The organism is Nocardia aurantia (assembly GCF_009604425.1).
Taxonomy (GTDB): Bacteria; Actinomycetota; Actinomycetes; order Mycobacteriales; family Mycobacteriaceae; genus Nocardia; species Nocardia aurantia.
In genome coordinates this window covers 173,014-230,141 of record NZ_WEGI01000010.1, presented here as the reverse complement: position 1 = coordinate 230,141, position 57,128 = coordinate 173,014, and the positions used below count along the sequence as shown (strand labels likewise).

The 57,128-nt window shown below is 70.4% G+C and carries 54 protein-coding genes and 1 pseudogene (2 of these 55 only partly in view); 17 read left to right on the top strand and 38 right to left on the bottom strand.

The window, feature by feature from the left end:
• Window positions 1-208 carry the 5' portion of a YbaK/EbsC family protein gene (locus NRB56_RS23250; protein WP_153345607.1) on the bottom strand. Its footprint begins 272 nt before the window's first position, so the window shows 208 of its 480 coding nt (coding positions 1-208); it begins with the start codon at window positions 206-208; the stop codon falls past the left edge of the window.
• A gap of 42 nt (window positions 209-250) precedes the next feature.
• Window positions 251-1,162, bottom strand: coding sequence for a LysR family transcriptional regulator (locus NRB56_RS23245; RefSeq protein ID WP_153345605.1), 912 nt, complete (start codon window positions 1,160-1,162; stop codon window positions 251-253).
• A gap of 344 nt (window positions 1,163-1,506) precedes the next feature.
• Here NRB56_RS23245 and NRB56_RS23240 point away from each other — a divergent pair, with 344 nt between their 5' ends.
• Complete coding sequence (locus NRB56_RS23240) at window positions 1,507-2,553, top strand: YeiH family protein (protein WP_264767061.1); 1,047 nt, start codon at window positions 1,507-1,509, stop codon at window positions 2,551-2,553.
• A gap of 89 nt (window positions 2,554-2,642) precedes the next feature.
• Window positions 2,643-3,260: an AAA family ATPase gene (locus tag NRB56_RS23235; RefSeq protein ID WP_194290952.1), complete on the top strand. Its 618-nt coding sequence runs from the start codon at window positions 2,643-2,645 to the stop codon at window positions 3,258-3,260.
• 155 nt (window positions 3,261-3,415) lie between these two features.
• Here NRB56_RS23235 and NRB56_RS23230 read toward each other — a convergent pair whose 3' ends face one another.
• The 20 genes from NRB56_RS23230 to pyrR all read right to left on the bottom strand — a co-directional run bounded on the left by NRB56_RS23230 (window position 3,416) and on the right by pyrR (window position 27,964).
• Complete coding sequence (locus NRB56_RS23230) at window positions 3,416-4,744, bottom strand: RsmB/NOP family class I SAM-dependent RNA methyltransferase (protein WP_406603519.1); 1,329 nt, start codon at window positions 4,742-4,744, stop codon at window positions 3,416-3,418.
• A gap of 1,034 nt (window positions 4,745-5,778) precedes the next feature.
• On the bottom strand, window positions 5,779-6,702 hold the full coding sequence (gene fmt, locus NRB56_RS23225; RefSeq protein WP_153345599.1) for a methionyl-tRNA formyltransferase: 924 nt from the start codon (window positions 6,700-6,702) through the stop codon (window positions 5,779-5,781).
• Complete coding sequence (gene def / locus NRB56_RS23220) at window positions 6,702-7,292, bottom strand: peptide deformylase (RefSeq protein WP_319943401.1); 591 nt, start codon at window positions 7,290-7,292, stop codon at window positions 6,702-6,704. Before def ends, fmt begins: the two co-directional genes overlap by 1 nt.
• A 32-nt stretch (window positions 7,293-7,324) precedes the next feature.
• Window positions 7,325-8,392: a lipase family alpha/beta hydrolase gene (locus NRB56_RS23215; protein ID WP_153345595.1), complete on the bottom strand. Its 1,068-nt coding sequence runs from the start codon at window positions 8,390-8,392 to the stop codon at window positions 7,325-7,327.
• Window positions 8,393-8,446: 54 nt separating this feature from the next.
• The gene (locus tag NRB56_RS23210) at window positions 8,447-9,097 is read right to left on the bottom strand and encodes a PadR family transcriptional regulator (protein WP_153345974.1); all 651 of its coding nucleotides are present in this window, start codon (window positions 9,095-9,097) and stop codon (window positions 8,447-8,449) included.
• A 1,004-nt stretch (window positions 9,098-10,101) separates the two neighbouring features.
• Window positions 10,102-11,052 carry an Rpn family recombination-promoting nuclease/putative transposase gene (locus tag NRB56_RS23205; protein ID WP_153345593.1) on the bottom strand — a complete coding sequence of 317 codons (951 nt, stop codon included), beginning with the start codon at window positions 11,050-11,052 and terminating at the stop codon, window positions 10,102-10,104.
• 102 nt (window positions 11,053-11,154) lie between these two features.
• Window positions 11,155-14,088, bottom strand: coding sequence for a primosomal protein N' family DNA-binding protein (locus tag NRB56_RS39220; RefSeq protein ID WP_319943462.1), 2,934 nt, complete (start codon window positions 14,086-14,088; stop codon window positions 11,155-11,157).
• Between the two features lie 97 nt (window positions 14,089-14,185).
• Window positions 14,186-15,400, bottom strand: coding sequence for a methionine adenosyltransferase (gene metK / locus NRB56_RS23190; protein ID WP_319943400.1), 1,215 nt, complete (start codon window positions 15,398-15,400; stop codon window positions 14,186-14,188).
• A 260-nt stretch (window positions 15,401-15,660) separates the two neighbouring features.
• Window positions 15,661-16,878, bottom strand: coding sequence for a bifunctional phosphopantothenoylcysteine decarboxylase/phosphopantothenate--cysteine ligase CoaBC (gene coaBC / locus NRB56_RS23185; protein WP_153345591.1), 1,218 nt, complete (start codon window positions 16,876-16,878; stop codon window positions 15,661-15,663).
• Between the two features lie 62 nt (window positions 16,879-16,940).
• Entirely contained in the window at window positions 16,941-17,216 is a 276-nt protein-coding gene (gene rpoZ / locus NRB56_RS23180) for a DNA-directed RNA polymerase subunit omega (RefSeq protein ID WP_319943399.1), read from the bottom strand.
• 17 nt (window positions 17,217-17,233) lie between these two features.
• Complete coding sequence (gene gmk, locus NRB56_RS23175) at window positions 17,234-17,827, bottom strand: guanylate kinase (protein WP_319943398.1); 594 nt, start codon at window positions 17,825-17,827, stop codon at window positions 17,234-17,236.
• Between the two features lie 7 nt (window positions 17,828-17,834).
• Entirely contained in the window at window positions 17,835-18,155 is a 321-nt protein-coding gene (mihF, locus tag NRB56_RS23170; RefSeq protein WP_019927023.1) for an integration host factor, actinobacterial type, read from the bottom strand.
• A 630-nt stretch (window positions 18,156-18,785) separates the two neighbouring features.
• Complete coding sequence (gene pyrF, locus NRB56_RS23165) at window positions 18,786-19,610, bottom strand: orotidine-5'-phosphate decarboxylase (protein WP_319943397.1); 825 nt, start codon at window positions 19,608-19,610, stop codon at window positions 18,786-18,788.
• Complete coding sequence (locus tag NRB56_RS23160; RefSeq protein ID WP_153345588.1) at window positions 19,607-19,852, bottom strand: hypothetical protein; 246 nt, start codon at window positions 19,850-19,852, stop codon at window positions 19,607-19,609. Before NRB56_RS23160 ends, pyrF begins: the two co-directional genes overlap by 4 nt.
• Window positions 19,853-19,983: 131 nt before the next feature.
• Window positions 19,984-23,385, bottom strand: a complete 3,402-nt coding sequence (carB, locus tag NRB56_RS23155) for a carbamoyl-phosphate synthase large subunit (RefSeq protein ID WP_153345586.1) — start codon at window positions 23,383-23,385, stop codon at window positions 19,984-19,986.
• Window positions 23,385-24,500 (bottom strand): glutamine-hydrolyzing carbamoyl-phosphate synthase small subunit, encoded by a 1,116-nt coding sequence (gene carA / locus NRB56_RS23150; protein ID WP_153345584.1) that lies wholly within the window; start codon window positions 24,498-24,500, stop codon window positions 23,385-23,387. Before carA ends, carB begins: the two co-directional genes overlap by 1 nt.
• The gene (locus NRB56_RS23145) at window positions 24,497-25,003 is read right to left on the bottom strand and encodes a PH-like domain-containing protein (protein ID WP_153345582.1); all 507 of its coding nucleotides are present in this window, start codon (window positions 25,001-25,003) and stop codon (window positions 24,497-24,499) included. Before NRB56_RS23145 ends, carA begins: the two co-directional genes overlap by 4 nt.
• The gene (locus NRB56_RS23140; RefSeq protein ID WP_153345580.1) at window positions 25,003-26,325 is read right to left on the bottom strand and encodes a dihydroorotase; all 1,323 of its coding nucleotides are present in this window, start codon (window positions 26,323-26,325) and stop codon (window positions 25,003-25,005) included. The genes NRB56_RS23145 and NRB56_RS23140 overlap by 1 nt, the downstream gene beginning before the upstream one ends.
• A 71-nt stretch (window positions 26,326-26,396) precedes the next feature.
• On the bottom strand, window positions 26,397-27,362 hold the full coding sequence (locus NRB56_RS23135; RefSeq protein WP_319943396.1) for an aspartate carbamoyltransferase catalytic subunit: 966 nt from the start codon (window positions 27,360-27,362) through the stop codon (window positions 26,397-26,399).
• On the bottom strand, window positions 27,359-27,964 hold the full coding sequence (gene pyrR / locus NRB56_RS23130) for a bifunctional pyr operon transcriptional regulator/uracil phosphoribosyltransferase PyrR (protein ID WP_153345578.1): 606 nt from the start codon (window positions 27,962-27,964) through the stop codon (window positions 27,359-27,361). Before pyrR ends, NRB56_RS23135 begins: the two co-directional genes overlap by 4 nt.
• Window positions 27,965-28,145: 181 nt before the next feature.
• Here pyrR and NRB56_RS23125 point away from each other — a divergent pair, with 181 nt between their 5' ends.
• From NRB56_RS23125 to NRB56_RS23115, 3 genes are all read left to right on the top strand, one after another.
• Window positions 28,146-29,036, top strand: coding sequence for an alpha/beta fold hydrolase (locus NRB56_RS23125; RefSeq protein WP_153345576.1), 891 nt, complete (start codon window positions 28,146-28,148; stop codon window positions 29,034-29,036).
• An 85-nt stretch (window positions 29,037-29,121) separates the two neighbouring features.
• The gene (locus tag NRB56_RS23120; RefSeq protein WP_153345574.1) at window positions 29,122-29,568 is read left to right on the top strand and encodes a MarR family winged helix-turn-helix transcriptional regulator; all 447 of its coding nucleotides are present in this window, start codon (window positions 29,122-29,124) and stop codon (window positions 29,566-29,568) included.
• Entirely contained in the window at window positions 29,565-30,980 is a 1,416-nt protein-coding gene (locus tag NRB56_RS23115) for an MFS transporter (protein ID WP_153345572.1), read from the top strand. Before NRB56_RS23120 ends, NRB56_RS23115 begins: the two co-directional genes overlap by 4 nt.
• 74 nt (window positions 30,981-31,054) lie before the next feature.
• Here the strand turns inward: NRB56_RS23115 and NRB56_RS23110 are convergent, their stop codons facing one another.
• Window positions 31,055-31,957 carry an aminoglycoside phosphotransferase family protein gene (locus NRB56_RS23110; RefSeq protein ID WP_319943395.1) on the bottom strand — a complete coding sequence of 301 codons (903 nt, stop codon included), beginning with the start codon at window positions 31,955-31,957 and terminating at the stop codon, window positions 31,055-31,057.
• An 83-nt stretch (window positions 31,958-32,040) separates the two neighbouring features.
• On the opposite strand from NRB56_RS23110, the gene NRB56_RS23105 reads away from it, so the two are divergent.
• Window positions 32,041-32,682, top strand: coding sequence for an alpha-ketoglutarate-dependent dioxygenase AlkB (locus NRB56_RS23105; RefSeq protein ID WP_153345567.1), 642 nt, complete (start codon window positions 32,041-32,043; stop codon window positions 32,680-32,682).
• On the opposite strand, the gene NRB56_RS23100 is transcribed toward NRB56_RS23105, so the two are convergent.
• Both NRB56_RS23100 and NRB56_RS23095 read right to left on the bottom strand, forming a co-directional pair.
• Entirely contained in the window at window positions 32,648-34,129 is a 1,482-nt protein-coding gene (locus tag NRB56_RS23100; RefSeq protein ID WP_153345565.1) for a MutS-related protein, read from the bottom strand. The genes NRB56_RS23105 and NRB56_RS23100 overlap by 35 nt on opposite strands.
• Window positions 34,126-35,649 (bottom strand): MutS-related protein, encoded by a 1,524-nt coding sequence (locus tag NRB56_RS23095; RefSeq protein WP_153345564.1) that lies wholly within the window; start codon window positions 35,647-35,649, stop codon window positions 34,126-34,128. Before NRB56_RS23095 ends, NRB56_RS23100 begins: the two co-directional genes overlap by 4 nt.
• Window positions 35,650-35,807: 158 nt before the next feature.
• On the opposite strand from NRB56_RS23095, the gene NRB56_RS23090 reads away from it, so the two are divergent.
• Together NRB56_RS23090 and NRB56_RS23085 are read left to right on the top strand one after the other, a co-directional pair.
• On the top strand, window positions 35,808-36,521 hold the full coding sequence (locus NRB56_RS23090) for an HD domain-containing protein (RefSeq protein WP_153345562.1): 714 nt from the start codon (window positions 35,808-35,810) through the stop codon (window positions 36,519-36,521).
• A 51-nt stretch (window positions 36,522-36,572) separates the two neighbouring features.
• Window positions 36,573-36,965: a hypothetical protein gene (locus tag NRB56_RS23085; protein ID WP_319943394.1), complete on the top strand. Its 393-nt coding sequence runs from the start codon at window positions 36,573-36,575 to the stop codon at window positions 36,963-36,965.
• A 4-nt stretch (window positions 36,966-36,969) separates the two neighbouring features.
• Here NRB56_RS23085 and NRB56_RS40215 read toward each other — a convergent pair whose 3' ends face one another.
• A complete protein-coding gene (locus NRB56_RS40215) occupies window positions 36,970-37,779 on the bottom strand; it encodes a helix-turn-helix domain-containing protein (RefSeq protein WP_153345558.1) in 810 nt (269 codons plus the stop codon).
• Between the two features lie 86 nt (window positions 37,780-37,865).
• Here NRB56_RS40215 and NRB56_RS23075 point away from each other — a divergent pair, with 86 nt between their 5' ends.
• A complete protein-coding gene (locus tag NRB56_RS23075) occupies window positions 37,866-38,723 on the top strand; it encodes an NAD(P)H-binding protein (RefSeq protein WP_153345556.1) in 858 nt (285 codons plus the stop codon).
• A gap of 202 nt (window positions 38,724-38,925) precedes the next feature.
• Here the strand turns inward: NRB56_RS23075 and NRB56_RS23070 are convergent, their stop codons facing one another.
• Both NRB56_RS23070 and NRB56_RS23065 read right to left on the bottom strand, forming a co-directional pair.
• Window positions 38,926-40,161, bottom strand: coding sequence for an FAD-dependent oxidoreductase (locus tag NRB56_RS23070; protein WP_153345554.1), 1,236 nt, complete (start codon window positions 40,159-40,161; stop codon window positions 38,926-38,928).
• A gap of 77 nt (window positions 40,162-40,238) precedes the next feature.
• Complete coding sequence (locus tag NRB56_RS23065; RefSeq protein WP_319943393.1) at window positions 40,239-40,787, bottom strand: DUF4334 domain-containing protein; 549 nt, start codon at window positions 40,785-40,787, stop codon at window positions 40,239-40,241.
• A gap of 254 nt (window positions 40,788-41,041) precedes the next feature.
• Here NRB56_RS23065 and NRB56_RS23060 point away from each other — a divergent pair, with 254 nt between their 5' ends.
• Together NRB56_RS23060 and NRB56_RS23055 are read left to right on the top strand one after the other, a co-directional pair.
• Window positions 41,042-42,181 (top strand): serpin family protein, encoded by a 1,140-nt coding sequence (locus NRB56_RS23060; protein ID WP_319943392.1) that lies wholly within the window; start codon window positions 41,042-41,044, stop codon window positions 42,179-42,181.
• Between the two features lie 161 nt (window positions 42,182-42,342).
• A complete protein-coding gene (locus NRB56_RS23055) occupies window positions 42,343-43,578 on the top strand; it encodes an ArsB/NhaD family transporter (protein ID WP_319943391.1) in 1,236 nt (411 codons plus the stop codon).
• Between the two features lie 6 nt (window positions 43,579-43,584).
• Here the strand turns inward: NRB56_RS23055 and NRB56_RS23050 are convergent, their stop codons facing one another.
• Together NRB56_RS23050 and NRB56_RS23045 are read right to left on the bottom strand one after the other, a co-directional pair.
• Window positions 43,585-44,241 (bottom strand): PaaI family thioesterase, encoded by a 657-nt coding sequence (locus NRB56_RS23050; RefSeq protein ID WP_153345553.1) that lies wholly within the window; start codon window positions 44,239-44,241, stop codon window positions 43,585-43,587.
• A gap of 89 nt (window positions 44,242-44,330) precedes the next feature.
• Window positions 44,331-44,903 (bottom strand): TetR/AcrR family transcriptional regulator, encoded by a 573-nt coding sequence (locus NRB56_RS23045; RefSeq protein ID WP_153345551.1) that lies wholly within the window; start codon window positions 44,901-44,903, stop codon window positions 44,331-44,333.
• Between the two features lie 85 nt (window positions 44,904-44,988).
• Between NRB56_RS23045 and NRB56_RS23040 the strand changes: the two genes are divergently transcribed.
• A complete protein-coding gene (locus tag NRB56_RS23040; RefSeq protein ID WP_153345549.1) occupies window positions 44,989-45,972 on the top strand; it encodes a quinone oxidoreductase family protein in 984 nt (327 codons plus the stop codon).
• Between the two features lie 38 nt (window positions 45,973-46,010).
• Here the strand turns inward: NRB56_RS23040 and NRB56_RS23035 are convergent, their stop codons facing one another.
• Genes NRB56_RS23035 through NRB56_RS23020 form a run of 4 tightly spaced genes read right to left on the bottom strand, consistent with a single transcriptional unit; the run spans window position 46,011 to window position 48,507 of the window.
• Window positions 46,011-46,268 (bottom strand): YciI family protein, encoded by a 258-nt coding sequence (locus tag NRB56_RS23035; protein ID WP_153345547.1) that lies wholly within the window; start codon window positions 46,266-46,268, stop codon window positions 46,011-46,013.
• A complete protein-coding gene (gene nusB, locus NRB56_RS23030) occupies window positions 46,269-46,784 on the bottom strand; it encodes a transcription antitermination factor NusB (protein WP_319943390.1) in 516 nt (171 codons plus the stop codon).
• A 4-nt stretch (window positions 46,785-46,788) separates the two neighbouring features.
• Window positions 46,789-47,352: an elongation factor P gene (gene efp / locus NRB56_RS23025; protein ID WP_319943389.1), complete on the bottom strand. Its 564-nt coding sequence runs from the start codon at window positions 47,350-47,352 to the stop codon at window positions 46,789-46,791.
• Between the two features lie 33 nt (window positions 47,353-47,385).
• On the bottom strand, window positions 47,386-48,507 hold the full coding sequence (locus NRB56_RS23020) for an aminopeptidase P family protein (protein WP_153345543.1): 1,122 nt from the start codon (window positions 48,505-48,507) through the stop codon (window positions 47,386-47,388).
• Between the two features lie 125 nt (window positions 48,508-48,632).
• On the opposite strand from NRB56_RS23020, the gene NRB56_RS23015 reads away from it, so the two are divergent.
• The 3 genes and pseudogenes from NRB56_RS23015 to NRB56_RS39210 all read left to right on the top strand — a co-directional run.
• Window positions 48,633-49,070: a prepilin peptidase gene (locus NRB56_RS23015; protein WP_153345541.1), complete on the top strand. Its 438-nt coding sequence runs from the start codon at window positions 48,633-48,635 to the stop codon at window positions 49,068-49,070.
• A 134-nt stretch (window positions 49,071-49,204) separates the two neighbouring features.
• A complete protein-coding gene (aroC, locus tag NRB56_RS23010) occupies window positions 49,205-50,416 on the top strand; it encodes a chorismate synthase (RefSeq protein WP_319943388.1) in 1,212 nt (403 codons plus the stop codon).
• A gap of 6 nt (window positions 50,417-50,422) precedes the next feature.
• Window positions 50,423-50,935: pseudogene (locus tag NRB56_RS39210) on the top strand (shikimate kinase); the annotation flags it as partial.
• 596 nt (window positions 50,936-51,531) lie between these two features.
• Here NRB56_RS39210 and NRB56_RS39205 read toward each other — a convergent pair.
• Window positions 51,532-52,185, bottom strand: coding sequence for a hypothetical protein (locus tag NRB56_RS39205; protein ID WP_227838321.1), 654 nt, complete (start codon window positions 52,183-52,185; stop codon window positions 51,532-51,534).
• 239 nt (window positions 52,186-52,424) lie between these two features.
• Here NRB56_RS39205 and aroB point away from each other — a divergent pair, with 239 nt between their 5' ends.
• The gene (gene aroB, locus NRB56_RS23000; RefSeq protein WP_153345538.1) at window positions 52,425-53,543 is read left to right on the top strand and encodes a 3-dehydroquinate synthase; all 1,119 of its coding nucleotides are present in this window, start codon (window positions 52,425-52,427) and stop codon (window positions 53,541-53,543) included.
• A 354-nt stretch (window positions 53,544-53,897) separates the two neighbouring features.
• Here aroB and NRB56_RS22995 read toward each other — a convergent pair whose 3' ends face one another.
• A complete protein-coding gene (locus NRB56_RS22995; protein WP_153345537.1) occupies window positions 53,898-54,350 on the bottom strand; it encodes a B-4DMT family transporter in 453 nt (150 codons plus the stop codon).
• A 178-nt stretch (window positions 54,351-54,528) separates the two neighbouring features.
• Here NRB56_RS22995 and NRB56_RS22990 point away from each other — a divergent pair, with 178 nt between their 5' ends.
• Window positions 54,529-54,747: a hypothetical protein gene (locus NRB56_RS22990; RefSeq protein ID WP_153345536.1), complete on the top strand. Its 219-nt coding sequence runs from the start codon at window positions 54,529-54,531 to the stop codon at window positions 54,745-54,747.
• 9 nt (window positions 54,748-54,756) lie between these two features.
• Here NRB56_RS22990 and NRB56_RS22985 read toward each other — a convergent pair whose 3' ends face one another.
• Window positions 54,757-55,566 (bottom strand): shikimate dehydrogenase, encoded by an 810-nt coding sequence (locus NRB56_RS22985; protein ID WP_406603525.1) that lies wholly within the window; start codon window positions 55,564-55,566, stop codon window positions 54,757-54,759.
• Window positions 55,567-55,687: 121 nt separating this feature from the next.
• Window positions 55,688-57,128: the 3' portion of an endolytic transglycosylase MltG gene (locus NRB56_RS22980; protein ID WP_153345535.1), read on the bottom strand. The gene runs 797 nt beyond the window's last position; the window shows 1,441 of its 2,238 coding nt (coding positions 798-2,238); its start codon lies off the right edge, out of view; it ends in the stop codon at window positions 55,688-55,690.

The following is a 57,128-nucleotide window of genomic DNA, read 5'->3' as shown; positions in this document are numbered from 1 at the left end:
CCCCGCTGGTCAGCACCAGCAGTGGGGCGCCGGCCACCTCGAAGATCAGGCTGTTGGCGATCGCCGCGACCGGGCAGCCCAGCTGCTCGGCCGCCGCGGCCGCGGTCGGCGCGGTCTCCGGCAGCACCCGCACCCGCGGCTCGATTCCGGCAGTGCGCAGCGCCTCGGCAACCGCGAGAACGTTGGGATGACTGGCGATCTCGTCCATTCGCAGCATCGTAGCCATCGGCCGCGTCCCGGCCGCACCCGGTCAGCCCGGAGCACGCCGGCGGGCACGGACGATGCCGGTGACCAGCTCCCCCGCCGGACCCGTCAACCGCCGCGGCGGACGCCAGACCGCCCGCAACGTCCGCGGCAGATCGAGCCCGTCGACCGGGACCGCGCACAGTTCCCCGCGCGCCAGCTGATCGTCCACGGCCAGGCTGCTGACCACCGCCGGACCGACCCCGGCCAGCACACTCGTCCGGATCGCGGCGGCACTGCCCAACTCCAGCAACGGTTCCGCGCGCGGATACTCGGCCAGGGCGATGTCGAGCGTGCTGCGCGTGCCCGAACCCGGTTCGCGCACCACCAGTGGCGTCGCCGCCAACTCCGCGACGGTCAGCGGACGACGACGCCGCGCCCACCGATGCGCCGGGTCGACGATCACCACGAGCCGGTCGCCCGCGACCGTCGCACTGTGCAAAGCCCTTGGCACCGCAGGACTCTCGACGAACCCCAGATCACACTCCCCCGCCGCGAGCCGCTCGAACACCTCCCGTGAATTACGCATCTGCAAGTGGATACGCACCCTGGGATGGCTGCGCCGGAACTCCCCCAGCCACCCCGGCAGCAGACATTCCGCGACCGTCATGCTCGCGAACACGGTGAGCTCGGCCTCCTGATCGGTGCGCAGCGCCGCCGCCGCGTCCAGCAGCCGATCCACATCCGCCAGCACCTGCCGCGCCCAGTGCACGATCACCCCACCCGCGGCGGTCATCCGCGACCCGCGCGGACTCCGCTCCACCAGCGCCACCCCGAGCCTGCGTTCCCACACCCGCACCGCCCGGCTCGCGTTCGGCTGCGCCATCCCCACCGCCCGCGCCGCGGCCCCGAGGCTGCCGTGATCGTCGATGGCGACCAGCAACGCGAGCAGGGTCAGGTCGGGACGCTCGGAGGTCATGTCCTCAGCATATGGAACCACGTCATCCCATATCACCAAAATATGCCCCCATAGCCGTTCACCGCCTACCGCGAGCGCCTACCGCCGGACAAGGTCGACTGATGACCGCCACCCCACGCCGCCCCGGACTCCGCCCACCTCTCCTCCGGCGCGCACCGGCACCGCGATCGGCGAGCGGCACCGCGGCCACAGCACACCCTCCGGATTCCGGGCCGCCCGCGTCCCAACCCACCCGGCCCCGGAATCCCGAGTCACCGGCATCAGAATCGACGGCAACCACAGTCCGCCGACCGCCCGCGTCGCGGCCGCCATTGTTCCGGCGCACCGGGGCACTGAAACCGGGATTGGCGGCGGCCACCGCGGTCACTGGGCTGAGCCTGCTGGTGAACCATTTCCTACCGGCACTCAGCCCGCTGCTGGTAGCCATCGCCGTCGGCGCTGTCACCGCGAATATTGTTGCGCTTCCACAACATTGGACACCCGGCCTGCAATTCTCGGCGAAACGGCTACTGCGCGCCGGAGTCGCGCTGCTCGGCTTCCAGGTCACCTTCCGCGACGTATTCGGGCTCGGCCCAGCGGTATTGGCGGTCGTGGTGACGATCGTCGCCGGCGGTATCGCGGGCACCCTGCTGATGGGCCGCGCACTCGGCCTGAGCCCGGCACAACGCTTGCTGATCGCCTGCGGCTTCTCCATCTGTGGCGCGGCCGCGGCCGCCGCCGTCGGTGAGGTGGTCGACGCGGACGAAGAGGATCTGGTCACCACCGTCGCGCTGGTGGTCGTGTTCGGCACTCTCCTGATCGCCGGCATTCCGCTCGCGGCGCACTCCCTCGGCCTGAATCCTCACGCCAGTGGCGTATGGGCTGGAGGTGCTGTTCACGAGGTCGCTCAAGTGGTGGCGACCGGGAGCGCCTTGGGCGGCGGCGCGCTGACTGTCGCGGTCGTCGTGAAACTCGCCCGCGTCATCCTGCTGGCACCGGTACTCGTGCTGATCGGCCGCCGCGTCCGGCGCTACGATTCGGCGGCCGACGCGGTGCGCGGCGCAGCGGGACATGGTCGATCGCGGACCGACGTGGCCGACCCCGGCACCCCCCGCACCGCGGACGGCCGTCCCTCGATGCCCCACCGCCGAATTCCCTTGATCCCCCTCTTCGTCGTTGCCTTCCTGCTCTGCGCAGCGCTCCGGACCACCGATCTCGTCCCCTCGGCAGTCCTCGCCACAACCAAAACGATCCAGACCGTCCTACTGACCGCCGCCATGTTCGCCCTCGGCTCCGGCGTCCGAATTTCGGCCTTGCGCCGAGTCGGCCCCCGCCCGGTCGTCCTCGCCGCACTCTCGACAGTCTGGGTGACCGGCCTCGCCCTGACCGGCGCAATCCTGACCGGAAACTGAGCCGACCGCGAATCGACGCCAAGGGGTGGCGGCGGAATCCGCCGCCACCCCGATCGATACGCGACCATGATCCGATGGTCGAGCTACTTGTGCTGGTCAACGGACTTCCCGGCTCGGGCAAGTCGACCTTGGGCCGTGCGCTGGCGCGGACGATGGATGCGCAGCTACTCGCCAAGGACACCGTCAAGGAGATTCTCGCGAACTGCCTCGACAACACCGCGGAGCTACCTGCCCTCGGCGGAATCGCGATGGACACCATATGGGCTCTGGCACAGTCGCTGTCGGGCACCGTCATCGTCGACTCGTGGTGGTTCCGGCCGCGCGACCTCGATTTCGCTCGGTCCGGAATCCGGAGAACCGGGGCATCTCGCGCCGTCGAGATCTGGTGCGAGGTTCCTGCCGCCACAGCCCGTACTCGCTATGCGAGCCGGCGGCGCGACCCGGCCGTCTACTCTGACGCGCAGCGACTAGTGAAGGACTGGGACACGTGGGCAGCCCACGCCGCGCCGCTCCGACTCACAGCGACCCTGATGGTCGACACCAGCGGCCCGGTCGATTGCACTCGTCTCGCCGAACGGCTCCGGATCGCGGCCGGACCGCCCAGCACCGGCCAGGTGCCGCCTACAGCAGATCTGCGATCATCCGGCACCGGCGACGGCCCAGGCGCCGCTGCGGTGCGCGCGACCCGCGACCGTCCGGTGCACTGACCGCATGAGGTGATGCTGGATATTCCGGTCGACCACAACAACGCGGCGGTTCCGCCGTACGAACAGCTGCGGCAGGGCATCAGTCCTTCGGCAACGAAACGCTCGCCCTGCCGGCATTCGCACACTGGGCCGGATCGCTCATCCGATCCGGTCGCTCACTCCGGTTTGCGGAGTGCGGCGACGAACATGGCGTCGGTGCCGTGGCGGTGGGGCCAGAGCTGGGCGGCGGGGCCGTCGCCGAGATCCGGGACATCGGGGATCAGGGTTCGGGTGTCGAGTTGTTCGGCGGCGGTGCGGCGGACCGTATCGCTCACCACCGCAACGGTTTCCGATAGGTGGGGGGAACAGGTGGAGTAGACGACGACGCCGCCGGGGCGCAGCAGATCGTATGCGGCGGTGAGTAGTTCGCGCTGGAGGACGGTGAGGTCGCGGACGTCGGCGGGGGTTCGGCGCCAGCGGGCCTCGGGGCGGCGGCGCAGCGCGCCGAGGCCGGTGCAGGGGGCGTCGACCAGGATTCGGTCGTAGCCGGGGGTGAGTCCGCTGTCGCGGCCGTCGGTGACGTGGACGGTCACAGGCATGTCGCGGGTTGCCTTGCGGACCAGTTCGGCGCGGTGTTCCGCCGGTTCTACGGCGTCGACGTGGTAACCGTCGATGCCGGCGAGCGCGCCCAGCAGCGCGGTCTTGCCGCCGGGGCCGGCGCACAGGTCCAGCCAGCGGCCGGTGTCGGGGCCGAGCAGGGGTGCTCGGGTCAGGGCCAGGGCCACCAGTTGGCTGCCCTCGTCCTGTACGGCGGCCATGCCGTCGCGTACCGGCTCCAATTTGCCGGGGTCGCCGCCTTCCAGATAGACCGCGTACGGGGACCAGCGGCCTTCCTCACCACCGGTGACCAGGGCCAGTTCCTCCGCGGTGATCTCGCCGGGGCGGGCCACCAGGTGCACGACCGGGCGTTCGTCGTCGGCGGCGAGCAGGTCGCGCAGTTCTCCGGCCCGCGCGCCGAGCGCGTCCGCGAACGCCTGCGCGATCCAGACGGGGTGCGCGTATTCGAAGGCCAAGTGCCCCAGCGGGTCTCGTGGCGCGAGCTTGTCGACCCATTCCTCGGTGGTCCGTTCGGCGGCTCGGCGCAGCACCGCGTTCACGAAACCGGCCTTGCCGGTGCCGGATTCGGACCGCACCAGATCCACGGACGTGTCGACCGCGGCATGCGCGCCGACGCGGGTGCGCAGCAACTGGTAGACGCCGAGTCGCAGGACGTCCAGCAACGGGCCGTCGATCTCCTCGACGGGACGGCCCGCGCAATCGGCGATCACGGCGTCGAGCAGGCCGAGTGATCGGCTGGCGCCGTATGCCAATTCGGTCGCGAATGCCGCGTCGCGACCCGCCAGCCGTTGTTCCCGGAGCAGGCTCGGCAGGACGAGATTCGCGTAGGCGTCCCGTTCCCGCACCGCGCGCAACACATCTCGGGCCACCTCACGGGGAGCGTCCACCGATGTCGATCGGCTGCCGCGAGTGCGCTTGCCGGATGCGGACTCCCGGCGTCCATCGCCCTTGGTCGGTCCGGTGCCGGAGCCGCGGGGGCCCGCGGCAGATCGTCCGTCGGGGGCGCCGCGGTCCGAGCCGTCTCGGGACCGGGCGTCGAAGTCGTTGCGCGACTTCCCGTCCCGCGCGGAATCGGCGCCAGGGCGAGTGCGCCCTCGGCGCGAACCGCGCGGCTCGCCACCGGAATCGCCGGGCCGGGGACCGCGGCCGGAAGCGGCCCCGTTCTTTCCGCCGGTCCCCGGCCGCCCGGAAGCACGACGATCCGAATCGCGCCGGTCTCCACGGCCGGGGTCGTCGGACGAGTCGGTGACTTTGCGCCACTTGTCGTTTCGACCGGAATCTGCGAAACCACTCGTCCGCGCACGATCGGATCCGCGGCCCGGGTCGGAATCGCCCGCACGCCGAACATCCCCGGATTTCGCCCGGGTGTCACGATCGGCCCCTGCGCGTCGAACGGGTTCGCCGGTAACCTGCCAGTCGTCCCCGAAGGTTGCTCCGCCGCCACGACTGGACCCACCCGCTTCGGGACCGGCATCGCGGCGGAAGGATCCCTCACCAGTACCACGACCCGAGTCCTCTCGGCGGAAGGATCCGTCACCGGTCCCGCGACGCGCATCCCCTCGACGGGACGCCGCGTCACCGGTACCGCGACGCGCATCGCCTCGGAATGCCTGCTCGCCACCGCGCCGGGCATCGTCGCGGCGGAATGACCTGTCGTCGGTACCGCCACGCGAATTCTCTCGACGGAATGTGCTGTCCTCGGTACCAGGTCGCGTATCACCAGTGCGTGAGCCCCTGTCGCCGGCATCACGCCGCGCATCGCCTCGGAAGGCCCGGTCGTCGGTGCCGCGCCGCTCGTCCTCGCGGCGGCTGCGGTCGGCGGGTCCGCCACCGGAACGAGAAGCGTTGCGCGAGTTGCTATTCGCGTTTCCGGCGCGGGAACCGCCGGCACGGTCGTCGCGTCGCCCGCGTTCGGGGGGTGTCACTCGACCACCGCGCCCGGCTCGAGGCGGGCGCCGCGGGCCCAGTCGAGGGCCGGCATCATCCGTTTGCCCTGGGGCTGAACCTGATCCAGGCGGACCGCGGTGGTGGCGGTGCCGACGAAGACGCCGGACTTGCGGACCTCGATCGTGCGCGCGGGCAGGGTCTCCTCGACGAGTTCCACCGGGCCGAGTTTGAGGCGTTTACCGTCGACCTCGGTCCAGGCGCCGGGAGCGGGGGTGACGGCGCGGATACGGCGGCCGATCGCCAGCGCGGGCTGATCCCAGCGGATGTGGCCGGTTTCGGCATCGAGTTTGGGGGCGTAGGAGACACCGTCGGGACTCTGCGGAACTGGTTGCAGCACACCGTCTTCGATGCCGTCCATGGTCGACTCGAGCAGGTGCGCACCGGTGGCGGCCAGCCGATCGAGCAGTACGCCCGCGGTGTCGGTGACGGCGATCTTCTCGGTGACGACGCCGAACACCGGGCCGGTGTCGAGGCCCTTCTCGATCTGGAAGGTGGAGGCACCGGTGAATTCGTCACCGGCGAGCACGGCCGCCTGGACCGGCGCCGCGCCACGCCACGCGGGCAGCAGCGAGAAGTGCAGGTTCACCCAACCGTGAGTGGGGATGTCGAGCAGGCGCTGCGGCAGCAGTGCGCCGTAGGCCACCACCGGACAGCAGTCCGGGGCGAGATCGGTGAGCGCCGCGACGAATTCCGGTTCGGACGGCTTCTGCGGGGTGAACACCGGGATGCCGTGCTCGTCGGCGAGCAGGCCGACCGGCGAGCGGGTGACCCTGCGGCCACGGCCCGCGACGGCGTCGGGACGGGTGACGACCGCGACCACCTCGTGGCGCGACGAATCGAGCAGCCGCTGCAACGACGGGACGGCGGGTTCCGGGGTGCCGGCGAAGACCAGACGCATCAGCGGCCCCGCCCGGAGATCGCGGCCTCGCGGGTGGCCGCGACTTCCGCGGCCGACATCACGGTCTTGCCGGCGGCGAACCACGACGACTCCCGCACCGCGCGCATCGCGCCCTTGCGGGTGGTCTGGTCGAGTCGCTGTAGATACAGCACGCCGTCCAGATGGTCGGTCTCGTGCTGCACGCAGCGCGCGAGCAGGTCGGACGCGTCGAATTCGACGGGCTCGCCCTCGGGGTCGACACCGCGCGCGACGACCCGCATAGCCCGGGTGACGTCGTAGCGCAGGCCGGGGATCGACAGGCAGCCCTCCGGGCCGGTCTGCTGTTCCTCGCCGACCACCTCGAAAGTCGGGTTGACCAGTGCTCCGGCGGCGCCGGCGCTCGACGCCCGGCCGTCGCGGCGGGTGTCGTACACGAACACGCGCAGCCCGACGCCGATCTGCGGCGCCGCCATGCCGACACCACCGCTGCCGTGCATGGTGTCGGTGAGGTCGCCCACCAGCTGGCGGAGTTCCCGGTCGAACGCGGTGACCTCGTCGGCACGAGCACGCAGGACGGGATCGCCGAACAGGCGAACGGGCTGGATGGTCACGGCGATCTCCCCGGACGAGCGAACAAGTTGTTTCATTTTACGGGTCCGGAAGACCCCACCCCGTCCGGTCCCGATCCGGTCTCCGGCAGGTGCGAGGCGATGACGACCTCGGGGATCTCGGTACCCAGCGGTACGGGCTCGCACTTCGGCTGCGGGGCGTGCGCCGGGTCGAGCGCGCCGAGCACCAACTGCCGCACGTACGGGTCGTAGACCATGTGGAAGTGCCCGGTCAGGTCGACCGGGCACCGCTGCTGCAGCACGATGTTCTCGGCGCCGGGACCCCGCAGGGCGATGTTCTCGAACGGCTGGATCATCTCGTCGACGCGGCTGCCGATGGTGGTGTACTGCACACCCGGCACGGTGTCGCCGCCGTCGTTCAGCTCCCGCATGAACGGTGAGCCGGCGGCCTGCTGCCGCACCGCGGTCGAGGTGACGTGCGCCGCGATCCACCACAGCGGCGGCACCGCGTTCGCCAGCGGGACCAGTCCGTACAGAATGCCGCCGTAGGTGGGCGAGGCCACCCCGACCCACCGGTCCACCCGGGCCGCCCCGCCGAGCTTGTTGACGTAGTACCTGGTCACCACGGCGCCCTGGGAAAAGCCGACCAGATCCGCCTTCTTCGCGCCGGTGACCGCGAGCACCTGGTCGACGAATGTGGCGAGTTGCCGCCCCGAGAGATGGATGTCGCCGGTACCGAAGCTGGTGCCGCCGGGCTCACCACCGTAATTCAGGACGAACACACAGAATCCGGCCTGCGCCAGTTCCGGGCCGACGGCCGCCCAGTCGGCGTAAGCGGTCGAACCGCTGCCGTGCGCCAGCACCACGGGTTCCGGGTGCGCGGCGCTCGGCTTGCAGTGAAAGTTGTTGGTGCCCTGCGGTGTCGCGTTCGGGTGGTCGGCCAGGTACCGCGCCGCGCCGAGATGTTCGGACTGCGGCGGGCCGGGCTCGGTCGGGATCACCGGCGGGCGGTACTCGCCGGATCCGTCCGGATCCGCGACCGCGACCGCGGCGGAGAGCAGTACTGCGCAACTCACCGCGATCGCGGCCGCGACTCCTCGTTGTGACCGGCGCCAACCGCGCCGCCCCCGAATTTGTGCCATCTCCCGATCATCGCGTATGCCCAATGGAAATACGCGGTGGGACACGGCCTTTCGTCACGATTGCTGGTCGGTGACATCGTCGGCCAGGATCCGGTAGATCGAGCGCCGCGCTTCGGTGAGCACCTCGGCCGCCTTGGCCGCCTGCTCCGGCGAGCCCGCCCGCGCGACCTGCGCGACCGCACCCATCAGTTGATGTACCTGCCCACGCAGGTCCAGGGCCTGATCGCCGACGCCGGCACGCACGTCCTGCCACGGATCGCCGAGATCCTCGCGATTCTCCTGGAGGTAGGTGCCGCCCTCCTCGGTGAGCTTGGCGGTCTTGCGCCCGGCCACCTTGTCGATGATCACCAGCCCTTCGTCCTCGAGCTGGGACAGTGCCGGGTAGATCGAGCCGGGGCTCGGCCGCCAGACATCGTCACTGCGCTCGCGGATCTGCTGGATGAGCTCGTATCCGTGCATCGGACGCTCCTGCAACAGCAGGAGGATGGCCGCGCGGACATCACCGCGCCGCCCTCGGCCACCACGCCCGCGGCCTCGGCCGAAGTGCCCGCCACCGCCCGGACCGAACCCGGGTCCGAAGTCGGGGCCGAACGGGCCGCCGAATCCCGGACCGAAACCGCGGTGATCCCGCGGATGCCGGCGGAAGTGCTCCCGCCCGCCCGGTCGCGGACCACGCCCACGACCACGAATGCTCTTGTTTCCCATGTCTTCCATGGAGTGCCTCCTGAGGCTTTGTTCTTACGATTACATTGTCGACGATATATCGGCAATGCATCTACCGCAAGTGCCTCAGCGAGGTGATCCATGACACGAGCCGACCGCGCACAATGATCCGATGCCGCTCGAGCCGACGATCCGCACCGCAACCCCGCCGACTACGACGCCGTCATCGCCGTGGCGGACGACCGGTGGGGCCGTCCGATCGCCCCGGCGCTCCCCCGCCTGTTCCTGGACCATTTCGCCGGCACCAGCCTGATCGCCGAATCCGCCGACGGCCCGATCGCGGACGACAACGGCCCCGGCACCCCGATGACGACCTTCGAACGGCCGCTATCCCCATGTGGATCTACGAATCCCCTTCGGCGACAAGCCTTTCCAACTCCGCTATCTTGTGCGCGAGCGACTCGTCCGCGGATTCCGCCGGCGTCTCCCGCCGCCGCAAACCCACCCCACCGGCCATCGGCCCGACCCGCCCTTGCTGCTCCACCAACCACCTACCGCAAACACATCGCAAATATCGCGTGGTGCCGCGCGACGAGATGAGCATCGGCGATGGCCAGGCACAGGACGGGCAGATGGCGGACATACCCCCAGCCTGGGTGCTATCGGCCACTACTACAAACATGCGAACGGCGCGGCGCGCGAATTTTCGGCAGCCCACCCCCACTGACAATTGTCTGGATGCTCCGAATTAGCTACCTATCGGCAACTTGCGAGAGGTGGACCACTCCCCGAGAAGCATTTCCTCGATCGACGAAGCTCCGACAAATCGCCGTGACAGTACCCGCAGACCGTCTACATCTGCCGAACGGACTATCTGGATCAGAGAGTCCGGGAGCAGCCCGAACTTGTACGACAGCATATCGAGCAGTTGATCCATCTGCCCTTCGACATATCCCTCGGCCCAGCCCTCGATGAACCCCTCGATCCACCACTCCTGTTGAACCCATCCCATGTCCCGGAACCGGTCTGTCGAGTTCATCCGTTGCCTACTCGGCGACTACGTCATCGATCGAGGTCGCGAAAATGAACCGTCGCGACAGATCGCGAAGCGTGGCTGCGTCCGCCCCGCGCACCCTCCGAAGCACACGTTCGGACAGCGGGCCGAACTTGACGGACAGCTGATCGATCAGAAGATTGGCGCCCCCCTCGGCACGCAAGTCGTCAGCGATGGTCATCATGGCCTCCTTCGCGCTCGGCCCGATCCGTTCGAATACCGGCTGCAATGTGTCCGCGTCGGTCCTGCCGACAGTGAAAATGTACGCCAACAACCGGCTCAGCTGATCTGAAGTGAGATCCCGCAGGAGCTCCTCCAGTAGCGAGAGTACCTGGTCGAGATGGGTGTGCCGCGGGGCGTTCCGCAACATGACCAGCACCATCGAAAGCGCTGCGGGTTTTCGCTGGAGCAGTTGCTGCACGTCCAACGCGTTCACGTCGTCGAGCAGGAAGCGCATCCTCGGCAGGTGGTCGCCCAGGAGGTCGCGCACGTCCGGATCGATGTCGAGGACGTCGCCGAGGTCGACCGGCTCGGTCCAGCGCGCGCCGTCGGCGGAGACGTGGACGACCATCGGGATCACCAGGGGTAGGCGCGTCACCGGTGGGCGGTCCTTCTTGTGATCTTCCAAGTACCGGTTCCAGATGGCCACCAAGTACTCGGTGATGCGAAACGCCATCAGCGGGTCCTGGCTGCTCTGATGCTCGATGAGGAGGTACACGAACGCGTCGCGAGCGGCAAAGCGGGTGCGGAACAGGATGTCGCTGTAGCGGGACCGTAGCTCGGCCGGGACGAAGCTGACCGACTGGCGGTCCAGCACCGTCAAGTCCAACTGCTCGAGCATCTCCGCGGACAGGACTGCGCGGACTTGGCCTGCGGCTACCTCCGGATCCGACAGCTCGGCCCGGAAGTAGGCATCGTGCGGGTTGCTCGGTTTCTCCCCCATACCGGGCAAAGTACCGGCGTCCTCGCGGCGGTGCCAGAATTTTTTCGAAACCTCGATGTGAAAGCTTTGTGCAGCAGGCTTTTACGGCGTGGCGACACGCCGTCAGCCGATGTCGACCGGGTCGATCTGGACGCGCAGCGGGGCGCCGTCGCGGTGGGTGCTGCGGACGGCTTGGGCGGCGGTGAGGGCTCTGGACAGGGCCGCGCCGGCGGAGCGATCCACGCGGAGGATCATGCGTTCGACCTCACCGGGAGAATCGCCGGAGGAGAACGGTTTCCGGGCGCCCGGGGGCAGCGGGACCGGGCCGAGCAGTTCCACTCCGTCGGGAAGCTTTGCCTCGCTGAGCAATTCGGTGACGGAATCGGTGGTGCCGTCTACGGCGGCCAGGCGCACGGCCGGGGGGAAGCGGACCTCGGTGCGGGCGTCGAGTTCGAGATCGGCGTGGCCGATCGGGTCCCAGCGGACCAGTGCCTGGACGGTCGGCAGTGACGGCTCGGCCATGACGATCACCTGGCCGGTCGGCCGCACCAGGGTCGCGGCCGACAGCCAGCGGCGCAGCGCGTCCTCGGCGGCGCGCAGGTCGGCTCGGCCCAGCAGCGCCCAGCCGTCGAGCAGCAGCGCGACGCCGTATCCGCCAGGAGCCGACGGCTCGGCGCCGATGGTCGACACCACCACCTGCGGTCCGTCCGGGACCTCGTCCAGGACTTCGGCGCCGCCGGAGCCTCTGATCGGGATCCCCGGGAAGGCCCGGCCCAGCTCCTCGGCGGTGCGGGCGGCGCCGATCACGGTCCCGCGCAGGACCCGCGACCCGCAGGTCGAGCAGCGGAAGGCTGCCTCCACCTTGCCGCACCACCGGCAACTCGGGCTGTGTGCGACCGCGCCGGATTCCTTGCGGGACAAGGTGATTCCTAGCTCACGGGCCGACCCCGGGTGAACCGACCGGATCGCGCCCGGGCCGGGCTCGTCCGGTCGTGCGGATTCTCGCGGGGCGGATTCGTGGAGAGCAGCGGCCGCGGCGGCACCGCGCCGCTGCGCACGCGCGCCGACGGCACGCCGATCGCCGGATCCGGTGTGCGGGTCGTTACCGTCGGGCAGCGCCAGCGGACCGTTGCAGTGCCGGCAGCGGGCGGGGGTCCGGCATTTCGAGCAGGCCAGCGCCGGCACGTAGCCGCGGCGCGGAACCTGTACGAGCACAGGCATTCCCGCGGACAGCGCGCGGCGGGCAGCGGTGAACGCGACGCCGGGGATCCGCACCGCCCGGGCCACCGGATCCCGCTCGAGCGCCACGTCGGTGTCGCCGGGAGCGCTGATCCGGGGCGCGTGCTCCCGCACCACGGATCGGTCGGCGATCAGATCGTGCGCCCATCCGGTCCGGACCGCGGCCTGGATCTCGGCGGTGCGCGCGAATCCGCCCGCGACGAAGGCCGCGCCGGACTCGTGTATCCGCAGCATCGCCACTTCGCGCGCATGGGGATACGGCGCGCGCGGCTCGGCGAAGGTGTCGTCGCCGTCGTCCCAGATCATGATCAGGCCCAGATCCCGGGCGGGCGCGAACACCGCGCTGCGGGTGCCGACGACGATCCGCGCGGTCCCGCGCAGAATCGCCAGCCACCGGCGATATCGCGCCGCGGGGCCGAGCCCGGCCGCCAAGCCGACCGCCTTGTCTCCCACGAGATTCGTGCACGCGGCCAGCACCCGGTCCAGATCCCGCTGATCCGGCACCATCACGATCACACTGCGCCCCGCCGCGACCGTCACCGCCGCCAGCTCCGCGAGCCGCGCTGCCCAATCCTCACCGGGCAACGCCTGCCACGCCGCGCGCGGTCCCTTCCCCTGGGCCAGCGCCCCGATGAACGACATCCCGTGCCGATACCGCCCCCACGCATCGAAGCGCGAAAGGTCAACGGCGACAACATCTGTTGGCTCATTCTCAGGCCGGTCGGCGGCATCTTCGCGCATCGGCCGATCGCCGGTATCGCGCCGCTCGTGCGGTGCGTTCCCAGCTGCCGTCCCCGGCGAGTCGACCGGCTCGCGCGCTGCATCGACGTCACCGGAGCGGGCTCGACTGCTCGCAGTGCCGGAATCGTCGTGCCCTGTCGCACCTCGGTGGCCGACCACATATTCGTGGCCGCCCGGACCATCACGCTCGACCGGGCTCGGTGTCCGATCGCGACCGACCGGATCACCTCGGCCCGCGGCCTCGGCACCGACTTCGATGTGTGCGCTGCCGCCCAGTGGATTTTTCGCGGATCGCACCGAGGTGTCCGGCTCGGTGTCGTCGAGGACCCCGGCGGCCGAGTGATCATTGTCATCGATCTGTGCAGCATCGGGCCGGGCCTGATACACCGGCTCCGCCGGACCGATTGGTCCGGCATCGGCATCGGCGGAATTGTGGTGCCGCCCATCGTCGAATGCCCCGACCGGCTCGCCCACTCCGTGCGCCGGGCCGGCTCCGCTGACCGAATCATCGTGCGGCGCTGCTGATTCCATCCGAACCGGCACGTTCATATCCGGCGATCCGGAATCCACCGAAACCGGATTCGGCTCAGGATCTCGGTCCGAAGTGCTGTCGGAGTCGGCGTCCGGTGTCGGAGCGACCGACTCCGAGTCCGTCCCCACACCGGACGGCTCGGCCGCGACATCGCCCGCCGCACCACCATCCGACGCCGGAAGCGCTTGTTTCCCACGCTTTTTCGGCGGCTTGTTCGGATCCTCCGCCTCGGTTCGCGCATGCCGGGGCGGGATGGCCAGGCGGAGGACGTCGGCTCGGGTGCCGGCGTAACGGGCGGCCACGGCGGTGACCAGGCGGAGGATGTCGGGGGTGAGGACGCGTTCGCCGGAGACGACGCGGTCCAGGGGCATCAGGCGGCCGGTGTGGTCGGTGTGGTCGAGGCGTTCCAGGAGGTAGCCGTCGACGAGGCGGCCGGAGAAACGGACACGGACGCGCACGCCGGGCTGGGCGAGCGCGTCCATGTCGGGGGGAACGAGATAGTCGAAATCGCGGTCCAGGTGGGCCGGTTCGAGCAGGGGCAGCACCCGGGCGATCGGCTGCGAGACGGTGGCGGCAGGCCCGGTGGCCGGTGCGGTCGCGGCGGATCCGCGACCGGCACCACCGGGCACTGCCTCCGTCACATCAGCGTCCGGCGGCGGCGCGCAGCTTCTCGGCGCGGTCGGTGCGCTCCCACGGCAGGTCGACGTCGGTGCGGCCGAAGTGGCCGTACGCGGCGGTCGGGGCGTAGATGGGACGCAACAGGTCCAGGTCGCGGATGATCGCGCCGGGCCGCAGGTCGAAGACCTCGCTGATGGCGGCGGAGATCTGGTCGGGGTCGACCTTTTCGGTGCCGAAGGTCTCCACGAACAGGCCGACCGGGGCGGCCTTGCCGATGGCGTACGCGACCTGCACCTCGGTGCGGTCGGCCAGGTCGGCGGCGACCACGTTCTTGGCGACCCAGCGCATGGCGTACGCGGCCGAGCGGTCCACCTTCGACGGATCCTTGCCGGAGAACGCGCCGCCACCGTGGCGGGCCATGCCGCCGTAGGTGTCGACGATGATCTTGCGGCCGGTGAGGCCGGCGTCGCCCATCGGGCCGCCCAGCACGAACTTGCCGGTGGGGTTGACCAGCAGTCGCACGTTCGAGGTGTCCAGCGGGTTCGGCAGGGCCAGTTCGGCCAGCACCGATTCCAGGACCTTCTCGCGGATGTCGGGAGCGAGCAGGTTGTCGAGGTCGATGTCGGCGGCGTGCTGGGTGGACACGACCACCGTGTCCAGCCGAACCGGGATCGCGCCGTCGTACTCGATGGTGACCTGGGTCTTGCCGTCGGGCCGCAGGTACGGCAGCACACCGGACTTGCGGACCTCGGTCAGCCGGCGGGCCAGCCGATGCGCGAGCGCGATCGGCAGCGGCATCAGCTCCGGGGTCTCCTTGGTGGCGTAGCCGAACATGAGGCCCTGGTCGCCCGCGCCCTGCTGCTCGATCTCGTCGTCGGAACCGCCGACGCGGGACTCGTGCGACTTGTCCACGCCCTGCGCGATATCGGGCGACTGCGCGCCGATCGCGATGTTCACTCCGCACGACGAACCGTCGAATCCCTTGGCCGAGGAGTCGTATCCGATCTCCAGGACCTTCTCGCGGACGATGGTGGGGATGTCGGCGTAGGCCTCGGTGGTCACCTCGCCGGCGACGTGCACCTGGCCGGTGGTGACCATGGTCTCCACCGCGACGCGGCTGCGGTGATCCTCGCGGAGCAGTGCGTCGAGGATGGAATCGCTGATGGCATCACAGATCTTGTCCGGATGACCTTCGGTCACGGACTCACTCGTGAAAAGCCGGCTACCGGACTTGGGCACAGTTATTCCCTCTCCTCAACGGATACTTCGCTCGGGTCGCAACGGTAGCGGCACTGCGCCACCGCACAACCCTTCAGATCAGAATATTCCAAACCACCGACAGTGGGTACGCTGTACGCACCACTATTCCACACCATCGTCGGTGGGGTACACGGCACGCGCACGTTCAATCGCTACCGGGCACTACGGCGTGTCGATGGGGATTGCCACCGCGACCGCCGGACGGCCTCGACCGCACCGGGACTCGCGACGGGTACCGCTCAGCGCAGCAGCGGTCCCAGTGCATCCAGCACTCGGCTGGCCAGCAGCGCCTTCGATCCGTGATCGAGGGCCTGTTCGGTGCCGTCGGCGCCGAGCAGCCAGCCGTCGTTGTGGTCGACCTCGAAGGCCCGGCCCTCACCGACGGCGTTGACCACCAACAGATCACAGCCCTTGCGCTTCAGTTTGGCCCGGGCGTGGGTGAGTACGTCGCCGTGCTCGTCGCCGGTCTCGGCGGCGAAGCCGACGATCGCGGTGCCCGGCAGCTTGCCGTCGTGGCGCGCCTGGACCAGACCCGCGAGGATGTCGCGATTCTTGGTCAGCTCGATCGACTGGGGTTCGCCGGAACCCTTCTTGATCTTCGCGGCGGCCACGTGCACCGGCCTGAAATCGGCCACCGCCGCGGCCATGATCACCGCGTCCGCGCCGACGGCGTGCTTGTCGACCGCGACCCCGAGCTGCTCGGCGGTGGTGACCCGCACCAACTCGACGGCGGCCGGCGGCTCCAGGCCGACGGTGTTGCCGGCGATCAGCGTCACCTGCGCACCGCGCTGGGCGGCCAGCCGGGCGACCGCGTACCCCTGTTTACCGGAGCTGCGATTGCCCAGGAAGCGCACGGGGTCCATCGGTTCCCGGGTGCCACCGGCGGACACCACGACGCGGCGGCCCTCCAGATCGCGCGGGATCGCATCGGCTCTTTCGAGCAGCAGCGAGGCCAGACCGAAGATCTCCTCGGGTTCCGGCAGCCGGCCCGCACCGGTATCGGCGCCGGTCAGGCGGCCGGAGGCGGGTTCGATCACGGTCGCGCCGCGCGCCCGCAGCGTGCGCACGTTGGCGGCGGTGGCCGGGTGCTCCCACATCTCGGTGTGCATCGCGGGGGCGAACAACACCGGACATCGGGCGGTGAGCAGGGTCGCGGTGAGCAGGTCGTCGGCGCGGCCCATGGCCGCGCGGGCCATCAGGTCGGCCGTCGCGGGCGCGATGACCACGAGATCGGCCTCCTGGCCCAGGCGTACATGCGGCACCTCGGGCACATCGGTGAACACATCCGTGTGCACCGGATTGCCCGACAGCGCCTCGAAGGTGGCCCGGCCGACGAACTGCAGTGCCGACTCGGTCGGAATCACCCGGACATCGTGCCCGGTCTCGGTGAATTTCCGGACCAGCGAGCAGGCCTTGTACGCGGCGATCCCGCCGCCCACACCGACTACGATCCGCATCTGATCAAGCCTTTTCGATCGCAGGTGGCGGCGGCGTCACCTGGGCGCCGCCGCGCGCGGAGTCACTCGCCTTCGGAGTGCTCGAGCAGGTCGGCGTGGATCTCACGCATGGCCACCGACAGCGGCTTCTCCTGGAGACCCGGCTCGACCAGCGGCCCGACGTACTCGAGGATGCCGTCGCCGAGCTGGTTGTAATAGTCGTTGATCTGACGCGCGCGCTTGGCGGCGTAGATGACCAGCGCGTACTTCGACGACGTGCGCTCGAGCAGCTCATCGATCGGCGGGTTGGTCAGGCCGACCGGGGTGTCGTACGCGGGCACGGTCTTGGTGTCGGTCACTCGGGAGACTCCTGGGGTTAGTTCCGGTGGTGGCTCGAATTTGTGCTAACGAACAACGATACCAATTGCTCACAGGCACTGGTCAGGTCGTTGTTCACGATCACGATGTCGAACTCGTCACATGCCGCGAGCTCGGTCCTCGCCGTCTGCAACCGGCGTTCGATCACCTCGGGGGATTCGGTGCCGCGGCCGGTCAGCCGCTCGACCAGAACGTCCCAGCTGGGCGGGGCCAGAAACACGTGCAGTGCCTCCGGCATGGTGGTACGGATCGAGCGGGCCCCCGCCAGGTCCACCTCGATCAGGACCGGTTTACCGGCCGCGATCGCGGTCCGGACCGGGGCGGCCGGGGTACCCGACCGCTGCAGGCCGCCGTGGATGTCGGCCCATTCGAGCAGATCCCCCTGTTCGATCATGGCGTCGAACTCGGCCCTGGTCACGAACCGGTAATCGCGGCCGTCGACCTCTCCGGGCCGCGGGGCCCGGGTAGTGGCCGACACACTGAACACCAGTTCCGGCAGTCGCTCGCGAACGCAGCGAACAACTGTCGACTTCCCGACGGCCGAGGGGCCGACCAGTACCACCAGTCGACCCTTCTGCGTGTGTCCGACCACTCTCGGCTCAGGCCGTGAAGTCGAATTTGGCCAGCAGCGCTTTGCGCTGCCGGTCACCGAGGCCACGCAGGCGCCGGGTCGGCGCGATCTCGAGCTCGCTCATGATCTCCGCCGCCTTGACCTTGCCCACCTTCGGCAGGGCCTCCAACAGCGCCGACACCTTCATCTTCCCGAGAACCTCATCGGTCTCGGCGTCCTTCAGGACCGTCTTCAGGTCGGTGCCGCCACGCTTCAAGCGCTCCTTGAGCTCTGCCCGAGCGCGGCGAGCGGCAGCCGCCTTCTCCAAAGCAGCGGCGCGCTGCTCGTCGGTCAGCTGGGGAAGGGCCACTGGGTTCCTCCGTCTCATCGTTCATTGCATGATCTACCACCGGTAACCCGGCGGTCTCAGCGACCGTACCCACGCCGCTTGCCGATTGCGAACCCACCCCCCAGGTCAGCGACGGATTCCGGGCGTGTCAGGAGGCGGTGCGAGGGCCGTGGGGGCCCGTCCGCGATCGTCGCGCGGATCCGCTCGCCCGCACCCTCCACGACCCTGTGACCTGGCCTTTTCCGCTGGGCGAGAGGGCGGATGACAGGAGCGGCGGCGGTCCGGATCCGGTCGTGATCGAGCTGTTATCGCGCGACCTGGAACTTTCTTGAATTCCTCGGCGTGTCGCGCTTTTTCGCCTCTGCGTGTCGCGGTCCGGGACCCCCGCGCGGAGCTTCGCGGAGCCCGCGCCGCACGACCGCCGGAGAGGTTCTCAATAGCGACCGAAAGGCCCACTGACGCCTGAAAACACATCCGTGTAGTTCGTGGTGCCGGGAGGCGTCCGGTGCCGCTCAGCGGGCCGATTTTGAAAACGGACCAGTCGGGATGTATCGAAGGTATGGCGAACGTGCCCGAGAGCACACCCGGCAGCCGACCGTCCGGCCCGGCACATCGACTCCGAAAGGAACGGATCGGACGTACCCGCTGGGGCTACTCGTACGGGAAAGCGAATCCGGCCGCGAGGTCACGCACCCGCTGCCGCAGGGCACTCACCGCCGGACCGGCCTCGAGCACCTCGCGGGAGACGCTCGGCAGCACCGCCGGCAGCACCTCCGGCGGGACCAGCGACCGGATCGACTCCGATCCCCCGCCCTGGGCACCGACGCCCGGCATCAGGATCGGGCCGTTGAGCCGGCTCAGGTCCGGCGCCACCGCCAGGGTCGCGCCGACCACCACTCCGACCGAGCCGAACTCCGGGCCGGCATTGCGCGCCGCGGCGGCGTCGACCATGGTCTGGGCGAGGGTGCGGCCGTCGGCGGCCACGGTGTTCTGTAACGCGGCCGCCTCCGGATTCGAGGTGGCCGCCAGGACGAACACGCCCCGGTGATCGGCCTCGGCGAGGTCCAGCGCCGGGGCCAGCGAACCGAAGCCGAGATACGGCGACGCGGTGATCGCGTCGACGGCCAGCGGCCCGTCGCCGAGCCAAGCCTCGGCGTACGCGGCCATGGTGGAACCGATGTCACCGCGCTTGACGTCGGCGAGCACCAGCGTGTCCAGCGAGCGCAACGCGGCGATCGTGGACTCCAGGACCGCGAACCCGGCGGACCCGTAGGTCTCGAAGAACGCCGCTTGCGGCTTCACCAACGCCACCTGGCCGCCGAACGCCGCCACGCAGACGTCGGCGAACCGCTTCAACCCGTCGGCATCCGCGCTGAACCCCCACGCGCGCAACAGCGCCGGGTGCGGGTCGATGCCGACGCACAACGGCCCGTATTCGGCCATGGCGTGGCGCAGCCGGACACCGAACGGCTTCACTGCTGATCCGCCGCGGACCCGGCCACCGCCAGTTCGCGCTCGGTTTCCGTGTCTGCCTCGGGTTCCGGTTCGATGGGCGCGGGGATCCGGCTGATCGGCGGCGTGGCCCGGAAGCCGACGGCGCCGTAACTGCCGAACCCGCCGGCCTTCCGCAGACCGCGGATATCGCCGCCACCGCGCGGGGTCACCTCGATCGGCATCGGCACCACCGCGGTGTCGATCGCCCGCCGTCGCGGCTTCACCCGTCCGGCCCCCACGGGCCGAGCCCCTGCACCAAACCCGATGGCTCCCACCGTAATTCTCTCCCGTCGTGTTGCTGTCGGCGTCCGCGACGCCGGTCTTCCGTTCGAACGTGTCCGAAGCCCCTGCGTGGTTACGCCGGGCTCGCGCCTCGGGATTCATCGGTCACGTCAGCGCGCAGCACGGCATGCAACTCCTGGAGGGAGCGCACACCGATACCGCCGTTTATTGTGGCCTCGATACCCTGTACGGCCGCAGCCGCACCCTGCACCGTGGTGATGCACGGAATGTTCGCACCCACCGCGGCGGTCCGGATCTCGTAGCCGTCGACCCGAGGTCCGGAGTTCCCGTAGGGGGTATTGAACACGATGTCGATATCACCATCCTTGATCTGATCTACGATCGAGGGACCAAGAATGTCCGATGTCGTGTCGGCGCGGTGAATATCCGAGGCCGTGTTGTCGCGCTCGTCCGTCGCTTCCGGATCGGAGTGCTTCCGCACAGTCTGGCACGGGATACCGTTGCGCCGGAGCATTTCGGCGGTGCCCTCGGTAGCCAGGATACGGAAGCCCAGATCGTGCAGGCGCTTCACCGGGAAGACCATCGCGCGCTTGTCCCGGTTGGCGATCGACACGAACACCGTGCCCTCGGTGGGCAGCGACCCGTAGGCCGCTGTCTGGCTCTTGGCGAAGGCGGTGCCGAAATCGGCGTCGATGCCCATGACCTCGCCGGTGGACTTCATCTCCGGCGACAGCAGCGAGTCGATGCCGGAGCCGTCGGGGCGGCGGAAGCGATGGAACGGCAGGACAGCCTCCTTGACCGCGACGGGCGCGTCGAGCGGGGCGTGGCCGCCGTCACCCTCGGCGGGGAGCATGCCCTCCTTGCGCAGTTCGGCGATGGTGGCGCCGAGCATGATCCGGGCCGCGGCCTTCGCCAGCGGTACCGCCGTCGCCTTCGACACAAAGGGCACCGTGCGGCTGGCGCGCGGATTGGCCTCCAGCACGTACAGCACGTCGTCCTTCAGCGCGTACTGCACATTGAGCAGACCACGCACCCCGATGCCCTTGGCGAGGGCGGTCGTGGACCGGCGCACGGACTCGATGTCGCTGCGCCCCAACGTGATCGGTGGCAGCGCGCACGCGGAGTCACCGGAGTGGATACCGGCCTCCTCGATATGTTCCATGACCCCGGCGAGGTAGACCTCGTCACCGTCACACAGCGCGTCGACGTCGATCTCGATGGCGTCCTCCAGGAACCGGTCGACCAGCACCGGATGCTCCGGCGACACGTCGGTGGCGCGGGAGATGTAGCCCTCCAGCGAGGATTCGTCGTAGACGATCTCCATACCGCGGCCGCCGAGCACGTACGACGGCCGGACCAGCACCGGATAGCCGATGTCGGTGGCGATCTTCTTCGCCTGCGCGAAGGTGGTCGCGGTGCCGTACTTCGGCGCGGGGAGGCCGGCCGTGGTCAGCACCTGACCGAATTCGCCGCGGTCCTCGGCCAGGTCGATCGCGGCCGCGGAGGTGCCGACCACCGGCACACCGGCGTCGGTCAGCCGCTGCGCCAGGCCCAGCGGGGTCTGGCCGCCGAGTTGCACGATGACGCCCTCGACGGTGCCGGACTCCTGCTCGGCGTGGAACACCTCGAGCACGTCCTCGAAGGTCAGCGGCTCGAAGTAGAGGCGGTCGGCGGTGTCGTAGTCGGTGGAGACGGTCTCCGGGTTGCAGTTGACCATCACCGTCTCGTAGCCCGCGTCCGACAGCGTCTGCGCGGCGTGCACACACGAGTAGTCGAATTCGATGCCCTGGCCGATGCGGTTCGGGCCGGAGCCGAGGATGATCACCTTCGCACGCTCGGGCTGCGGCGCCACCTCGGATTCCGCGGCCGGATCCAGCTCGTACGCCGAGTAGTGGTACGGGGTACGGGCCTCGAATTCGGCGGCACAGGTGTCGACGGTCTTGTACACCGGGCGGATGTCGAGCCGGTGCCGCAGCGCGCGCACGCCGTCCTCACCCGCCAATTCCGGTCGCAGCGCGGCGATCTGGCGATCGGACAGGCCGTGGTGCTTCGCGGTGCGCAGCAGCGGCTCGTCCAGGACCGGCGCGTCGAGCACCTCGCGGCGCAGGTCCACCAGGCTCTCGACCTCGGCGACGAACCACGGGTCGATCCCGGACGCCTCGGCCACCTGCTCGACCGTCGCGCCCAGGCGCAGCGCGCGTTCCACCTGGTAGATGCGGCCCTCGGTGGGGGTGGTCAGGTCGAGGAGGATGTCCTGCACATCGGTCCAGCGGCCGTCCGGCTGCGTCCAGAAGCCCGCGGCCTTGGTCTCCAGCGAGCGCAGCACCTTGCCGAGCGCCTCGGTGAAGTTGCGGCCCAGGCTCATCGCCTCGCCGACCGACTTCATCGTGGTGGTCAGCGTCGGGTCGGCGCCGGGGAACTTCTCGAACGCGAACCGCGGCGCCTTCACCACGACGTAGTCGAGGGTCGGCTCGAAACAGGCCGGCGTCTCCTTGGTGATGTCGTTGACGATCTCGTCCAGCGTGTAGCCGATGGCCAGCTTCGCGGCGATCTTCGCGATCGGGAAACCCGTTGCCTTGGAAGCCAATGCGGACGACCGCGACACTCGCGGGTTCATCTCGATGACGATCAGGCGGCCGTCGCTCGGATCGACCGCGAACTGGATGTTGCAGCCGCCGGTGTCGACGCCGACCTCACGCAGGATCGCGATGCCGAGATCGCGCATCTTCTGGTACTCGCGATCGGTGAGGGTCATCGCGGGGGCGACGGTCATCGAGTCGCCGGTGTGCACGCCCATCGGGTCGACGTTCTCGATCGAGCACACGATCACCACGTTGTCGCGGCGGTCGCGCATCAGCTCGAGCTCGAATTCCTTCCAGCCCAGGATGGATTCCTCGATGAGCACGTTCGCCGTCGGCGAGGCCGCGAGGCCGCCGCCGGCGATGCGATCCAGGTCGACGTCGTCGTAGGCCATCCCGGAGCCCAGTCCGCCCATGGTGAACGACGGGCGCACGACCACCGGGAAGCCGAGTTCGGCGACCGTCTCGCGGACCTCGTCCATGGTGTGGCAGACCCGCGAGCGGGCGCTCTCGCCGCCGACCTTCGCGACGATGTCCTTGAACTTCTGCCGGTCCTCACCGCGCTGGATGGCGTCGAAGTCGGCGCCGATCATCTCGACGCCGTACTTCGCCAGGGTGCCGCGCTCGTGCAGCGCGACCGCGGTGTTCAGCGCGGTCTGGCCGCCCAGGGTGGCGAGGATCGCGTCGGGGCGCTCCTTGTCGATGATCTTCTCGACGTATTCCGCGGTGATCGGCTCGACGTAGGTGGCGTCGGCGAACTCCGGGTCGGTCATGATCGTGGCCGGATTCGAGTTGACCAGCGTCACCCGCAGGCCCTCGGCCCGCAGCACCCGGCACGCCTGGGTGCCGGAGTAGTCGAATTCGCAGGCCTGGCCGATGACGATCGGGCCGGAGCCGATCACCAGGATGTGGCGGAGGTCTTCGCGGCGAGGCATCAGGAATCCTCCAGAAGGTCGGCGAAACGGTCGAACAGGTAGGCGGCGTCGTGCGGGCCGGCGGCGGCCTCGGGGTGGTACTGCACGGAGAAGGCCCGGCCGTCCACCAGCCGCACGCCCTCGACGGTGCCGTCGTTGGCGCAGGTGTGGCTGACCTCGGCGGTGCCGAACGGGGTGTCGAAGCGTTGTCCCGCTTCACCTTCCAGCGCGAAGCCGTGGTTCTGCGCGGTGATCGAGACCTGCCCGGTGGCATGGTCGACGACCGGCACGTTGATGCCGCGGTGGCCGAATTTCATCTTGTACGTGGACAATCCGAGCGCGCGGCCGAGGATCTGGTTGCCGAAGCAGATGCCGAACAGCGGAATGCCCTCGCCGAGAACGGCTTTCGTGAGCGCGACGGCATCGTCCTGGGTGGCCGGGTCGCCGGGGCCGTTGGACAGGAACACGCCGTCCGGATTCAGCTCCCGCACCCCGTCCAGGGTGATGCCCGAGGGCACCACGTGCACCCGGACGCCGCGCTGCGCGAACATCCGCGGGGTGTTGGTCTTGATGCCGAGATCGACGGCGACCACGGTGAACCGATGCTCGCCCTCGGGTTCGACGGTGTATCCGCCGGGCGTGGTCACCTCGGCGGCCAGGTCGGCGCCGAGCATCGCGGACTGGCCGGTGACGCGGGCGACCAGTTCCTCGACCGGAGCGTCGGCGGCCTCGCCGCTGAAGATGCCCGCCTTCATCGAACCGCGGGTGCGCAGGTGCCGCACCAGGGCGCGGGTGTCGATACCGGCGATGCCCACCACCCGCTGCCGCTCGAGTTCCGCGGGCAGGGTGGTGGTGGCGCGCCAGTTCGAGGCGCGCCGCGCGGGGTCGCGCACCGCGTAGCCGGCGACCCAGATCCGCTTCGACTCGTCGTCTTCGTCGTTCCAGCCGGTGTTGCCGATCTGCGGGGCGGTGGCCACCACGATCTGCCGGTGGTAACTGGGATCGGTCAGGGTCTCCTGATATCCGGTCATCGCGGTGCAGAACACCGCCTCGCCCAGCGTCTCACCCGTGGCGCCGTAGGCCGAACCGCGGAACACCCGGCCGTCCTCCAGCACCATCAGCGCGGTCGCGCTCATTGGTCGTCTCCGTTCGTCGTACCGGTGTGGGCGCCCGTCCAGGCCGGGTACACCGCCTTGTCGTCGCCGCGGAACCCGGTGTCCACCTCGGTTCCCGTCGGCAGCTTCCAGCGAATGACCAGCACACCATCTTCTGTCATGACCTTGCCCGCGTGGCCGCGCTCGGTCCGCACCGCCGTGATGGCTTCCGCCGGAATCCAGATCGGCGAGGCGCCGTCGCGCTCCAGCAGTACGCCGCGCTCGAACCGGGTCAGCTCCGCGGTCGCGCGGAAACCCAGGTCTCCCACCACAACTCGGTTCTGCCAGCTCGGCGCGAGCGTCGTGCCGGTGTAGAGGCCGGTGGTCGGCTCCAGGACCTGCGCGCCGGGTTCGGCGGGCACCTGCGGCAGTTCACCGACGGCGTCCGCCTGGCGTGCGCCGCGCTTGCGCCACGAGCGGGACATTCCCCACAGGATCAGCGCGAACAGCGCGAGCAGCAGGAGAACCAGCAGGGTCCGTTCCATTACGACTGTCCTCCCGTCCGGGCGCCGGTACCGATGCGGACCGACCCGTCCCGGGCGGTGAGCCGGCCGCGCAGGAAGGTGGCCGTCACCCGCCCCGGCAGGGTCATCGCCTCGTACGGCGTGTTCTTCGAGATGCTGGCCAGGTCGGCGGACCGCACCGTCCACTCGGCCTCGGGGTCGACCAGCACCAGGTTGGCCGGCTCACCCACGGCGAGTGGCCGGCCCTGATCGTCCAGACCCGCGATGCGGGCCGGATTCTCGCTCATCACGCGGGCCACCCCACGCCAGTCCAGCAGGCCGGGGCGGACCATGGTGTCCACCACGATCGACAGCGCGGTCTCCAGGCCGAGCATGCCCGGCCGGGCCGCCGCGAATTCGCAGCACTTGTCCTGTTCGGCGTGCGGGGCGTGATCGGTGGCGACGCAGTCGACGGTCCCGTCGGCCAGTGCCTGCCGCAGCGCGGCCACGTCGGCGGCCTCGCGCAGCGGCGGGTTCACCTTGTTCACCGCGTCGTAGGTCTCGAGCCGCGAGTCGTCCAGCAGCAGATGATGCGGGGTGACCTCGGCGGTGATCGAGATCCCTTGTGCCTTCGCCCATTTCAGGATCTCGACGGTACCGGCGGTGGAGGCGTGGCAGATGTGCACGCGGGCGCCGGCGTCGCGGGCCAGCAGTGCGTCGCGGGCGACGATCGACTCCTCGGCCGCGCGCGGCCAGCCGGCCAGGCCGAGCCGGGACGCGTTCGGGCCCTCGTGCGCCACCGCGCCCTCGGTCAGCCGGGGCTCCTCGGCGTGCTGGGCGATCAGCACGCCCAGCGAGTTCGCGTATTCCAGCGCGCGGCGCATGATCAGCGGGTCGTGCACGCACCGGCCGTCGTCGGAGAACAACCGGACCCCGGCCTCGCCGGCGGCCATGGTGCCCATCTCGGCCAGCTGCTTGCCGGCCAGCCCCACGGTGACCGCGCCGACCGGGTGCACGTCGACGAGGCCGACCTCGCGGCCGCGGCGCCACACATGGTCGGTGACCACCGGGTTGTCGGCGACCGGGCTGGTGTTGGCCATCGCGAACACCGCCGTGTAACCGCCGAGAGCCGCTGCGGCGGAACCGGATTCGATGGTCTCGGTGTCCTCGCGGCCGGGCTCGCGCAGATGGGTGTGCAGGTCCACGAAGCCGGGCAGCAGGATCTGCCCGGCGCCGTCGATCGTCTCCACGCCGGCCTCGGCCGCGAGATCCGGTCCGAGCGCGCGGATCTCACCCTCGGCGAGCAGCACGTCGATCGGCTCACCTTCGCCGTAGAGCCGGACGTTCCGGATCAACGTTGTCATGCGGTGACTTTCTCGCACGATCGAGGGGCCTCCGTGGTGACGCTCCGCTGCCGCCTCCGGCCCTGACCCGCTCATGCGACGACCTCCTCGGCACCGGCGAGCAGGCGGAACAGCACCGCCATGCGCATATGCACGCCGTTGTTGACCTGTTGCAGCACAGCGGCTTTCGGTGAGTCGGCGACCGCCGAGGCGATCTCCATGCCGCGCAGCATCGGGCCGGGGTGCAGCACCACCGCCTCCTCGGGCAGCAGCGCGAGGCGACGCTCGTTGAGGCCGTAGCGGATCGAATACTCACGGGCCGACGGGAAGAAGCCGCCGTTCATCCGCTCGGCCTGCACGCGCAGCATCATCACCGCGTCCGCGCCGGGCAGTTCGGCGTCCAGCGAGTCCGAGATCCGCACCGGCCAGTGACCCACGCCGACCGGCAGCAGGGTGCGCGGTGCGACCAGGGTCACCTCGGCGCCGAGGATGTTCAGCAGGAACGCATTCGAGCGCGCGACCCGGCTGTGCAGGATGTCGCCGACGATGACGATCCGCTTGCCCTCGAGCGAGCCCAGTCGCTGCCGCAGGGTCAGCGCGTCCAGCAGCGCCTGGGTCGGATGTTCGTGCATGCCGTCACCGGCGTTCACCACCGCCGGGCCGTTGCCCGCGAAACCGCTGGAGCCGCTGGGCATTTCGGCGAACCAGCGGGCGATCTGGTGTGCGGCGCCGGAGGCCGGGTGCCGGACCACCAGCGCGTCGGCGCCGGCGGCGTGCAGGGTCAGCGCGGTGTCGCGCAGCGATTCCCCTTTGGACACCGAGGAACTGGAGGCGCTGACGTTGATCACGTCGGCGCTCATCCATTTGCCCGCGACCTCGAACGAGACCCGGGTGCGGGTGGAGTTCTCGAAGAAGACCGTCATCACGGTGCGGCCGCGCAGGGTGGGCAGCTTGCGCACCTCGCGGCCGAGCAGCGCCTGCTCGAACCGTTCGGCGTCGTCGAGCAGCCGGGTCGCGGCATCGCGATCGAGGTCGGTCACCGACAGCAGATGCCTCACTGCTCGTCCCCCTGGTGCAGGTAGACGCCGTCGCGGCCGTCGTGTTCGGTCAGCAGTACGGAGATGTCCTCGCTGCGGGAGGTGGGCACGTTCTTGCCGACGTAGTCGGCGCGGATCGGCAGTTCGCGGTGGCCGCGGTCGATCAGCACGGCCAGTTGCACCGAGCGCGGGCGGCCGAGGTCGCGCAGGCCGTCGAGCGCGGAACGCACACTGCGGCCGGAGAACAGCACGTCGTCGACGAGGACGACCAGGGCGTTCTCGATGCCGCCCTCGGGGACCTGGGTGCGCTCCAGCGGGCGATGCGGGCGATTGCGCAGATCGTCGCGATAGAGGGTGATGTCCAGCGAGCCGAGCGCCGGTCGCACCCCGGAGAACTCCTCGATCCGGTCGGTGAGCCGGGCGGCCAGCGAGGTGCCGCGGGTCGGGATGCCGATCAGCACCACGCGCGGCGCCGCGGGATCGCCCGCGTCGAGCGCGGTCTTCTCGATGATCTGATGGGCCATGCGGGCCACGGTGCGGCTCACGTCCTGCGCCGACAACAACTCGCGCCCGGTCCGGATCCACTCCGGATCGTGTCGCTGCGAGTATTCGGGCACGGCCATGCCGACCTCCTTCCCCGCCTCACGGGACGGTCCGTTAAAGGATGTCTGTTCGGCTGAGCAGCCTAGCAGCGCCGAGATCCGGTGCTGCGCCCGGTCCCCCGCTCCACGACCGATCCGGCGAATGACCGGCTACAGCACCGCGATGTCGTCATACACTGTAAATACGACCCTTTCCTGTGTCATGCTCGATGTCGTGAGCAATGCGAATGGGTTCACGGATCCGACGCCGCTGGCCTTCCGGGCCGCCGACGGTATCCGACTCGCCGGAGAAAGCTGGGGACCCGAGGACGGCCCGCTGGCGGTATTCCTGCACGGTGGCGGCCAGACCCGGCATTCCTGGAAGGACACCGGCGCGGCCCTGGCCAAGGTCGGGCTGCGCGCGGTGCTGCTGGACGCGCGCGGGCACGGCGACAGCGACTGGGCGCCGGACGGGAACTACAGCCGGGAGGCGCAGGCCGCCGACCTGCTGGGCGTCCTCGCCGAACTCGGCCGCCCGGCGATTCTGGTCGGCGCGAGCATGGGCGGCCTGACCGGCCTGCTCGCCACCACCCTGCCCGGCGGGGCACGGATCGCCGGACTCGTGCTGGTCGACGTGGTGCCGCGCCCGGAGCGCAAGGGTATCGACCGGGTGCTGAACTTCCTGACGGGCAGTCCGGAGGGCTTCGCCACCCTGGAGGAGGCCGCCGACGCGGTCGCCGAATATCTGCCGCACCGGCCGCGGCCGCGCAGCCCGGAAGGGTTGCGGCGCAATCTGCGTCAGCGCGACGGCCGGTGGTACTGGCACTGGGATCCGGCGATGATGCAGCGACCCGAACGGCCGGAGGATCTGGACCTCAACGCCGACGAACTGGAGGCAGCGGCCCGCGAACTCACCATCCCGGTGCTGCTGGTCCGCGGCCGGCTCTCCGACGTGGTCGGCGAGGACAGCGTCGCCGCGTTCCGGGCCCTGGTCCCCCACCTGGAGTACGTCGAGATCGCCGGGGCCGCGCACACCGCCGCCAGCGACGTGAACGACCAATTCACCGACGCCGTCGTCGATTTCGTGCGCGCGCACATCCCGCCCGGCGCCTGACGATCCGCCCGGTGCCCGGATAGTGGTCAATCCAGATTGAACAATCCAGATTGAACAATCTCGGTTGTCTATCTATCGTGGAGTCATGGATTCCACGCAGACCGTCTCCGAATCGGCCGTCCGGGCGGCCCGCGAGCTGCGGGTGCTGATCAGCCGGCTGCGGCGGCGCTTCCTGGAGGCCTCCGACAGCCACGAGCTCACCCCCTCGCAGATGTCGGTGCTGAGCCGGTTGAAGAAGCGCGGCGACAGCACCGCCAGCGACCTGGCCACCGCCGAACGGGTACGTCCGCAGGCCGTCGCCGCCACCCTCGCCGTGCTCGACGAGCGCGGATTCGTCGAACGCCACACCGACCCCGCCGACCGCCGCCGCCAGGTGGTGTCACTGACCCGGGCCGGCCGCGACCTCCTCGACGACCGCGGGCAGGCCGGGCAGGAATGGTTGTCCGCCGCCTTGCAGGAGCACTTCACCGAGGCCGAACGGGCCACCGTGCTGGACGCTCTGGCGATCCTGGAGAGGCTGACCTCGGAATGACGGCCACGCTGGAGCGGTTCGGCCGCAGGTTCCGGCGACCGGCGCAGGCCGACGGCTTCGACCGGCGCCTGATCGTCCCGATGATCGTCTCGTCGGTGCTCAATCCGGTGAACTCCTCGATCCTGGCGGTGTCGCTGGTGCCGATCGGGATCGCGTTCGGCGCGCCACCGGCGCAGACCGCCTGGCTGGTGTCGGCACTGTACCTGGCGACGGCGATCGGCCAGCCGGTGGTCGGCCGGCTGATCGACCTGTACGGGCCGCGGCGGCTGTATCTCGCCGGCGCCGCGCTGACCGGAATCGCCGGGCTGCTGGGCCTGCTGGCGCCGGCGCTGTGGGTGCTGGTGCCGGCCCGGGTGATCCTCGGTTTCGGTACCTGCGCGGGCTATCCCGCCTCGATGTACCTGATCCGCAGCGAATCCGAGCGGACCGGCCGTGACAGTCCGGCGACCGTGCTGACCGCGCTGTCGATCGCCAGCCAGACCGTCATCGTGCTCGGTCCCACCGCGGGCGGCCTGCTGGTCCACCTGGGCGGCTGGCGCGCCACCTTCGCCGTCAACATCCCGCTGGCGCTGGCCTGCCTCGCGCTCGGCACCCGGCGACTGCCCCGGACCCCTCCCGCCCGGCGGGGCAGCCGCTCGGGTCTGGACGCTCCCGGAATCGCGCTGTTCACGGTGACGCTCGTCGCCCTGTTGTTGTTCCTGATGGAACCCGCTGTGGCGCACTGGTATCTGCCGGTACTGGCGGTGGTGGCGCTGGCCGCGCTGGTGGTGCGGGAACTGCGCACGGCCGAGCCGTTCGTGGACGTGCGCCTGCTCGGCGGCAACCTCCCCCTGGTGGCCACCTACGTCCGCGGCACCCTGTCCGCCCTGATCGCCTATTGCTTTCTGTACGGCTTCACCCAGTGGCTCGAGGACGGCCGCGGGCTGTCGGCGGCCACCGCCGGCCTCGTGCTGCTGCCGATGTCGCTGGCCGGGATCGGCGTCGCGGCACTCACCGGGCGGCGCAAGGGAATTCGCGGCAAACTGGTGGTCGGCGCGATCGCGCAGATCGCCGCCGCGTGCCTGCTGCTGACCGTGCACACGTCGACCACCGTCTGGGTGCTGGTGGCGGCGGTGTGCATCATGGGAATCCCGCAGGGGCTCAACAATCTCGCGATCCAGAACGCCGTCTACTACCAGGCCGAGCCCGACCGCATGGCCTCCTCGGCCGGACTACTGCGCACCTTCGTGTATCTCGGCGCCATCGGCTCGGCGGCGGCCGGCGGCGCACTGCTGACCCGCCCGGCGGGAACCGCCGCACTGCACCACCTTTCGCAGTTCATGCTCATCGCGGCGGTGCTGTTCCTGGTCCTGACACTGGCGGACCGCTCGCTGGGGCGGGTGGGCCGATCCGAGGCGGCCGGGCGCTCCTGAGTCGTCGCCACCGAACTCGGGCGCGATCGCGGCATCGACTCGTGGACGGGTTCCGATCGGAGTCGGCTACGGGCTCAGGCGAGGGATGCCGCCAAGCGGTCGGCGGCACCGACGATCGCCGTCGCCTCGCCGAGCCGACGACCTCGCAGTGCCTCCCACACCGCGCCGGCCTGCGTCCGGCGGCGCGCCCGTTCGATATCCACTTCTGCTGCCTCGCAATAGATCTCGAGCAATCGATGGAGGGAAGGACCGGGATCCGCCGAATTCAGCAGCGGGCCGAAGCGTGGACTGAACAGCACGGTGAAGGCGTCGTGGGCCGGGTCGCCGACACACACTTTCGGGTCGATCGCGAGCCAGTCCTCGCGTTCGGCGGCGAGCACGTTGGCATCGTGAAGATCACCGTGCACCAGCGTATTCGGTTGGTCCGGGCCGAGTTCGGCGATGGTCGCCAGCGCCGCGTCCACGACGTGGTCCGGCAGCGGCCGGCCCAGAGTGGCGGAGTCGGCCCGGATCTCGTCCGCCCAACCCGCGACGACGTCGGACAGCAGCGGAAATCCCGGAGGCGCGGTGACGGCCAGCCGCCGGGCCAGCGCGCCCTGGATCGCGACCGCCCGCTCCGGATCGGCGATGTCGGCGAGTGTGCGGGTCGTGGCGCGCTCCAGCAGCATCGCCCCCCGATCGTCGTCACGGTCGTACAACCGCACCGCGCCGGCACCGTTCCACGCCGCGAACGCGGCCGGTTCGTGAATGTTCCAGGGACGCGGGAGCGACACTTTCAGCACCGCCGGTGGCCGGTCTCGACGCCGCACCGGGATCACGAGCCCGACCCGGCCGTGCCGCACCGGCCCGTCGGGGACACCGGACCAACGCTCGAGCAGTTCGCCGACCAGGCCGGGCAACGCCTCGATCCAGGAACGGCCCACCGCGCCCGCATCGGCGGCCACGCTCCGCGCGAACTGCTCCGGGACCACGATCACGAGTCGACAGCCTATGCCGCCGAGCAGGGAAAGCCACTAGTTTGCTACTGGAACATATGTTCGATGATCGGTAGATTGGCCGCATGCCGAGGACGCTTCAGGGATCGCTGTTCGACTGTCCCGACGAGGGACGGGCCGGGGAGGCCGTGCCCGGGGCGTTGGACGGGGTGCGGCGCACGCAGCTGGGTGCGGGTGCCTGGGTCGATGTGTTGCCGGCGTGGCTGACCGGGGCGGACGCGCTGTTCGAGCGGCTGGTGACGCGGGTGCCGTGGCGGGCCGATCGGCGGCCGATGTACGACCGGGTGGTGGATGTGCCACGGCTGCAACGGTTCTACGACGAGGACGAGCCGCTGCCGGATCCGGCGCTCGACGCGGCGCGGGCCGCGTTGAGTACCCGTTACGCCACGGAGCTCGGCGAGCCGTTCCGGACGGTCGGGCTGTGCTGGTACCGCGACGGCAACGACAGTGTCGCGTGGCACGGCGACACCATCGGCCGCGGGGCGCGGTTCGACACGATGGTCGCGATCGTTTCCGTCGGCGCGCCGCGGGGGCTGGCGCTGCGGCCGCGTGGCGGGGGCGCCGCTGTGCGGTACCAGCTCGGGCACGGTGATCTGCTGGTGATGGGCGGGTCGTGCCAGCGCACCTGGGAGCACGCGGTGCCGAAGACCCGGCGGCCGGTGGGGCCGCGGATCAGCATCCAGTTCCGGCCGCGGGGGGTGCGGTGAACACCTGGTGGAACAGGTCGGCGCCGTGGGCCTCCGGGCTGGGCGCGCCCGGTGTCATCCGGTAGGTGCGGGTGCCGTCGACGGCGCGTCCGGCGCGCAGGAACAGGTCCGCCGGGCGGTCCTCGGCGGCGCGGGCGGCGGCGAATTCGTGCAGATGCGTGACGAAGACAACCGTCACCCCGGCGTCCACCAGGCCCGCGAGCAACGGACCGGCGATCCGCGCGGCGTCGCGCTCACCGGTGGAGGCGAAGGACTCGTTGCACAGCAGTAGTCCGCCGGGGGTGATCCGGTCGACGACGCGGCTCATCGCCGCCAGTTCCTCCGCGAGCCGGCCCCGGGTCAGCGTGCGGTCCTCCTCCGGCGCGAAGTGGGTGAAGACGCCGGTGCGCAGCGGGGCGGCGAATTCGTCGGCGGTTACGAAAAGGCCTGCCTGCGCCATGATCTGGGCGAGGCCGACGCTGCGCAGGAATGTGGTCTTGCCGCCATTGTTGGCGCCGGTGACGACGAGCAGCGTGCGGTCGGCGGCCGATACGTCGACGCCGGTCACGGGCTCCCCGGTCGTGCACAGGCCGACGTCGCGCAGGCCCGTGCAGCGCAGACCGGGTGATCCGGCCGGCAGTACGACCGGCACGCACATCGGCACACCGGCCCGTTCCAGGCGCTGCCGGAGCGTGTGAGCGCCGAGGTAGAAGGCCAGTTCGGTGCGCAGTCGCAGGAAGAAGTCGCCGATGTCGTCGGCGGCCCGGCTGACCACATCGGCGACCGCTTCCAGGGCCCGGCCGCGGAACCTGGTCAGCGCGGTGGTGCCGTTCTCGAAATCGTCGATCGCCTCGAAGGCGCCGGTCCGGCGGCGCAGGCCGCGCGGACGCGAGCGCGGCGGGGGGTGCAGGATCGGATCCACCGGTTTGTTGCCCGGCCCGAGCGCCACGCCGACGTGCATCCCGTGTTCGAAATCCAAGGCGGACAGGTGGTTCGAGATCTCGTCGAGGTACTCGTCCGGGAGGGTGGCACGTACTCGGGCGCACAGGTCGGACAGGCCGGCGGATCGGAAATGGGCTGCGACACTGTCACATTCGGCGCGCAGGCGACGCAGCAGGGTCGTCAGTTCCGTGATCGGCTGGAGCGCCAGCAGCAGTTTTCCACTCGGGCGACTGCCGCGGCCGATCGTCCAGCGTCGCACTTCGGTTGCCGCGCAGGCGATGTCGTACAGGTTCCGGATCCGGTCCGGATGTGCGCAGCAGTCGGCGAACACCGCTTGGCGGTACCGGACGGTCGCCGCGTCGGCGGCGATCGCGGTCAGGCCGGTCCGGGCGGCGGCCAGCAGCACCGGGTCACCGCCGGCCATGGCGGCGCAGACGGCGTCCAGGCCCAGGTCGGCGGCGACCGTGTCACCGAGTGACGTGGTCGCGACGGGGCCGCCCGGCGAGTGCCGGAGGTGGGGTCTCATCCGGTGACCCTCGCAGTGACCGCCGCGTAGGTCAGGCCGTATCGGTGCGCGAGCGCCGCCGCCTGCGGTTGCCCGTCGGCCGGGCGCCGTTCCAGGCGGTAGGTGCGGCGGGCCGGATCCTCGGGGTCGACCCCGGCGACCAGGCCGACCGTCGCCGGGCCCTCGGCGAGACCCTCGAGGAAGGTGACGAAGACCGTGACCGCCCCGAGCGCGACGATCCGGCCGAGCACCTCCCCGGCGATGCGCAGGCCGTCGGCGGTGGTGGTCGACGCGAAACTCTCGTTCAGCAGGATCACGCTGCGGCCGGTGGCGGCGGCGAGGGTGTCGCGTACCGCGGTCAGCTCGCGCAGCAGTCGGCCGCTCCGGTCGTCGGCGGCGTCGGCGCGTTCGAAATGGGTGAACATCCGGTCCGGCAGCGGCAGCCGCGCCTCGGACGCGGGTACCGGGCAGCCCAGCGCGGCCAGATACACGAGTTGTCCCACGGCGCGGGCGAAGGTGGTCTTGCCGCCGGAGTTCGGGCCGGTCACCAGCAGGATGCGTTCGGCATCATCGAGCCGGAAGTCGTTGCACACCAGCGGTTTCCGCTCGGCCACGCATTTCAGCGCGAGCGCCAGGTCGAAGGCGCCGCTGACGCGGGGGCGGTCGACGTCCACGGTCACCCGCGGCAGCGTCATCGCGCGGTCGTCACCGGTCACGCGTTCTGCCACCGCGAGATAGCGCAGATAGAAATGGATTTCGCGATCGAAGCGGATGACGCCGGGATCGGCGAAATCCTCGTGCTCGCGTGCGAACCGGTCGAGCAGCCGGAACGGCGCCGGGAACAGCTCCACGACCCGGTCCAGCACCTGCGTCTCGAACGGATCCGGGTCGGCGCGATCCGGCGCGGACCTCAGGCCCGGTTCGCCGGATCCGAAGCGGCGGAACAGGTTCGCGATGGTCTCCGCGTAATCCGGCTCGCCACCGCATGTTCCGACCTCGACCGTCCGGTCCTGGATCCGGACCGCGAAACGCACGCCGCCCAGGGCGTTCTCGGTCGCCTCGACGTCCGCGGCGAGCCGGGTGAAATCGGCGCCGCCGGTCAGTTCGCGCAGATAGTCGTGCCAGCCGGTGAGCGCGCGCGAGGTCAGCGCCGATCCGGCCAGGTCGTCGCGCAGCCGGGTCACCGCGCGCACGTATTCCGCCGCGGCATCGAGCAACCAGCGGGCGCGTTGCCGTGTGTGGCGCTGGTCGGCGGCGCGCTTCGTGAGATCGCGCATCCGCCACAGCGCGACGGCGAATTCGTCGAACACCCGGTAGGTGGCGGGCGAGGCCAGGTCGGCGAACACCTCCTGGCGGTAGTGGACCGCGTCGAGATCGCACAGCGGCCGCCGCAGCCACTCGGTCAGCCGGTAGGGATCGAGATCGCCGGCCACCGCGGCGATGATCCGATCCAGATGCAGATCGGCCCGCACCCGGTCGGCGAGCATCGTCTCCGCGATCGGCGCGGATCGCGGCTGCCACAGCACACTGTGATACTCCATCGTCCTCAGGATGCCGCGCGCGTCCGGTCCTGTCGATCCATCGACGTCCGCGAGGCCTCCTCGGTCCGGCGCGCGTGCCACCGGAACTGCGGCGATGCCGGCGGTGGCGCCGCCCCGCGGCCGACGGAGATGTCATATCGGACTGGTACATTGACGCCATGAGCACTCCGGGGGCGGGAATTCTGGCTGTGATGCCGTTGCACGCGATCAGCGAGGTGCACGGCGAGGAGGGCCTGCGGCAACGGCTCGAGATCGAGCAGGAGAAGCTCCCGCGGCCGGATCGGGTCGAGGCCGCGCTGGAGTTGGCCGCCGACCTGCACCGCGACGATCGGTACGGCCGCGAACCGTATGTGAACCATCTGCTCCGGGTCGCGATCCGCATCATCAGCCACTACGAGGTGCGCGACACCGATGTCGCGGTGGCGGGCCTGCTGCACGACGCGGTGGAGGATCACGCACCCGAATTGGCCGGTGCGCGTGCGGGTTCCGAGACCGACGCGGCACTGGCCGAGATGAGCGAGCGGTTCGGCCCCCGGGTCGCCGGGCTGATCGCCTCGGTCACCAATCCGCCGCGCGACCCCGCCGTCGACAAACACGTCCAGTACCGCGCGCACATCGCGAGCAGTCTCGGCCGCGATCCGTGGGCGCGGGTGGTGAAGCTGTCCGACTTCACCGACAACGGGGTCGGCATCCTCTACGCCACCGAACCCGCGATGCATCATCTGGCCACCAAGTACCGGCCGATGACCCCGATCTACCGCGATCTGGTGAACCGCGCCGACACACCGCTGTCCGAGCACGTCAAACAACATATTCGCGACCAGTTGGAGCTGGCCGAGGAACGTTTCAGCGCCATCCTCGACACGAAGTAGGCCGACCTGAGCACCACCGAACTGCCGTTCATCGACGAACACCGGATCACGGTGCCGGCTTCCGCCGCGGCCGTGTGGGCGGCCTTGTCCGACTGGATCATTCACACGGGCCCGGGGACGAACCCGTTCTTCGCGAGCCTGGTCGGCGCCCGGCCTCGGTCGGGCGGTGGCACCCTGCCCGAACTCGGCGCCACCGTCCCCGGTTTCGCGGTGACCGAGTCCGTACCGGACGATCGGCTCACGCTGGCGGGCAGGCATCGGTTCTCCCGCTACGAGTTGAGCTTTCGCCTCGCGGCCGGGCCGGACGGCACGATCCTCTCCGCCCGTTCGTCGGCGGCGTTCCCGGGACCGCAGGGTCTCGCCTACCGGATGCTGGTCATCGGATCCGGTGCGCACCGGATGATCGTGCGGCGGATGCTGCGCGACATCGCGGGCCGAGCCTGAACGGTCAGCGCACCCGGTCCTCGCACGGGACGGGGGCGGGTAGCCGGCCCTCGAAGAACCAGGACGGTGGTACTCCCATGAGGGCGCGGAAGTCCGCGGTCATGTGTGACTGATCGTAGTAGCCCTCGTCGGCGGCCAGATGCGCCAGCGGTCCGGCGTCCGGTCCGATCAGCAGCCGGCGGACCCGCGCGATGCGCGCGAAGTGCTTGGGCGACAAGCCGATTCCGGTCGTGAACAGATTGCGCAGCTGACGCTCGCTCACCGCCAGCCGGGCGGCCACCTCCGACACGCCGGCCCGGTCGGCGACCAGCGCGGTGGCGGCCGCGGCCAGGACGGCGCGGTGCGATCGGGCGGCCGGATCATCCGACATACGCGGTGGCAGTTCATGTTCCAGCACGGTCAGGACAGCGCCCGGTTCGGTGTGCAGCAGCCGCTCGGTGAATTCCGCGAGCGGGCCGACGAATTCGGCCAGCGGCACGACGCGGTCGGTCATCTCTCCGGCGGGCACGCCGAGCAGCGGACGCACCGCGCCCGGCGCGATCCGCAGCCGCAGGCACGACGCGGGGGCCTTCGCGGCGTAGTAGGCAGCCCGCGTACGTGGACCGATCACCATGGCATCGCGGCGATCCGGCGCCTGGCGGCGCAGCACCACCGTCGTCGCCACGCTCGGCGCGTGGGTGAACGAGTCGGGCAGCGTCGCGTGGTCCGGGATACGACCGGCCGCCGCGAACCACGGGCGCAGCCGCGCGGGAACGTCGACCGGCTGTTCGTAGGTTTCGGCCGGGCGGGTGGGGCCGAGGACGCGGATGGTCACCGCATCCACTGTAGCGACCGCCGGCCGCGCGCGGGCGTGCCGATTTTTCCTATCACCGCAGGTTGTCGCCACGGCACGCTGCTCACATGATTCTGGTGACGGGTGCTACGGGCACCATCGGTAGCGAACTGGTCCGGCAGTTGGCGGAACGCGGTGAACGGGTGCGGGCGCTGACCCGGAACCCGGGCACGGCGACTTTTCCGGACGGGGTCGAGGTGGTCGGAGGCGACTACGCCGACCGTGACACGCTGGCCGCGGCGATGGCGGGGGCGGAAGCCGCCTTCCTGGTCGGGGTGTTCGGGCCGCACGCCAACGCCGATACGGACCTCGTCGAGGCCGCGCGTGCCGCCGGGGTGCGCCGGGCCGTCAAACTCTCGGCGATCGGCACCGGCGACCCCGAACTCGGCTGGATCGGAACCTGGCATCACACCGGGGAACAGGCGCTGCGGGACAGCGGCCTGACGTGGACCATCCTGCGCCCCAGCGCATTCGCCACCAACTCGCTGGCCTGGGCGGACGAGATCCGGCGCGGCGAACCGGTGCCGAGCCGCACCGGGGAGGGTGCCCAGGGCGTGATCGACCCTCGGGACGTCGCGGCTGTCGCGGTGCGCGCGCTGGTCTCGGACGCGCACGCCGGGCAGGTCCACACCCTCACCGGACCCGCCGCCCTGTCCGAATACGACCAGGCCGCGGTCCTCGGCGCGGCTCTCGGCCGGGAGGTGAAGGTGGTCGACCTGTCCGACACCGAGATCCGTGCCCGGATGTCCGCCGCCGGGATGCCGTCCGGCTACATCGACGGCGTCCAGCAGGGCACCGCGTTCATCCGCGCGGGCCGCAATGCGACGGTCACGGACGACGTCCGCGAGATCCTCGGCCGCCCGCCCCGCACCTACGCCGAATGGGTCGCCGACCACCTCGACGCGTTCACCGCACCGGCCGACTGAGCCGCGACCCCGGGCGATCCACCGACGGTGGGATACCCCATCCGGGGAACATGGAAGGCGCTCACCGGCAACGGAAATCGACCACTCCGGCCTCTCGGTGCAGACGCCGACAGGCCGGACTCATGAACCATCCGGACTCCGCACACGCGCTGTATCGGCTCGAATCGGCACGCTCGCACCGGCCCGGATCGCGTTGGGTGGGTCAGCCGGAAGGCCGGCGGGCGAAGTCCGGGGCGTGTTCGGGGCGGATGCCGCGGGCGACCAGGTAGGCGGGCAGGCTCCGGATCACCGGGAGGCTGCGGAAAATCTTCAGCGGCAACGGGATTCGTTCGAACGTGGAGACGTCCAGTGCCCCGGAGAGGCTGGGCTCGATGCCGAAGCGGTGAACGAGGCGTTGCATGTTCTGGGTCACCATCGTCGGGACGATGCGGCGACGCTGGACGCGGGCGAGATCGGAATCGGAAATCTTGTGCGACAACAGTTTCGGAGCCAGGAGGCGGGCTGCGGCCACGGCGTCCTGGACAGCCAGGTTGATGCCGACACCGCCGATCGGGGACATGGCGTGGGCGGCGTCGCCGAGGCACAGCAGGCCGTCGGCGTGCCAGCGGTGCAGCCGGTCGAGCTTCACGTCGAGTAGTTTGACGTCGTCCCAGCCGCGCACGGCGTCGGCACGGTCGGCCAGCCAGGGGACGACCGCGATCATGGTGCGCATGACGTCGGCGACCGGCGCCCGGCGCAGTACCGCGTCGGCGCCCTTGCGGATAACGGTGGCACACTGCCAGTAGTCGCCGCGGTCCAGCAGCAGGGCGAAACGGTTGGCGATGACCATCCACACGGCGCCCGCGGGGTCGGTCTCGTTGCGCGGGAAGCGGAACCACCACACGTCCATCGGCGTGGTCCATTGTTTCGGCTCTAGCCCGGCGGCCCTGCGCAGGATCGAGGTGCGGCCGTCGCAGGCGACGGTCAGGTCGGCGTGGATCTCGCCGGTGGCGCCGTCCTTCGTGCGGTAGCGCACGCCGGTGATCCGGTCACCCGACCGGATCAGGCCGGTGGCCTCGGTGTTCATCCGCAGCCGGAAGGTCGGCTCGGCGGATGCGGCGCGGGTCAGCAGGTTCAGCAGATCCCATTGCGGGACCATCGCGATGTACTTGTGCCTGCCCGGGAGCCGGCCGAGCGTGGCGATGCGGACCATCCGGCCGCGGATCGGCAACTGGATATCGGTCATGCGCCGGGCGGGCAGCTTCGCGAACTCCTCGCCGAGACCCAGCTCGTCGAGCAGGTCGAGGGTGGTGGGATGCACGGTGTCGCCGCGGAAGTCGCGCAGGAAGTCGGCGTGCTTCTCCAGGACGGTGACCTCGACGCCGGCCCGGGCCAGCAGCAGGCCGAGCACCACGCCCGCCGGGCCGCCGCCCGCCACGAGACATGTCGTCCGTTCCATTCGGCGGCCTCCCGTCCGGGTCCGGCGGTTGTCGCGTCGATGCTATCGCCGCTCCGGCGGAAAACCGCGTGTCGCGGTCACGCGCCGTTCTCGCGGCGCAGGATGAAGAAGTACGGCTCCCGCAGACCTCGCAGATCCATGACGCCGAGCAGCGTGTCGTCGTCCACCCAGCGGAACATGTCGATGATCGGCAGATGGTCGTACACCATTGCGGCGCTGACCTTTCCGCGGAATTCGAGGTCGCGCAGCCGGGCCCGGGGCGCGCGGGCGCGCAGCACCGGCCGCAGCAACGGCAGCGCGGCCCGGGTCAGCCGCAGGGCCGCGGGCGGGATCCGGCCCGCGAGCCCGAGCGGGGCCCGGCGGGGATCGACCGGGAACACCACCTTGTCCGGACCGGCGAACAGCAGCGGCTGCACATTGTCGGCGTCGTCGAATTGCTTTCCGTACCAACCGGAATCGACCAGCACCCCGCCCCAGGGATGACCTGTGTCCAATTCGCTGCCGCGCCAGCGGCCGCCGACGACCTGCGCGACGGGCACCGGGGGCAGGCTGTCGAACAGCTCCCACGCCTGATCGGGCGTGCAGCCGCCCTCCTGCAGTTCCCGCAATCGCACGGTACCGGGCACCGCGTCCTCCTCGGCAGTGAGAGCTCGACATTGAGAGCAAAAGCTCCAATTCGTCTCACCTTATCGCAGTGCGGGTGGCGGCTCGACCGGTCCGCGCCACTTGACCTCGAGTGCGCTCGAGGTACGAGGATCGGCAGCGGTCCGGTACCGCCCAGGCGGATGCCCTCGCCGCGTTCCCGTACACCCCGCGGCGAGGGCCCGGACCGCCGCGGCGCTTGCGTGTCCGTGTCGGTGCGCGCGGTTAGGCTGGTCGGGTGCAGACCAGCCTGCTGTCGCATGTCTCGGCCGCCAACGACCTGACGGCCCGATGGTGCGCCGCCACCGGATCCGGCGATTTCGTGCTGTCGGGATGCGGCGTGTGGCCGCTGCTCGGACTGCTGGCGAGCGCCGCCGACGAGCCTGCGCGGGCCGAATTGGCCGCTGCGACCGGATTGCCCGCCGCCGATGCGCGGGCCGGGGCGCTGCGCCTGCTCGAATCGCTGTCGGCCGCCGAATCGGTGGCGGGAGCGCTCGGGCTGTGGGTGCGTCGCGATGTCGAATTGCGGCCGGAGTGGGCGGGCGCGCTGCCGGCGGGCACGATCGAGCCGCTCACCGGCCAGTCGGCCCTGGACGACTGGGCCGCGCGGCACACCGCGGGCCTGATCCCCCGTTTTCCGCTGACTCTCACCCCCGAGACCGCGATGCTGCTCGCCACCGCCGTGGTCGCTCGCACCGCGTGGTCCGATCCGTTCCACGACGATGTGCTGGAGCCGGTTTCGGGCCCGTGGCGCGGACATCGCGGGCCCGGTCTGGCCCGCTACTCGAAACAACTCGGCGACGCCGCGCTGCTAGGCGGTTCCGATCCGGTCACTCGCGTGGTGGTGCGCGGCAACGGCGATCTTGATGTCCATCTGCTGCTCGGCGACGGCCCGCCCGGCGAGGTCCTGGGCGCCGGTTTCGGCGCGCTCGACGGCACCGTCGGGATACGAGCCGACCTGCCCGTCGGCACGCACGGGCCGGGACTGACGGTCGAGGCCACCCGCGCCATGTCGGATACGCTGCGAATCCAGTTGCCGCCCTTCGAGATCCGCTCGTCTCACGACCTGCTCGCCGATCCCGGGTTGTTCGGGCTGCACACCGCCACCGACCACACCCGCGGCCATTTTCCCGCGGTGTCCGCCACTCCGCTCGCGGTCGACTCGGCCACCCAGAGCGCACTGGCCCGGTTCACCCGCGAGGGGTTCGAGGCCGCCGCCGTCACCGCTGTCGCGTTCGCCGTCGCCGCAGCCCTGTTCCCACCGCGCCGCACCGTCGAGATCGCGGTCGCTTTCGACCGGCCGTTCGGCTTCCTGGCAGTACACCGCCCCACCGGGCTCGTCGTGGTCGCGGGATGGGTCGAGCAGCCGCCGACCTGAGCTCGTGGCGGTCGCAACCCGGGTCGGGCGACCGATGGTCCGAGCCACCAGCCGGCCCGCCCGGGTGGCCCGGAGGCCGAGTGCCATGCGGCCCAGCCCAATGTGGTTCGGCGAACACCCCGCGAACGACCTGTGCCGGATCGGCTTGCGAAGATGGTGAAGTGTCCGAGCAGCTCGACTCCCCCGTCGCGTCCCCTGCCGAACCCCGATCCCGGTGGCGCATCGGGCTGTTGGACGGGATCCGGCTGGGACTGCTCGTCGCCGGCGGGCTCTGCGTGGCGACGGGACTGCTGCCCAGGGCGGACGCGGCGGCGAACATGCGCCGGATCGGGCCGCTGCTGCTGTTTCTCGGCAGCGTGATCGTACTGGCCGAATTATCCCGGCAGGCAAGGGTTTTCGATGTGATCGCGCATCGGCTCGCGATCATCGGACGCGGCCACTATCCGGTGCTGTTCCTGTTGTGCGTGCTGTTCGCGGCGACGACCACGACGGTGCTCAATCTCGACACCACCGCAGTGCTGCTGACCCCGGTGATGCTGGCGCTCGCGGTACCGGCGCGCATTCCGCCGCTGCCGCTGGCGATGACGACGCTCTGGCTGGCGAATACCGCGAGTTTGCTGCTGCCCGTGTCGAATCTGACGAATCTGCTCGCCGCCGACCGGGTCGGGCTCGACGGCGCCGGTTTCGCGCATGCGATGTGGCTGCCGCAGGTGGCGTCGATCGGGGTCACCATGCTGTGCCTGTGGCTGTGGTACTGGCGGCGGGGCCGGCGCGGGGCGGACCGGTATCTGCCGCCGGAACCGGTGCGTCCCGCGAACGGCCGGGAGCGAGCGCTGCTGTCTCTGACCGCCGGCGCCTGCGTGCTGTTCATCGCCGCGATTCCGATCGTCGGCGATCGGATCGGTATCGCGGCCACCGTCGCCGCGCTCATCGCGGTCGTGGCGTTCGCCTGCCTGGACCGCTCGGCGCTGCGCTGGTCGCTGATCCCGTGGCGGCTGCTGGTGTTCGTGGTCGGGTTGTTCCTGGTGGTGCCGACCCTCGGGCGGCTCGGGTTGTCACACCTGATGCACGATCTCATCGGCACCGATCCGGGGACCGCGGGCGCCTTCCGGGCGGCGGCGTCCGGCGCGGGACTGGCCAATATCGCCAACAATCTGCCCGCTTACACCGCCGGTGAGGCGGTGATTCCGGCGGCGAATCACACACAGTTGCTGGCACTTCTGATCGGCACGAACGTCGGATCGGTACTCACGCCGTGGGCGTCGCTGGCGACCCTGCTGTGCCTGGAGTTCTGCCGTACGCACGGGGTGCGGGTACCGATGCGCCGTTTCCTGCTCAGCGGCGCGATGCTGGCGGTGCTCGCCACCGGCGCCGCGACCGCGGCTCTGTTGTGGTGACCGGGTCTACTGCTGGCCGGGCTTCAGGGTCAGGAACAGGCCGTGTGCCTCGGCGCAGAGGCGGTCGCCGTCGTGCAGGGTGCCGCGGACGAAGATCTTGCGGCCGTCGCGCCGCTCGGTCCAGGCACGCGCGGACAATTCCGTGTTCAGCGGCGTGATCGAGCGGTAGTCGACGGTCAGCGACGCGGTGCGCGTGGGTGACGCGCCCTGGAGGGAGGCGATCGTGCCGAGCAGCGTGTCGAAGGCCAGCGCGATGTGCCCGCCGTGCGCGGCGGCGTTACCTCCCAGATGGAATGTGTCGAAGGTGAGCCGGGCCTGCACGGTGTCGTTGTCCGCGTGATCGATGAAGAACGGCGGCAGCGTGATGTTTCCGTTCGCCGGCAGATCGCGGCGAACCCAGCCGGGCAGCGACCATTCGTCGACGACCGTGCCGTCCAGCAGATCATTGAGTTCCTTGAGCCGGGCGATGGCCTCGAGCGCCTGCTCGTCCGAGGGGCAGGACAGCCGCACCCGGTCCATCAGTCCGCGTACCTGCGCGATGTACTCCCCGAAGTGGGGACCGCCGCGGGGGTCGATCGGGCTCGCCGGATCCGTCGGCATCGGCCGGAAACCACCCTCATGGTGTTCCCTGCTGGGCAATGCGTCGGCCGGATTCTCAGTCATGAAATCGACGTTATCGCCCAGCATCCCGGATAACCGCATCCACGTGGCGGACTGTGAGCACTGTTACCCGCCCGCACCGACCTGCGCGGTCAGGGACGCACGACGGACTCCACGAGTTGCACCATGGCCGCCCGCGCGCGGTCCTTCGCGCCGGAACGGGCCAGATGCGGCAGCAACTCCCCGCCCAGCGGCGCCATCAGCAGCCTGCCGACCATTTGAGCGTCGAGGTCCGGGCGAACCTGCCGCAACAGATCGGTGACGTGCGCGTCCCAGAAGGCGTGCAGTTCCTCGGCGTCCTCGTGCGGGGGCATCGCCCGGTAGGCCAGCATGAGTTCGGCGTTGTCGGTCACGAGATCGGTGAACTCCGCGAAGAAGGCCACCAGCCGATCCCGCGGTGGCGCACCGGGTCCCAGCGGTGGCGGGCCCTGCTCGACCGCCTTACGCAAGGTGCGGGCGTGCTCGCCGACGAGTTCCAGCAACAATCCGGCACGGCTGCCGAAGCGATGGAAGATGGTCCCCTTCCCGACACCCGCGGTCGCGGCGACGCGGTCCATCGTGACGGCGGCCGCACCGTGTTCGGCAAGCAATGCCGCCGTCGCATCCAGAATGGCCCGCCGGTTCCGCGCGGCATCCGCGCGCTCCTTCGGCCGCTCTCCGGCCATGTCACCACCCTTCTTGACAATGTTGACCGACGGTCCATATCGTAGGGCCGCCAAACTTGACCGCTAGTCCACTTATGGAGATGTCATGCAAGCAGTCGTCATGCTCGAACCCGGCGCACCCGAAGTTCTGGTCGCGCGGGAGGTCGCCGATCCGCATCCGGGCCCCGGCGAAATCCTGGTCGAGACCACGGCGGTACCGGTGCTGTACCCGGAGACCCTGCTGCGCTCCGGAGCGTTCCCGCTGCCGGTGCCGATGCCCGTGGTGTTCGGATTCCAGGCCGCGGGCGTCGTCACCGGACTCGGGCCGGGGACCGATCCCGCCCTGCGCGGCGCGCGCGTGGTGGCAGCCACCGCCGGACTCGGCGGTTACGCCGAAAAAGTTTGCGTACCAGCCGAATTCGCGACCATCATTCCCGACGGGCTGGATACCGACGCCGCCGCGGCGGTACTGATGGGCGGTTCCGTCGCGCTGCCGCTGCTGGAGGCGGCGAACTTGCGCGGCACCGAGACCGTGCTCGTGCAGGCGGCCGCGGCCGGAGTCGGGGGCAGCCTCACCCAACTCGCGAAGCGCTTCGGCGCCGCGCATGTCATCGCCACGGCGGGCGGGGCGGACAAGGGCGATCGCGCGCGCGAACTCGGCGCGGACCAGGTCCTCGATCACAACGATCCCGACTGGCCGGATCGGCTGCGAGAAGTACTGGGCGAGAAGACGATCGATGTCGTGTTCGATGCCGTCGGCGGCGAGCCGGCGGGCCGGCTGCTCGCCCTGCTCACACCCGCCACCGGCCGCATGCTCGGCTACGGGCAGCTGTCCGGCGGCCCGGCCGCGGTGACGGCCGCGGATCTGATGGTCGCGGGGCTCACCTACACCGGCTGCGCCGGCCCCGCATGGCTGAGCCGGGTCGCGGCGGCCCGCCCGCGAGCCCTCGAACTGGCCGCCGCGGGTGCGCTGCGTCCGATGCTCGGGCCCGTGCTCCCACTGGATCAGGCCGCGCGGGCGCATCGGCTGGTCGAACAGCGAGCCACCGCCGGGACCGTCATCCTGCGGCCGGAACACGCTGGCGCATAGCGTATTTCGCCACGCGGCCGGGTATCGCCGCGGACGGCTCAGCCGGTGATCTCCCACTCGAAGACTACGAGTTCGGAGGCGCCCGTGGTGTGGATCGGGTCGGTGGCGACCAATTCCCTTGCGGCATCGAGATTGTCGGCGAGGATCACGTAGGCGCCGCCGGTGCCGTCGGTGAAACGGCCGGTGCAGTCCAGATTTCCGGCGGCCCGCACCTCGTCCAGCCAGTCCCGGTGCGGCTCGGTGACCTCATCGGTCCAGTCGGGGGTGCGCAGTGCCAGCACCAGGTATTTGTACATCTACACCTCACCGTCCGGGCGCGGAACCGCGCGAGTGGCGGCCGCGGCGGCACGCACCTGCGGCGCCACCTCCACGACCCGGCCGAGCACACCGTTGACGAAGCTCGGGGAGTCGTCCGTGGACAACTCCTTGGCCAATTCCACCGCCTCGTCGACGGCGACCACCGGCGGCACGTCGGCCGCGTGGAACAGTTCCCACACCGCCACCCGCAGGATGGCGCGATCGACGGCGGGCAGTCGCGGCAGCGTCCAGTCCTGCAGATACGACTCGATGGCGCCGTCCACGCGGTCGAGGTCGTCGGCGACGCCCTCGACCAGCGTGCGGGTGTACGGATTCACGGGCGCGACGGTGTCGTCCGTGGCGGCCAGCCGCACCCGCTCCTCGATCAGATCGGCGGGGTCGACGTCCCGGGCCTCGGCCTCGAACAGGAGGTCCACCGCGCGACGCCTGGCCTTGTGCCGGGCGCCGAGCTTCTTGTGCGGGGACTTCCGATCGCCCCCGGGCTGGTCGGTCACCGGATCAGGCGTTGACGCGGCCGAGGTAGCTGCCGTCACGCGAGTCGATCTTCAGCTTGTCGCCCTCGTTGATGAACAGCGGAACCTGCACCTCGGCGCCCGTCTCCAGGGTGGCCGGCTTGGTGCCGGCGCTGGAACGGTCGCCCTGGAGGCCCGGCTCGGTGTGCGAGACCTTGAGCTCCACGGTGACCGGGAGCTCCACGTACAGCACCTCGCCCTCGTTGGTCGCGACCTGGACCTGCATGTTCTCCAGGAGGAAGCCGGAGGCCTTGCCGATGGTCTGCTGACCGATGCTGATCTGGTCGAACGTGTCGCCATCCATGAAGATGTAGTCCGCACCGTCGTGGTACAGGTAGGTCATGTCGCGGCGGTCGACATTGGCGATCTCCACCTTCACGCCGGCGTTGAAGGTCTTGTCGACCACCTTGCCGGAGATGACGTTCTTCAGCTTCGTCCGCACGAACGCAGGACCCTTACCCGGCTTGACGTGCTGGAACTCGATAATCTGCTGAAGCTGATTGTCGATGCGCAGCACGATGCCGTTCTTGAAGTCACTGGTGTCCGCCACTGTCCTCGGGTCTCCTGTTCGTAGCAACCGGCGTCAATCGACGACGGTCAGATCTTTGCTGGTGAGCGTGAGCAGCTCGGGTCCCCCCTCGCGAACCACGAGCGTATCCTCGATCCGGACGCCGCCGCGGCCGGGGAAATACACACCTGGCTCGACGGTGACCGCCACGCCTCCGAGGAGTGTACCCGTGCCGGTTTTGGCGATGCCCGGCGCTTCGTGGATCTGCAGACCCACCCCGTGACCGAGGCCGTGCACGAACAGATCGCCGTGACCGGCGCGTTCGATGACGGTCCGGGCGGCACTGTCGACCTCCGCGCACGGCACGCCCGGGCGCAGCGATTCCCGGCCCGCCCGCTGCGCCTCGTACACCAGCGCGTACACGTCCCGTTGCCAGTCGGCGGCGGCGCCGAGCACGAACGTGCGGGTCATGTCCGAGTGGTAGCCGCCCACCACCGCGCCGAAGTCGAACTTCACGAAATCGCCGGTGGCCAGCACGGCATCGGTGGGCCGGTGATGCGGGACGGCCGAGTTGGCGCCGGCCGCGACGATCGTCTCGAACGACACGGCCTCCGCGCCGTGCTCGAACATCAGCCACTCCAGCTCACGGGCCACCTCCCGCTCGGTACGCCCGGGACGCAGGCCACCGCGGTCGAGCAGGGCCGCGAGCCCCGCGTCGGCGGCGGCGCAGGCCGCCCGTAACCGGCCCACCTCGTACGGATCCTTGACCATCCGCAACTGCTCGACCAGGCCGGGCGCCGGCACCAGTTGCAGGCCACCGGCCTGTTCCAGCAGAGCGCGGTGCTGATCGACGGTGACGACGTGACTCTCGAAACCGATCCGGCCGACCTGCCACTCCCCCGCCAGCTCGACGAGGCGGCGGGCGCAGGCGCGCGCGATCTCGGCCCGCAGATCCGGAACCTGTTCACCGACCTGGGTGGCGTAGCGGCCGTCGGTGCAGATCATCGTCCGCTCCTCGATGCCGTCCCAGGAATGGACCAGCAGTGCCGCGTTGGATCCCGTGAACCCGGTGAGGTACCGGATGTTGATCAGATCGGTCACCAGCAGGGCATCCGCCCCGGCCTCCACCAGCAGGTCGCGCAATGCGGCCCGGCGAGCGGCGTAGTTGGGGCGCCAGGCGCCCTGATCGGCACACATGTACTCCACGCTACCGCCGTCATGTCACGAACAATTGACAACGATCGGCTGTTCACATCTCCGAAGTTGTCCACATTTTCCGATCGCACCCTCTTTTCCGCAGGCGGAACGGCCACGCTGGAGTCATGTCCGCCACCTCCGTCTCCGTTGTCTCCGCCCGCGTCCTGCTGACCGCGTGGTGCGCACTGCTCGCCGTCATCGATCTGCGTACCCGGCGCCTGCCCAATCCGCTGACCGCCGCGGGCGCGGTCGCGGTCCTGGGTTATGCGGCGGGCACCGGGCGCCTGCTGCCCGCCCTCGTCGGCGCACTGCTGCTGGCGGGCCCGTATCTCGTTGTGCACCTTGCGGTTCCGGCCGCGTTCGGGGCCGGCGACGTGAAGCTCGCGGTCGGGCTCGGCGCCGCGGCCGCGCTGGGCGGGGCCGGTGCGTGGGTCTGGTCGGCGCTGGGAGCGCCGGTGCTCACGGCCCTGGCCGGCGTCGCGAGACCCCGCGGGCCGCGCGCGCTGCCGCACGGCCCGGCCATGTGCGTGTGCACCCTGGCCGCGCTCGGGTGGGCATCGTGAAATGCGCACGCGGCGGCCGGATGCGCCTCGATGCCGCCCGCATCCACGGTGGTCATGGCGCTGCGCGCGGCCGCGGCGCGCATCCCGCCGGGCCATGTGTCGGGTCACCCGCGTTGACATGGAAAGATGGATGCGTGTTGCGCTGGATTACTGCTGGAGAATCCCATGGTCCCGCCCTCGTCGCCATCCTCGAAGGAATGGCCGCCGGGGTCGAGGTGACCTCCGCCGACATCGCCGCGCAACTGGCGCGCCGACGTCTGGGCTACGGCCGCGGCGCCCGGATGAAGTTCGAGGCCGACCAGGTGAGCATCCTCGGCGGCGTCCGCCACGGTCGCACGATGGGCGGTCCCGTCGCCATCCAGATCGGCAACACCGAGTGGCCCAAGTGGACCCAGGTCATGTCCGCCGACCCGATCGACCCGGCCGAACTGGCCGAGTTGGCGCGCAATGCCCCGCTCACCCGGCCGCGACCCGGTCACGCCGACTACGCCGGCATGCTCAAGTACGGCTTCGACGACGCCCGGCCGGTGCTGGAGCGGGCCAGCGCCCGCGAGACCGCTTCTCGCGTCGCTCTCGGCACGGTCGCACGGCAGTTCCTGCGGCAGGCGCTCGGCGCCGAGGTGCTCTCGCATGTGGTGTCGATCGGCGGCGCCGCGGCCACCGCCGGGCTGGTGCCCGGCGCCGACGATCTGGCAGCGATCGACGAATCGCCGGTGCGCGCCTTCGACAAGGAGGCCGAGGCGGCGATGATCGCCGAGATCGAGGCCGCCAAGAAGGACGGCGACACCCTGGGCGGCGTGGTCGAGGTGGTCGTGACCGGCCTGCCGATCGGGCTGGGCTCGTTCACCAGCGGCGAGAACCGCCTCGACTCGCGGCTGGCCGCGGCCCTGATGGGCATCCAGGCGATCAAGGGCGTCGAGGTGGGCGACGGTTTCGAGACCGCCCGCCGCCGCGGCAGCCAGGCCCACGACGAGATGCGGCCCGGTCCCGACGGCGTGCTGCGTTCCACCAACCGGGCCGGTGGCCTGGAGGGCGGCATGACCAACGGCGAGGCGCTGCGGGTGCGGGCCGCCATGAAGCCGATCTCCACCGTGCCGCGCGCCCTGGCTACCGTCGACATGGCCACCGGCGACGAGGCCGTCGCCATCCATCAGCGGTCCGACGTGTGCGCGGTGCCGGCCGCCGGCGTCGTCGCCGAGGCGATGGTCGCGCTGGTCGTCGCGCAGGCCGTGCTGGAGAAGTTCGGCGGGGATTCGCTGCAGGAGACCGTCGGCAACATCGACGGCTACCTGAAGCGGATCGCCGCCCGCCCGCATCACGCGGGCCCGGTCGTGCAGGAGGCGTAGTTGATCGTGCAGACCGACCCGCGCCGTCCGTGCGTGGTTCTGGTCGGGCCGCCCGGAGCGGGCAAGTCGACGATCGGCCGCAAGCTGGCCAAGGAACTCGGGGTCGACCTGTTCGACACCGACGCCGGGATCGAGGCCGAGACCGGACGGACCATCCCGGATATCTTCGCCACCGACGGTGAGCCGGAATTCCGGCGCATCGAGGAACGCATCGTCCGGCGTGCGATTCTCGCCGAGCGCGGCATCGTCTCGCTCGGCGGTGGCGCCATCCTCTCCGACGCCACCCGCGACCTGCTGCGCGGGCGCACTGTCGTGTACCTGGAGATCAGCATCGCCGAGGGCCTGCGCCGCACCGGCGGGAACAACAACCGGCCCCTGCTGGCCGGAGACGACCCGGGCGAGAAGTACCGCGCGCTGATGCGCCATCGGCGGCCCCTGTACCGCGAGGTCGCCTCCGTCCGCGTCCGCACCGACGGCCGCAGCCCCAGCCGCGTGGTACGGCACATCCTGGCGAAACTCGACCTCGAATCCATCGTCCCCACCACCGAACCGGAACCGGAAACCCCCCGGACCTCGCGTTCCCGCCCACGCCGCCGCTCCCGCACCACGGACCAGGGAAGCGCCCCCGCCGGCACCCCCACCACCGGCACACCCGACGCCACAGCCACGCCGCCCCCCGGCGAATCCCCTACCGGCATCCCCACCACCAAACGCCGCCGCCGAGGCGGCCGCCGCGCACGCGGCGCCAGGACCCGTACCGTCACCGACCCCACCACCTCGCCCGGCGACACCGCCACGGCCGCAACCGAATCCGGCGACGGCACACAGCGACCCGGTCGGGCTCCAAGATCCACCGGCACCGCGGCAGAGTCTCCCGGCAACCCCGCAGCCAACCGGACCACGGCAGAGTCCGCCGCCGCCGAAGCCGGCCGGACCACGCCCCCACCCGTCGGCACTGCGCCGGCTCGCCCCGTCACGACGTCGCCTGTCGATGGCACCACTTCCGGCAACGCCACCTCGGACGACCGCCGGTCGGACGCCTCGCGGTTCGGCGCCTCGAGCGACTCCCCCCAGCCGGTGGCACACGCATCCGCTGCCGAGCCGACAGTCTCGAATCACGATGCCTCGACGGCGAATACCCATGCCGAAGTGCGAAACACCCGCTCCGGCAGCCGGTCTCGCCGGAGCCGGAACCGCCGTCTGGCGCCCGCGGCCGTCTTGTCGGCGCTGGCGCACGGCTCGGAGGCGCAGCCGACTGCCGCCGCAGGGGAGGCCCCAAGCCCGACCAGCTCCGGTGGCACTGGGCGGCGATCGCAGCGACGGACCGCCCGGCGGCCATCGGGGCCGCCTGCCGCACCATCGGATTCGGCCACGCCGTCGACTTCAGCCACGCCGTCGGATTCGACCACGCCATCGGATTCGACCGCACCGTCGGCTTCGACCGCCCCCTCGGCGACCGCCACGCCGTCAGCTTCGACCGCTCCCTCGGCGACCGCCACGCCGTCAGCTTCGACCGCCCCCTCAGCTTCAGCCCCGCCATCAGCTTCCGCCGACCCCTCAACTTCCGCCGCTCCCTCGGCTTCCACCCCGCCATCAGCTTCCGCCGAACCCTCAACTTCCGCCGCTCCCTCGGCTTCCACCCCGCCATCAGCTTCCGCCGAACCCTCAACTTCAGCCCCGCCATCGGCTCCGGCCGACCCCTCAACTTCCGCCGCTCCCTCGGCTTCCGCCCCGCCATCAGCTTCGGCCGGTCCCTCGGCGACCGCCACGCTGTCAGCTTCGGCCGCCCCCTCAGCTTCAACCCCGCCATCAGCTTCAGCCCCGCCATCGGCTTCGGCCGATCCCTCAACTTCCGCCGCTTCCTCGGTTTCAGCCCCGACTTCGGCTTCGGAGTCTGGTGATACCGGTGCGGTCTCGAAACAGGTTGTCCGGCAGGACGAGTCGCCCGGGGCGCAGCGCGGCCGGGCCAATTCCCCATCATCCCCAGCAGAATCGGAGCCGCACGCCCATGAGTGAGCCGACCCGCATCGAGGTCCGCACCGCACAGCCGTATCCGGTGATCATCGGGCGCGGTCTGCTGGGCGACCTCGTCGACCAGGTGACCGGCCAGCGCGGGGTGCGCACAGTCGCGATCTTCCATCAGCCGCCGCTCACCGAGACCGCCGAAGTTGTACGACAGGCGTTGGTGGACAAGGGTGTCGACGCGCACCGGATCGAGATCCCGGATGCCGAGGCGGGTAAGGAACTGCCGGTCGCCGGCTACTGCTGGGAGGTGCTCGGGCGGATCGGACTGACCCGGCAGGACGTCGTCGTGAGCCTCGGCGGCGGGGCGGCCACCGACCTGACCGGTTTCGTCGCGGCCACCTGGATGCGCGGCGTCAAGGTCGTGCACGTGCCCACCACGCTCCTGGCGATGGTCGACGCGGCCGTCGGCGGCAAGACCGGTATCAACACCGATGCGGGCAAGAATCTGGTCGGCTGCTTCCACGAGCCGTCGGCGGTGCTGGTGGACCTGGCGACGCTGGAGACGGTGCCGCGCAACGAGATCGTCGCGGGTATGGCCGAGATCATCAAGACCGGATTCATCGCCGATCCGGTGATCCTGGATCTGATCGAGCGGGACCCGCAGGCGGCGCTCGATCCCGCCGGTGATGTACTGCCGGAACTGATCCGCCGCTCGATCCAGGTGAAGGCCGACGTGGTCGCCGCGGATCTCAAGGAGTCCAGCCTGCGCGAGATCCTGAACTACGGCCACACCCTCGGCCATGCGGTGGAGCGCCGCGAGCGCTACCGCTGGCGGCACGGGGCCGCCGTCTCGGTGGGACTGGTGTTCGCCGCGGAACTGGGCCGGCTGGCCGGGCGGCTCGACGATGCCACCGCCGACCGCCATCGCAGCATCCTCACCAGCGTCGGCCTGCCGGTCAGCTACGACGCGGACGCGCTGCCGCAACTGCTCGACACCATGCAGACCGACAAGAAGACCCGCGCGGGCGTACTGCGCTTCGTCGTGCTGGACGGTCTCGCCAAACCGGGTCGCCTCGAGGGCCCGGACCCGAGCCTGCTCGCCGCCGCCTACGCCACCATAGGCCGCGATGCGACCCCCGAGAGCGGCGCGATCCTGCTGTAGGCCCCGACGGCGCCCGCAGCCGCCGCCGTTCCGCACGGCGGCAGCTGACGATCGCCGCCGGTTCGGACCTGTCCGGCCAACGCTTCGCGTTGTTGCGGGCGAGCGGCGCTGACGAGCTCGAATGCGACACTCGCCTCGAAGGCCGCGCTCGAGTAAGGCGGGCACCGGCGTAACACAACCATCCGCATGGGCGGACCCGCGCGGCTGCGCCTGCGATCACGTAGCGGCCGCGGCCACCCGCACGGTCACCCAGCAGCCGGGGCGCCTGCGCGATCAAGCCACAGCCGCGCCACCCGCGATCAAGCCATAGCCGCAGCACCCGTGCGGGCACGCAGCAGCCGGGCACCCGTGCGATCAAGCCGCAGCGGCAGCACCCGTGCGGTGTTCACGGCCGGCCAGGAAGCGGCCGAGGGCGACGCCAGCCATGGCGGGGACGAAGATCAGCAGCACGATGAAGGATGCGCCGGCGGTCAGTTCGAAGAGGAGACCGTTGCCGCCCAGGTCCAGTTTGGGGAGTAGGTCGAGTATCCAGGCGACCAGGCCGCTGCCCAGGCCGCCGGCGACGCCCGCCTTCAACCAGCGGACGGTGAGGTCCGCGCCGCCGCGCTCGGGGTCGGGATTGGCCTGACGGTCGCCGCGGCCGTCGGCCAGGCCCCAGGCCGCGACGGCCAGGACGATGACCGCCAGGCACAGGATGCGCAGCCACGAGCCCTCGGTCGGCCAGTAGATCATGGCGAAACCCAGCAGGGTACGCAGCACCACCACCAGCACACCGAACGCCGTCGCACGCAACACCCACGCACCCATGTCGACCACCCTAACCCGTACCTGCCGAAGAAATCCGAGAAACAGTAACCGGTTACAGGAACGCGACCGGTACCGGACTCCCGAAACAATACAAACCATTCGGCCTTTTGGTTGAGCGCGCCGGTAACGGACACACTGACCGCAGCGCCGGGAAATTCTCGGCGGAGGGAGGAGGAACATGTCCACGACCATCGCCCGGCTCACCGTCGCGGTTCTGCTCGGTGCGCTGATCGTCTTGGGTGGCAACGGAATTCGTCACACCACGCTCGCCGTGAACGAATGCCACGAGGGATTCTGCGAGGACTCGCCGAAGGTGCCCGTGGTGGTGCCGGGCAGCAGCGCCACGGTTCCGGTCGCCGGGTGGCAGCGTCTGCTGTCCACCGGCAGCGCCGGCTGACGAGCCGGCTCAGGCGTCGAGGGCCGCGGCCATCGCGGCCTTCGGCGCCGGCTGCCCGGTGAACTGTTCCACCTGCCGGTACGCCTGGTTGAGCAACATGTCCAGGCCGCTGACCACCGTGTGGCCGGCCCGCCGTACCGCCTCTGCCAGCGGTGTCGGCCACGGATCGTAGATGGCGTCCAGCACGACCGGCGCGGCGGCGACCGCGTCCACCACCGCGGCGACCCCGGCGGACGGCACGGTGCTGACCGCGGCGTCGGCGGCGGCCGCGGCCGCACGGACCGTTTCGGCGTCGAAACCGATCAGGGTCGTCTCGAACCCCAGGCGCTCGGCCAGGTCCAGAGTGGTCGCGGCCCGACCGGCGTCCCGGGCCACCACGGTGACCGCCCGCGCACCCAGGTCGGCGAGCGCGAGCAGCGCCGGGCGGGCGGTACCGCCGGCGCCGAGCAGTACCGCGCTGTCGATCTTCTCGACGCCACCCTCCTGCAGCGCACCCCGCACACCGTCGATGTCGGTGCAGTCCGCACGCCAGCCGGCGGCGGTGCGGACCAGGGTGTTCACAGAGCCGGCCAGCAACGCCCGTTCGGTGTGCTCGCCGGCGTACTCCAGGGCCGCCACCTTGCCGGGCATGGTCACCGACAGGCCGATCCATTCCGGGCCGAGCCCGTCCACCAGCCCCGGCAACTGCTCGCCGGTGCATTCGATGCGTTCGTAGGTCCAGTCCAGGCCGAGCGCTCGATATGCGGCGAGATGTAGTTGCGGCGAGCGGGAATGCGCGATCGGACTGCCGAGTACGGCTGCACGGCGACCGTGCAGCACGCCGCCGTCCACCGCGGCGGGCCGCTTAACGTCCACCGCGGCGGGCCGCTTATCGTCCACCGCGGCGGGCCGCTTATCGTCCACTGCGGCGGGCCGCTTATCGTCCACTGCGGCGGGCCGCCTATCGTCCACTGTCCAGGATTCCGCTCTGCCGGGCGCGTTCGATATTGCGCAGGTGTTCGCTGTAACTGTCGGTGAACAGGGTGGTGCCCTGCTTGTCGACGGTGACGAAATACAACCATGGCCCGGGCGCGGGGTTCTCGACGGCCCGCAGGGCCTCCAGCGACGGCGACGAGATCGGTGTCGCCGGCAGGCCGGACATGGCGTATGTGTTCCAGGGAGTCCGTTTCGCCCGGTCACTGTCGGTGGTCGCGACCTCCGTGCGGTCGAGCGAATAGTTGACCGTCGAATCGAACTGCAGCGGCTGGTTGACCGCGAGCCGGTTCACGATGACCCGCGCGACCTTCGACATGTCGGCCGGCAACGCCTCCCGTTCGACCAGCGACGCCGCGGTGAGCGCCTGATACGGGTTCAGGCCGTTGCCACCGTTTCCGGCGCTCAGCCCGGTCGACTCGTAGCCGTGCGCGCTCACGGTCACCAGCTGCGCGATGATCTGCGCGGGTGTGCCGCTGGGATCGAAATCCCAGGTGCCGACGGCGATCAGGCCCTCCAGCTGCCGGCTGTGGTCCGGCGCCTGCCGCACCGAGTCCATCGCCCAGGCCGGCACCCCGAGCCCGGCCGGATCGCCCGCGCCGGCGGCGTCCAGTTGCTCGTAGGTGACGCACTTCCGATCGGCGTTCGTGCCGATGCAGCTGGCGTCGGCGATCTTGCGGTAGATGCCCTCCATCCGCGCGCCCGTGTTGACGTCGTTGGAGTCGTGCAGCTGGCGTCCGCTGGACACCACCACGTTGCCGACCCGGGCGTTCTTGTCCACCAGCGCGGCGGCCGCGTCGACGCCCTTGCTGTGCGAGGGCACCGCGTAGAAGCCCGGCTGCACCGACTTCATCTCGGTGTTGCGCACGGCCGCCTCGTAGAAGGCGCCCGTGCTGGCGACAACGCCCTTCGTGAGCATGGTCTTGGCGATCTGCTGGGAGGTGTCGCCCGGTTGCACCTGGACGACCACCAGCGGGCCCGCGGGTCCCGAGAAGTCCTCGGGCCCACCGAATTTCCCGCTGACGAACTTGTAACCGGCATAGCCGCCCGCGGCGACGAACAGCACCGCGATCAGGCCGCCGAGCAGAACGATGTTGCGCCGGCGGCGTTTCCGTTCGGCCGCGCGACGGGACGCCGCCCGGGAACTGCGACTGCCGCGTCCGCCGCCCGACTTGGAACGCTTCCCCGGCCGGGCGGAGGCCGTCCGGGTGCGCGATGACGGTGTGGTGACCACGGGCAAATTCTCGTCCGTATCGTACGGATCGTCCGTATAACGCGGAATTACGGTCGTGTCGTCATCCTCGTAGACGTCGTACGGCCGGTCCGCACGATCGCGAGCCGCGCGGGCGGCCCGGCCGGTCCCCCGGCGGCGGGTGGCGTCCGGCTGCTCCCGGCCGCGGGCGACCGCA

Bases quoted from the DNA above. Each gene is read 5' to 3' on its own strand.
- NRB56_RS23245 (WP_153345605.1), bottom strand. From the start codon at position 1,162: ATGACCTCCGAGCGTCCCGACCTGACCCTGCTCGCGTTGCTGGTCGCC.
- fmt (WP_153345599.1), bottom strand. From the start codon at position 6,702: ATGCGTCTGGTCTTCGCCGGCACCCCGGAACCCGCCGTCCCGTCGTTG.
- NRB56_RS23215 (WP_153345595.1), bottom strand. From the start codon at position 8,392: ATGGCACAAATTCGGGGGCGGCGCGGTTGGCGCCGGTCACAACGAGGA.
- NRB56_RS23210 (WP_153345974.1), bottom strand. From the start codon at position 9,097: ATGGGAAACAAGAGCATTCGTGGTCGTGGGCGTGGTCCGCGACCGGGC.
- NRB56_RS23205 (WP_153345593.1), bottom strand. From the start codon at position 11,052: ATGGGGGAGAAACCGAGCAACCCGCACGATGCCTACTTCCGGGCCGAG.
- coaBC (WP_153345591.1), bottom strand. From the start codon at position 16,878: ATGCGGATCGTAGTCGGTGTGGGCGGCGGGATCGCCGCGTACAAGGCC.
- carB (WP_153345586.1), bottom strand. From the start codon at position 23,385: ATGCCTCGCCGCGAAGACCTCCGCCACATCCTGGTGATCGGCTCCGGC.
- carA (WP_153345584.1), bottom strand. From the start codon at position 24,500: ATGAGCGCGACCGCGCTGATGGTGCTGGAGGACGGCCGGGTGTTCCGC.
- NRB56_RS23145 (WP_153345582.1), bottom strand. From the start codon at position 25,003: ATGGAACGGACCCTGCTGGTTCTCCTGCTGCTCGCGCTGTTCGCGCTG.
- NRB56_RS23140 (WP_153345580.1), bottom strand. From the start codon at position 26,325: ATGACAACGTTGATCCGGAACGTCCGGCTCTACGGCGAAGGTGAGCCG.
- pyrR (WP_153345578.1), bottom strand. From the start codon at position 27,964: ATGGCCGTGCCCGAATACTCGCAGCGACACGATCCGGAGTGGATCCGG.
- NRB56_RS23125 (WP_153345576.1), top strand. From the start codon at position 28,146: ATGCTCGATGTCGTGAGCAATGCGAATGGGTTCACGGATCCGACGCCG.
- NRB56_RS23120 (WP_153345574.1), top strand. From the start codon at position 29,122: ATGGATTCCACGCAGACCGTCTCCGAATCGGCCGTCCGGGCGGCCCGC.
- NRB56_RS23115 (WP_153345572.1), top strand. From the start codon at position 29,565: ATGACGGCCACGCTGGAGCGGTTCGGCCGCAGGTTCCGGCGACCGGCG.
- NRB56_RS23105 (WP_153345567.1), top strand. From the start codon at position 32,041: ATGCCGAGGACGCTTCAGGGATCGCTGTTCGACTGTCCCGACGAGGGA.
- NRB56_RS23100 (WP_153345565.1), bottom strand. From the start codon at position 34,129: ATGAGACCCCACCTCCGGCACTCGCCGGGCGGCCCCGTCGCGACCACG.
- NRB56_RS23095 (WP_153345564.1), bottom strand. From the start codon at position 35,649: ATGGAGTATCACAGTGTGCTGTGGCAGCCGCGATCCGCGCCGATCGCG.
- NRB56_RS23090 (WP_153345562.1), top strand. From the start codon at position 35,808: ATGAGCACTCCGGGGGCGGGAATTCTGGCTGTGATGCCGTTGCACGCG.
- NRB56_RS23075 (WP_153345556.1), top strand. From the start codon at position 37,866: ATGATTCTGGTGACGGGTGCTACGGGCACCATCGGTAGCGAACTGGTC.
- NRB56_RS23070 (WP_153345554.1), bottom strand. From the start codon at position 40,161: ATGGAACGGACGACATGTCTCGTGGCGGGCGGCGGCCCGGCGGGCGTG.
- NRB56_RS23050 (WP_153345553.1), bottom strand. From the start codon at position 44,241: ATGACTGAGAATCCGGCCGACGCATTGCCCAGCAGGGAACACCATGAG.
- NRB56_RS23045 (WP_153345551.1), bottom strand. From the start codon at position 44,903: ATGGCCGGAGAGCGGCCGAAGGAGCGCGCGGATGCCGCGCGGAACCGG.
- NRB56_RS23040 (WP_153345549.1), top strand. From the start codon at position 44,989: ATGCAAGCAGTCGTCATGCTCGAACCCGGCGCACCCGAAGTTCTGGTC.
- NRB56_RS23035 (WP_153345547.1), bottom strand. From the start codon at position 46,268: ATGTACAAATACCTGGTGCTGGCACTGCGCACCCCCGACTGGACCGAT.
- NRB56_RS23020 (WP_153345543.1), bottom strand. From the start codon at position 48,507: ATGTGTGCCGATCAGGGCGCCTGGCGCCCCAACTACGCCGCTCGCCGG.
- NRB56_RS23015 (WP_153345541.1), top strand. From the start codon at position 48,633: ATGTCCGCCACCTCCGTCTCCGTTGTCTCCGCCCGCGTCCTGCTGACC.
- aroB (WP_153345538.1), top strand. From the start codon at position 52,425: ATGAGTGAGCCGACCCGCATCGAGGTCCGCACCGCACAGCCGTATCCG.
- NRB56_RS22995 (WP_153345537.1), bottom strand. From the start codon at position 54,350: ATGGGTGCGTGGGTGTTGCGTGCGACGGCGTTCGGTGTGCTGGTGGTG.
- NRB56_RS22990 (WP_153345536.1), top strand. From the start codon at position 54,529: ATGTCCACGACCATCGCCCGGCTCACCGTCGCGGTTCTGCTCGGTGCG.